At 37.5% G+C, this 57671-nt stretch carries 53 protein-coding genes and 1 other annotated feature (2 of these 54 running past the window's edge); of the genes, 43 read left to right on the top strand and 10 right to left on the bottom strand.

The genetic code is table 11. The features are described 5' to 3' along the window. The 5 genes from IEV09_RS02825 to IEV09_RS02805 form a co-directional block, all read left to right on the top strand. Positions 1 to 2301, top strand: the 3' portion of a protein-coding gene (locus IEV09_RS02825) for a SpaA isopeptide-forming pilin-related protein (protein ID WP_188366734.1). Its footprint begins 1197 nt before the window's first position; 2301 of the gene's 3498 nt are visible here — the last part of the coding sequence; the start codon falls outside the window, past its left edge; it ends in the stop codon at positions 2299 to 2301. 1 nt (position 2302) lies between these two features. Beyond that, entirely contained in the window at positions 2303 to 3109 is an 807-nt protein-coding gene (locus IEV09_RS02820) for a pilin N-terminal domain-containing protein (RefSeq protein WP_188366733.1), read from the top strand. 26 nt (positions 3110 to 3135) lie between these two features. Beyond that, positions 3136 to 4626 (top strand): SpaH/EbpB family LPXTG-anchored major pilin, encoded by a 1491-nt coding sequence (locus tag IEV09_RS02815; RefSeq protein ID WP_188366732.1) that lies wholly within the window; start codon positions 3136 to 3138, stop codon positions 4624 to 4626. 123 nt (positions 4627 to 4749) lie between these two features. After that, on the top strand, positions 4750 to 5985 hold the full coding sequence (locus tag IEV09_RS02810; protein ID WP_188366731.1) for a class C sortase: 1236 nt from the start codon (positions 4750 to 4752) through the stop codon (positions 5983 to 5985). Continuing rightward, a complete protein-coding gene (locus IEV09_RS02805; protein ID WP_188366730.1) occupies positions 5975 to 7123 on the top strand; it encodes a class C sortase in 1149 nt (382 codons plus the stop codon). The genes IEV09_RS02810 and IEV09_RS02805 overlap by 11 nt, the downstream gene beginning before the upstream one ends. 43 nt (positions 7124 to 7166) lie before the next feature. Here the strand turns inward: IEV09_RS02805 and IEV09_RS02800 are convergent, their stop codons facing one another. Beyond that, positions 7167 to 7352, bottom strand: coding sequence for a hypothetical protein (locus IEV09_RS02800; RefSeq protein ID WP_188366729.1), 186 nt, complete (start codon positions 7350 to 7352; stop codon positions 7167 to 7169). Positions 7353 to 7519: 167 nt separating this feature from the next. On the opposite strand from IEV09_RS02800, the gene IEV09_RS02795 reads away from it, so the two are divergent. The 7 genes from IEV09_RS02795 to yihA all read left to right on the top strand — a co-directional run bounded on the left by IEV09_RS02795 (position 7520) and on the right by yihA (position 13389). Continuing rightward, the gene (locus IEV09_RS02795; protein ID WP_188366728.1) at positions 7520 to 7741 is read left to right on the top strand and encodes a heavy-metal-associated domain-containing protein; all 222 of its coding nucleotides are present in this window, start codon (positions 7520 to 7522) and stop codon (positions 7739 to 7741) included. Positions 7742 to 7757: 16 nt separating this feature from the next. Next, positions 7758 to 8417 carry a Crp/Fnr family transcriptional regulator gene (locus IEV09_RS02790; protein WP_188366727.1) on the top strand — a complete coding sequence of 220 codons (660 nt, stop codon included), beginning with the start codon at positions 7758 to 7760 and terminating at the stop codon, positions 8415 to 8417. Positions 8418 to 8496: 79 nt separating this feature from the next. Then, positions 8497 to 8781 (top strand): hypothetical protein, encoded by a 285-nt coding sequence (locus IEV09_RS02785; RefSeq protein WP_188366726.1) that lies wholly within the window; start codon positions 8497 to 8499, stop codon positions 8779 to 8781. A gap of 15 nt (positions 8782 to 8796) precedes the next feature. Then, positions 8797 to 9726, top strand: coding sequence for a tetratricopeptide repeat protein (locus tag IEV09_RS02780; RefSeq protein WP_188366725.1), 930 nt, complete (start codon positions 8797 to 8799; stop codon positions 9724 to 9726). A gap of 111 nt (positions 9727 to 9837) precedes the next feature. Then, entirely contained in the window at positions 9838 to 11121 is a 1284-nt protein-coding gene (gene tig, locus IEV09_RS02775; RefSeq protein WP_188366724.1) for a trigger factor, read from the top strand. A 265-nt stretch (positions 11122 to 11386) separates the two neighbouring features. After that, the gene (gene clpX / locus IEV09_RS02770; protein WP_188366723.1) at positions 11387 to 12625 is read left to right on the top strand and encodes an ATP-dependent Clp protease ATP-binding subunit ClpX; all 1239 of its coding nucleotides are present in this window, start codon (positions 11387 to 11389) and stop codon (positions 12623 to 12625) included. A gap of 179 nt (positions 12626 to 12804) precedes the next feature. After that, positions 12805 to 13389 carry a ribosome biogenesis GTP-binding protein YihA/YsxC gene (gene yihA / locus IEV09_RS02765; RefSeq protein WP_188366722.1) on the top strand — a complete coding sequence of 195 codons (585 nt, stop codon included), beginning with the start codon at positions 12805 to 12807 and terminating at the stop codon, positions 13387 to 13389. Positions 13390 to 13440: 51 nt separating this feature from the next. Here yihA and IEV09_RS02760 read toward each other — a convergent pair whose 3' ends face one another. From IEV09_RS02760 to IEV09_RS02750, 3 genes are all read right to left on the bottom strand, one after another. Further along, positions 13441 to 13605, bottom strand: coding sequence for an SPJ_0845 family protein (locus IEV09_RS02760; RefSeq protein WP_188366721.1), 165 nt, complete (start codon positions 13603 to 13605; stop codon positions 13441 to 13443). 24 nt (positions 13606 to 13629) lie between these two features. Beyond that, positions 13630 to 14079, bottom strand: a complete 450-nt coding sequence (locus IEV09_RS02755) for a hypothetical protein (protein ID WP_188366720.1) — start codon at positions 14077 to 14079, stop codon at positions 13630 to 13632. A 95-nt stretch (positions 14080 to 14174) separates the two neighbouring features. Then, positions 14175 to 14702, bottom strand: a complete 528-nt coding sequence (locus IEV09_RS02750; protein ID WP_188366719.1) for an HdeD family acid-resistance protein — start codon at positions 14700 to 14702, stop codon at positions 14175 to 14177. Positions 14703 to 14825: 123 nt separating this feature from the next. Between IEV09_RS02750 and IEV09_RS02745 the strand changes: the two genes are divergently transcribed. From IEV09_RS02745 to yqeK, 11 genes are all read left to right on the top strand, one after another. Continuing rightward, a complete protein-coding gene (locus IEV09_RS02745) occupies positions 14826 to 15305 on the top strand; it encodes a hypothetical protein (protein ID WP_188366718.1) in 480 nt (159 codons plus the stop codon). 356 nt (positions 15306 to 15661) lie between these two features. Continuing rightward, entirely contained in the window at positions 15662 to 16783 is a 1122-nt protein-coding gene (locus IEV09_RS02740; RefSeq protein WP_188366717.1) for a M20/M25/M40 family metallo-hydrolase, read from the top strand. Positions 16784 to 16788: 5 nt separating this feature from the next. Continuing rightward, the gene (locus tag IEV09_RS02735; protein ID WP_229731652.1) at positions 16789 to 17628 is read left to right on the top strand and encodes a YitT family protein; all 840 of its coding nucleotides are present in this window, start codon (positions 16789 to 16791) and stop codon (positions 17626 to 17628) included. A gap of 38 nt (positions 17629 to 17666) precedes the next feature. After that, positions 17667 to 18905, top strand: coding sequence for a hypothetical protein (locus IEV09_RS02730; protein ID WP_229731651.1), 1239 nt, complete (start codon positions 17667 to 17669; stop codon positions 18903 to 18905). Between the two features lie 38 nt (positions 18906 to 18943). Continuing rightward, complete coding sequence (locus IEV09_RS02725) at positions 18944 to 19471, top strand: HdeD family acid-resistance protein (RefSeq protein ID WP_188366715.1); 528 nt, start codon at positions 18944 to 18946, stop codon at positions 19469 to 19471. A 209-nt stretch (positions 19472 to 19680) separates the two neighbouring features. Then, positions 19681 to 20211 carry a signal peptidase I gene (lepB, locus tag IEV09_RS02720; RefSeq protein WP_188366714.1) on the top strand — a complete coding sequence of 177 codons (531 nt, stop codon included), beginning with the start codon at positions 19681 to 19683 and terminating at the stop codon, positions 20209 to 20211. Then, positions 20208 to 23762 (top strand): PD-(D/E)XK nuclease family protein, encoded by a 3555-nt coding sequence (locus tag IEV09_RS02715; protein ID WP_188366713.1) that lies wholly within the window; start codon positions 20208 to 20210, stop codon positions 23760 to 23762. Before lepB ends, IEV09_RS02715 begins: the two co-directional genes overlap by 4 nt. Further along, positions 23759 to 27457 carry a helicase-exonuclease AddAB subunit AddA gene (gene addA, locus IEV09_RS02710; RefSeq protein ID WP_188366712.1) on the top strand — a complete coding sequence of 1233 codons (3699 nt, stop codon included), beginning with the start codon at positions 23759 to 23761 and terminating at the stop codon, positions 27455 to 27457. Before IEV09_RS02715 ends, addA begins: the two co-directional genes overlap by 4 nt. A gap of 50 nt (positions 27458 to 27507) precedes the next feature. Further along, positions 27508 to 27713, top strand: a binding site (T-box leader). 80 nt (positions 27714 to 27793) lie between these two features. Then, entirely contained in the window at positions 27794 to 28837 is a 1044-nt protein-coding gene (pheS, locus tag IEV09_RS02705) for a phenylalanine--tRNA ligase subunit alpha (protein WP_188366711.1), read from the top strand. Between the two features lie 6 nt (positions 28838 to 28843). Continuing rightward, positions 28844 to 31261 carry a phenylalanine--tRNA ligase subunit beta gene (pheT, locus tag IEV09_RS02700; RefSeq protein WP_188366710.1) on the top strand — a complete coding sequence of 806 codons (2418 nt, stop codon included), beginning with the start codon at positions 28844 to 28846 and terminating at the stop codon, positions 31259 to 31261. Positions 31262 to 31430: 169 nt separating this feature from the next. Continuing rightward, positions 31431 to 32027, top strand: a complete 597-nt coding sequence (yqeK, locus tag IEV09_RS02695) for a bis(5'-nucleosyl)-tetraphosphatase (symmetrical) YqeK (protein ID WP_188366709.1) — start codon at positions 31431 to 31433, stop codon at positions 32025 to 32027. Between the two features lie 392 nt (positions 32028 to 32419). On the opposite strand, the gene IEV09_RS02690 is transcribed toward yqeK, so the two are convergent. Further along, the gene (locus tag IEV09_RS02690) at positions 32420 to 33298 is read right to left on the bottom strand and encodes a LysR family transcriptional regulator (RefSeq protein WP_188366708.1); all 879 of its coding nucleotides are present in this window, start codon (positions 33296 to 33298) and stop codon (positions 32420 to 32422) included. A 207-nt stretch (positions 33299 to 33505) separates the two neighbouring features. Here IEV09_RS02690 and IEV09_RS02685 point away from each other — a divergent pair, with 207 nt between their 5' ends. From IEV09_RS02685 to cls, 6 genes are all read left to right on the top strand, one after another. Further along, positions 33506 to 34831: a YeeE/YedE family protein gene (locus IEV09_RS02685; RefSeq protein WP_188366707.1), complete on the top strand. Its 1326-nt coding sequence runs from the start codon at positions 33506 to 33508 to the stop codon at positions 34829 to 34831. Positions 34832 to 34854: 23 nt separating this feature from the next. After that, positions 34855 to 36558 carry an FAD-dependent oxidoreductase gene (locus tag IEV09_RS02680; protein WP_188366706.1) on the top strand — a complete coding sequence of 568 codons (1704 nt, stop codon included), beginning with the start codon at positions 34855 to 34857 and terminating at the stop codon, positions 36556 to 36558. A gap of 131 nt (positions 36559 to 36689) precedes the next feature. Next, positions 36690 to 37466 (top strand): ABC transporter permease, encoded by a 777-nt coding sequence (locus IEV09_RS02675; RefSeq protein ID WP_188366705.1) that lies wholly within the window; start codon positions 36690 to 36692, stop codon positions 37464 to 37466. A gap of 1 nt (position 37467) precedes the next feature. Beyond that, entirely contained in the window at positions 37468 to 38505 is a 1038-nt protein-coding gene (locus tag IEV09_RS02670; RefSeq protein ID WP_188366704.1) for a taurine ABC transporter substrate-binding protein, read from the top strand. Between the two features lie 24 nt (positions 38506 to 38529). Further along, complete coding sequence (locus tag IEV09_RS02665) at positions 38530 to 39300, top strand: ABC transporter ATP-binding protein (RefSeq protein ID WP_188366703.1); 771 nt, start codon at positions 38530 to 38532, stop codon at positions 39298 to 39300. Positions 39301 to 39508: 208 nt separating this feature from the next. Further along, on the top strand, positions 39509 to 41035 hold the full coding sequence (cls, locus tag IEV09_RS02660) for a cardiolipin synthase (protein ID WP_188366702.1): 1527 nt from the start codon (positions 39509 to 39511) through the stop codon (positions 41033 to 41035). Positions 41036 to 41132: 97 nt separating this feature from the next. On the opposite strand, the gene trpS is transcribed toward cls, so the two are convergent. Further along, positions 41133 to 42143 carry a tryptophan--tRNA ligase gene (gene trpS, locus IEV09_RS02655; protein WP_188366763.1) on the bottom strand — a complete coding sequence of 337 codons (1011 nt, stop codon included), beginning with the start codon at positions 42141 to 42143 and terminating at the stop codon, positions 41133 to 41135. A 211-nt stretch (positions 42144 to 42354) separates the two neighbouring features. On the opposite strand from trpS, the gene racE reads away from it, so the two are divergent. Genes racE through cbpB form a run of 4 tightly spaced genes read left to right on the top strand, consistent with a single transcriptional unit; the run spans position 42355 to position 45542 of the window. After that, positions 42355 to 43167 carry a glutamate racemase gene (gene racE / locus IEV09_RS02650; protein ID WP_188366701.1) on the top strand — a complete coding sequence of 271 codons (813 nt, stop codon included), beginning with the start codon at positions 42355 to 42357 and terminating at the stop codon, positions 43165 to 43167. Next, positions 43168 to 44514 (top strand): ribonuclease PH, encoded by a 1347-nt coding sequence (gene rph / locus IEV09_RS02645; RefSeq protein WP_188366700.1) that lies wholly within the window; start codon positions 43168 to 43170, stop codon positions 44512 to 44514. It begins immediately after the preceding gene. Next, positions 44515 to 45027: a metallophosphoesterase gene (locus IEV09_RS02640; RefSeq protein WP_188366699.1), complete on the top strand. Its 513-nt coding sequence runs from the start codon at positions 44515 to 44517 to the stop codon at positions 45025 to 45027. A gap of 29 nt (positions 45028 to 45056) precedes the next feature. Further along, positions 45057 to 45542 (top strand): cyclic-di-AMP-binding protein CbpB, encoded by a 486-nt coding sequence (gene cbpB / locus IEV09_RS02635; protein WP_188366698.1) that lies wholly within the window; start codon positions 45057 to 45059, stop codon positions 45540 to 45542. Positions 45543 to 45574: 32 nt separating this feature from the next. Here the strand turns inward: cbpB and IEV09_RS02630 are convergent, their stop codons facing one another. Then, positions 45575 to 46480 (bottom strand): mechanosensitive ion channel family protein, encoded by a 906-nt coding sequence (locus IEV09_RS02630; protein ID WP_188366697.1) that lies wholly within the window; start codon positions 46478 to 46480, stop codon positions 45575 to 45577. Positions 46481 to 46659: 179 nt separating this feature from the next. On the opposite strand from IEV09_RS02630, the gene IEV09_RS02625 reads away from it, so the two are divergent. Both IEV09_RS02625 and IEV09_RS02620 read left to right on the top strand, forming a co-directional pair. Beyond that, positions 46660 to 47067 (top strand): MarR family winged helix-turn-helix transcriptional regulator, encoded by a 408-nt coding sequence (locus tag IEV09_RS02625; protein ID WP_188366696.1) that lies wholly within the window; start codon positions 46660 to 46662, stop codon positions 47065 to 47067. 15 nt (positions 47068 to 47082) lie between these two features. Further along, positions 47083 to 47721: a nitroreductase family protein gene (locus IEV09_RS02620; RefSeq protein ID WP_188366695.1), complete on the top strand. Its 639-nt coding sequence runs from the start codon at positions 47083 to 47085 to the stop codon at positions 47719 to 47721. Between the two features lie 51 nt (positions 47722 to 47772). On the opposite strand, the gene fabI is transcribed toward IEV09_RS02620, so the two are convergent. Further along, positions 47773 to 48528, bottom strand: coding sequence for an enoyl-ACP reductase FabI (gene fabI / locus IEV09_RS02615; protein ID WP_188366694.1), 756 nt, complete (start codon positions 48526 to 48528; stop codon positions 47773 to 47775). 206 nt (positions 48529 to 48734) lie between these two features. Between fabI and fabZ the strand changes: the two genes are divergently transcribed. After that, positions 48735 to 49184, top strand: coding sequence for a 3-hydroxyacyl-ACP dehydratase FabZ (gene fabZ / locus IEV09_RS02610; RefSeq protein ID WP_188366693.1), 450 nt, complete (start codon positions 48735 to 48737; stop codon positions 49182 to 49184). A gap of 61 nt (positions 49185 to 49245) precedes the next feature. On the opposite strand, the gene IEV09_RS02605 is transcribed toward fabZ, so the two are convergent. Both IEV09_RS02605 and IEV09_RS02600 read right to left on the bottom strand, forming a co-directional pair. Next, positions 49246 to 49626, bottom strand: coding sequence for a PH domain-containing protein (locus IEV09_RS02605; RefSeq protein ID WP_188366692.1), 381 nt, complete (start codon positions 49624 to 49626; stop codon positions 49246 to 49248). Between the two features lie 88 nt (positions 49627 to 49714). Further along, positions 49715 to 50440 carry a peptidylprolyl isomerase gene (locus IEV09_RS02600; protein ID WP_188366691.1) on the bottom strand — a complete coding sequence of 242 codons (726 nt, stop codon included), beginning with the start codon at positions 50438 to 50440 and terminating at the stop codon, positions 49715 to 49717. Between the two features lie 169 nt (positions 50441 to 50609). Between IEV09_RS02600 and IEV09_RS02595 the strand changes: the two genes are divergently transcribed. The 7 genes from IEV09_RS02595 to recJ form a co-directional block, all read left to right on the top strand. Then, a complete protein-coding gene (locus IEV09_RS02595) occupies positions 50610 to 51701 on the top strand; it encodes a DUF871 domain-containing protein (protein ID WP_188366690.1) in 1092 nt (363 codons plus the stop codon). Positions 51702 to 51934: 233 nt separating this feature from the next. Continuing rightward, a complete protein-coding gene (obgE, locus tag IEV09_RS02590; protein ID WP_188366689.1) occupies positions 51935 to 53248 on the top strand; it encodes a GTPase ObgE in 1314 nt (437 codons plus the stop codon). A 104-nt stretch (positions 53249 to 53352) separates the two neighbouring features. Next, positions 53353 to 53922: a DUF1269 domain-containing protein gene (locus IEV09_RS02585; protein WP_188366688.1), complete on the top strand. Its 570-nt coding sequence runs from the start codon at positions 53353 to 53355 to the stop codon at positions 53920 to 53922. Between the two features lie 6 nt (positions 53923 to 53928). Then, the gene (rnz, locus tag IEV09_RS02580; protein WP_188366687.1) at positions 53929 to 54873 is read left to right on the top strand and encodes a ribonuclease Z; all 945 of its coding nucleotides are present in this window, start codon (positions 53929 to 53931) and stop codon (positions 54871 to 54873) included. Next, positions 54870 to 55658 carry an SDR family NAD(P)-dependent oxidoreductase gene (locus IEV09_RS02575; RefSeq protein WP_188366686.1) on the top strand — a complete coding sequence of 263 codons (789 nt, stop codon included), beginning with the start codon at positions 54870 to 54872 and terminating at the stop codon, positions 55656 to 55658. The genes rnz and IEV09_RS02575 overlap by 4 nt, the downstream gene beginning before the upstream one ends. Positions 55659 to 55671: 13 nt before the next feature. Beyond that, positions 55672 to 56043, top strand: a complete 372-nt coding sequence (locus IEV09_RS02570) for a LapA family protein (protein ID WP_188366685.1) — start codon at positions 55672 to 55674, stop codon at positions 56041 to 56043. Positions 56044 to 56140: 97 nt separating this feature from the next. Next, positions 56141 to 57671, top strand: the 5' portion of a protein-coding gene (gene recJ, locus IEV09_RS02565) for a single-stranded-DNA-specific exonuclease RecJ (RefSeq protein WP_188366684.1). 779 nt of this gene lie beyond the right edge of the window; the window shows 1531 of its 2310 coding nt (coding positions 1-1531); the start codon lies at positions 56141 to 56143; its stop codon lies off the right edge, out of view.

Raw genomic sequence — 57671 nt, 5'->3', positions numbered from 1 at the left:
ACAGAATTAGCTAAATTTTCAAAAGATTTGATGGAAGCAAGTTTTGAGCCTGGTAACATTAAAATGGGATTAGTTGCATTTGGAGACAATCAAAGTGGAACAGGTAATGACGCTGTATACACTCCTTATGCAAAAATGGCTGATTTCGGTACTGCGGGAAGTCAGACGAGTACCATTGTTGGTTTTACAGAAGATTATACAAAATTTGACGGAAATAACTCAGCAACGCGCCATCCATTACTAGCTTCTAACCCTAACGGAGGGACAGCTCTATTCTTAGGAATCGATGGAGGAATTGAGTTATTAAAAAATGCGAGTTATGGTGCAAGACCAGATGCACGAAAAGTTCTAATTGTCTTATCAGACGGTGTTGCAACCTATGCACCACGAACATCAAATTATGCTGTACAAGCCGATTTTCAAAATAAGTTAGTAAAAACTAGGCAAGATACTAATAGTACTTTACAATTTTCGGCTACGAGAAGCGGAGGTAACGGTGTTCAATTTGTTGGGAATGGGCAAGAAAGTGATAATAACTTGCTAGGTGGTAATAATAATGGTAATCCGAGAACAAACGTTATTGGTTTAACAAATGATTTCATAGCAAACAGACGACCAAATAGTAGTACTATCATACCTATTTTTCCAATTTCAATTGGATTTGGTTTGACAGGTGATTATGCCACTCAGGCAAAGGGAATTTTACGGAACTTTGCAGGCTCTTCTACAACAGATCCGAATAGTAACTTCTACGATGCAGCAGTTGATAATCTAGGAGACGCATTGGATCAAATCAAAACATTAATTTTAACGCTAAATGATGTCGTTCGAAATGGTAATATTATTGATCCGATGAGTGATTATGTTTCGTTAATTGGAGGCACCTTGAAGTCGTATGCCTTGTCATTGAATACAGCGACAAAGAATTTGAACGCAGTGTTAACAACAGCCAATAACGCACCGCAATACGCAAAAAATGCGGTAGTCGATCAAACAACCAATCCAATTACCGTCTCTAATCTTTATTTAGGTGGACGAGAGGATATTCGAGATGGTTATCGCTTGACGTATACGGTTCAATTAAAAGAACAATATCAGGATGGACTATTTTATCCAGCAAACAAACGAACCACGGTTACTGCAGCAAATATTACAGACCCTCTAGATTTTTCTGTCCCATCTGTTCGTCACAGTAAAACAATTAGTATACCAGTTGAAAAAATCTGGATTGACGATAATAACGATTGGAATACGCGTCAAGACATTACCTTGCAACTTCAAAAACAAAATGGGAACAATTGGGAAAATGTAACGAATGGTTCCTTTGCTATTGCGAAAACCGCAACAGGAAACGCTTTGAAGCATACCTTCTCCAACTTACCATCCTATGTGAATGGACAAGTGATTAACTATCGTATCGTCGAAACACCTGCTCGAGTACTCGGATATGATCCTGGAGTTCCAACACCAGTATCGACAAATATTCAAGCGAATGACAAGACGTTGAAGATGACGAACAACTTGAAAAAAATCTCTCTAGGTAAATTCACCAAGGTTAATCAAAATGGTGATAAATTAGTAGGCGTTAAGTTCCAGCTGTTCAAAGCAGATGGTACGACCTCACTTAGTACCGAAAGAACATCTAACACAAATGGAGAAGTTGATTTTAGTAATATCAATCTACCGGTAGGGACGTATAAGCTAAGAGAAACGCATACACTTCCTGGTTACGAAACAATTGCTGATAAAACAATTACCGTAACAGATACAGGAACAACTTCAGTAAATCTCGTTCTAACTGGTCTCGATGAGCGGCCGAATGAACCAGGTAACCAAGTTGTCAATCATTTACGATTATTTACCTTAAAAGTAACAAAAGAAGATAATCGAGGCGATCCGTTGGAAGGTGCGACTTTCACCTTGAAGCGCACATTACCGACACCGGAAACGCCAATCACAGGTACAACGAATCAAAATATCTTTACGTACGCAGGACTTTCTGCAGGAACGTACATTTTAACTGAAACAGGAACTCCAAATGGATACATTGGTGTGGAGCCAATGACAATTGTCATTAGCGCAAACGGTCAAGTGACAATTGACGGTACTGCATACACGCCTACAACAACAGAAGGAGAAACATTGATTCAATTAACAGTCAAAAACCGTCAAAAAGGTCAGTTGCCTTCGACTGGTGGTCAAGGAACGCAACAATTCTTGATTGCAACACTCGTTTTAGTCGCGCTGGCTGGAGCAATTGGCATCTACTATGTCTATCGTAACCGGAAGGGGGCAGAGTAAGATGAAACGAGGGAAAATTTTAATTTATATCGCATTGTTCTTTCTCGCATTGCCTCTAGGTTTATTAGGAACGACTGTTCGGGCAGAAGAGGTACCAACTGAAGCAACTACAATCGTGATTCATAAGCGTGTGTTTCTTGACTCTAACGCAGAAGCCGAACTTCGAGTGAATAACGGTGTTGAGCTAGATAAAAGCGATGATTTAGCAAATCCACAAAAAACGTTTGGATTAAACGGTGCTGTCTTTGAAGTATATGATGCAACAGAGTACATTACTCGATTACAGGCTGATTATTCGGATGAAGAGATTGAACAAGCCGTTTTAGATGCAGATTTAGATTCTTTAAGAGCAGAATTAACGGAAGGAAATAAACTAGGTGAAGTAACCACAGGAACACTTGATGGAGAAGTTGGGATTGCAACGATTAGTATCGAGAATTTAACAGATCAAACAATGTTGATTATTCTTGAAAAAGCGGGACTCCCAGCGAATACAACGATTCGTTCCATTGCAGCACCTATGTTAATTAGTTTTCCAGTAGCCAATCCAGACACAAACGGTGAAGAAGCATTCTTATCAACCGTTCACTTGTATCCAAAATCAATCCTACGTAGTCGCTTGCCACAAACTGGTGGGAAAACCCCGCCTCCGACAACAACACCGGTAACGCCCGTTACACCTAAGCCAACCGGTCGCTTACCGCAAACAGGTGAAGCAAAATCGATGATTGGTCTATTCGGACTCGTCATTGTCGGGACGATTAGTATTATTTGGTTCAAAAGAAATTCCAACAAAAAAACGCATTAAAAAAAGAAATATGGGAGGAAGAGAAAATGAATTCAATCAAAAAAGTTTGGAAGATTGTAGCCGCTGTCCTATTGTTATTACCATTGTTTGCCGGTAGTTTAAGTGCATCCGCTGTAACTGAAGTTGAAACAGCCAATGTCACTGTTCATAAGCGTGTCTTTAAAGATGAATTTCCTGAGTTAAAGTTAAATACTGGTCTAGAAATGCCTGATTTCGGTGGTGATCCATTAGCTGGAGCAGGATTTACCGTATATGATGTAACGGATAAGTACCATGCAGCACTTACGGGAAGAGATCAAACAGCAGCAATGAATGCTGTTATTGCAGACTATACTGGTGGTGGTACAGGATTTACGGTTGTGGCTACTGAGCAATTAACAACAGATCCTGATGGCACAACAGTATTTACAGATTTACCGTTAATTTCAAGTGGTAAAGATGCGGCGTACTTGTTCGTTGAAACAACCGCACCTGCTACACCAACGATTATTCAAACAGCTTTACCATTCATCCTAGCAATGCCAATTTATACAGCGATGGATGCGGATGGTGAACTAAATACTGATATTCATGTCTATCCGAAGAACGTAACAGCAGAAAATAAGAAAGAAATGACTAATAAAGACAGTTTTGATTTAGTGGAAATCGGAGGTACCGAGTATCGCAACGTGCAAATTGGTGATATTTTGAGCTACAAATTGACTGTTCAAATTCCAGCAAATATTGGAACAAGAACAAGTTTTGTTATTAAAGATACGCCAGGAGCTGGAATGGCAGTAGCAAATCCAAGTGCTATCACGGTAAAAGACGAAGGTGGTCTAGCTTTACCAGCTGCGGCTTATACTGTAACACCAGCAACACCAACATCTGATATCACTGTTACTTTGACAATGGGCGATGCAGCAGTTAGAGCATTGGCAAGTAAGACGTTAATCATTACTTACGACATGGTTCTAACTGAAGATGCTGTACCGGACACAGTGATTGAAAATAATGCGAGTGTTCGAGTGAATAACGGTACAGAAGTAGCGATTACGCCTCCTCCAGGTGTGTTTACTGGTGGTAAACAATTTATTAAAAAAGATAAGCACACAGCCAAAGGGTTGGCAGGCGCAGAATTCAAAGTTAAAAAAGGCGACCAATGGGCAAAATTCACATCAAACGCTCTGGGTGAATATGCTTTCGATGGTTGGGGAACTGAAGCAGATGCGACAGTCGTAACAGCTGGAGCAGATGGTACATTCAAAGTGACCGGTTTAACAGTTGGTAACTATGAATTGAAAGAAACTGCAGCACCTGATGGCTACGTATTACTAGCAGATAATGTAGAATTTACAGTAGCAGCAGGAGGATATGGCTCAACAGAGGAGCTTCGTCTAATTGTAAACAACGTACCTAAAGGACTTCTTCCTTCAACTGGTGGATCAGGAATCTATGCGTTCTTAATCATCGGTTCAATGATGATGGCTGGAGCATACTTCTGGTTCAAACGTTCAAAAGAACACGCAGAAGTTTAAAAATTGAATAACGAGTAGTTGAAGTGCGAGAAATCGTGCTTCAACTGCTTAAAATTTAACGGTGGGCTGGATTGGATAATCTATCTCACCGTTAAATTTTAAGCAAATAAAGGGAGTGAGGAGATGGCATCAAGTAAAGAAAAGAAACCGAAAATGAAAAAAGAACAAATGAATGTTCTTTTAAAAGTAGTGATGTTTGTTTTATTTGTCACTGGGGCAGCAGTTTTTTCTTATCCATTTATTTCCGATGCGATCAATAACTATTATGATCAAAAAAACCTTGCGGCACTACAAGTTGAGACGGAAAAACAAAACATTGAACAACTACAAAAACAAAAAGAAGACCTTGCGGCTAAGAATGCGGAACTTTTAGCGCAAGGGAAGTTAAACAATATTCCTGGGATGGGTTTAGTCGAAGATCCATTTGATGAAGCAATCGGCAATCAAAAGTCACCGGGACGTGAATATTTTGAAGAATACACAGTTGGCGCGATTTATATCCCCTCGATTCATGTGAGCTTACCTTTATTTCGCGAAACAAATAATCTTTTGTTAGAAAAAGGGGCGACGATTTTACAAGGAACCTCCTTTCCAATCGGGGGACCCAGTACACACTCGGTAATTACGGGACATAGTGCGATTCCTGAGAAGAAGCTCTTTACTGACTTAGAGAAGTTAAAAGCGGGCGACTTGTTTTTTGTTGATATTGCGGGCGAAAAATTAGCTTACGAGATTTTTGAGTTTGATGTGGTGTTACCACACGAGTTCGAATCGTTAGTCATTCAAGATGGCGAAGACTTGGTGACACTATTAACGTGTACCCCCTATATGATTAATACACATCGCTTATTAGTCACTGGAAAACGTGTACCGTACCCAGAGGAGGAAATTAAGGCAGAAGTAAAGGCAACACAACAATACCATCGCCGGCGTTTCCAAATTTATATGTTATTGATTCCAATCTTTTTTGCCCTCACTTTTTATTGGATGTGGCGTAAATATGTTTATTATCAAAGCTTGAAAGGAACGTACAATTTTGAATTTTACTATTTTGAGAATGGTTCGCCAGTGTCCGATATTGTGTTTACATTGGTAGGGAAACGTGACAAACCGGTGCTTAATCCCTTAGGAGAACCGTTTCAAGCAAGGAGTGATACAAAAGGGTTGGTTTCGTTCAAACAAGTCCCAGGAGGCATCTATCGTGCGATATCAGCAGATCAAAGCTTGAAAGTTCGAGGCGAAATATGGCTTTTGAAAGATTCGATTTTCATGATTACCATGCCACTTTTAAAACGAAAAGTAATCAAAACACCAATCAAGGCTTATCAGATTAACGAGGTGAAAAAAGATGGCAAGTAAACGGAAAAAAAATCCACTAATTGCAAAAATTGCGATGATTGTTATTTTTCTAATTGGCTGTTTAATCATGTTTTATCCGTTTTATATTGATGCCTTAAATAGTTACCTTGACGAAGTCCGAATGGAAAGTTTTCAAAAGAAAGAGGCTTCTGAATACGCTGCACAGCAAAAAGCATTACTCGAAAAAAATGAGGCTTTGAAAGAATCAGGTTTAATGATTGGTGATGATCCATTCAATGAGGCTGTAACCCAAGTGGTTTCAAAAGAAGTCTACGATCAACACTTATTAGGAACGATTAATATCCCTAAATTAGCACTCGATATCCCTCTGTTTGATACGACGACTGCTGGATTGTTAGAATCGGGTGCGACAGTCTTAAACGGGACGTCACAGCCTGTAGGAGGCGAAGGGACACATTCTGTGATTACTGGTCATCGAGGTTTACCGCAACGAGAGCTTTTTACAAACTTACCGAAATTAGTGGTTGGGGATTTATTTTTATTAAATGTTTTAGGGGAGACCTTGGCATATGAAGTCAATGACATTCGTGTCGTTGAGCCACATGAAACGTCTTCGTTGAAAATTCAAGACGAGCAAGATTTAGTGACGTTAGTAACGTGTACACCTTATATGATAAACTCTCATCGTTTGCTTGTAACTGGGCATCGTGTGCCCTTTACACCGGCAATCAAAAAAGCGGCAGTAAAAGGAAAACAAGTCCGAAAATGGAAGCAGCTAAGTATTTTAGGTGGGACTATTTTACTCGTATTGACCAGTTTAGGATTGATCGTTCGTCTGATTTATTTTGAACGATTGAAAAAAGAACGCTTTGATTTAGCCTTGACCTTAGAGCCAGGCGTCCAACCACTCCCGCAAAAGGTTGTTTTATACAATCGTAGAGGGACAAAACCGCTGATGCGTAATGGCGAGATTTTTGCGGTGGCACCTGATAGAAAGGGTCAGATTTTATTCGATAATTTACCGGGCGGGATGTATCAGTTGCGTTTTACAGGAATGAAAGGGCACCTAAAAGTTGGCATCAAAAAGAAAGGACAAACAGCGAAAGTCTATAGTCGGAAATCGTTAAAAGGATTTCGCTTAAGACCGACATTTTCTTTGAATGAAGTTCATAGCTAATAAAAAAACTCGACAACTTAGAAAAGTTGTCGAGTTTTATGGTTTATTTTTTTGATTTTTGAATCGTCATAATCGTTAGTGGCAAGGATAAAACGAAAAACCCAATAATACTAATCACAAGATAATAAAGCCATGTCGCTTCAATATTGAAAAAATTCGTTAAAGGAATGGCGATAACAATGGACAGTAAATAAAAAACAAATAATTGAACAAAACGTTTAACTGACATCTTTTAACCTTCTTTTCACAAGTGATATTCTTATTGTAGCCGATTCTAGTCATAAAAGCGAAAGAAAAAACAAATTCTTGATACCTATCAAGGAAACGTTTGTTTAAAGAGCTATACTGAAGTTAGATAAAGCGAGACGCTTTTAAATAGAATGAGGAGTGTTAAAGATGCAAAAAATTATTTTACAATTAGAAGAATTGGTTTGTCCGACGTGTTTGCAAAAAATCGAAACTGCAGTAGGGAATATTGATGGCGTACAAAACTTGAAAGTTCTCTTTAATGCGAGTAAAGTAAAGGCAGAGATTGATTCGGAAAAAACCACGGTTGATGCAGTAGCAAAAGTTATTGAATCCGTTGGTTTTGATGTATTATCAACAAAAGTAAGATAGACGGGAAGTGTAACAAATGAAAGCGGAGCATTTATGTGTGACACTCGTTCCTTTATTTAATCATCTAGATTTAGAAAATCAACGGTTAGTCAATCAAGTGGCGACTCATAAGTCGTTTGAAAAAGGGGAACAAATCATGGTGCCCGGGGGTCCCGAACATTTGGCGATTGTCGCTAAAGGCGCGATGAAAGTCTATCAATTATCGGTGAATGGTAAAGAGCAGTTGCTGCGTGTCGTGGAACCTGGAGGCTATGAGGGAGAAAATACGATCTTTGGTGCTGTGAATGAGAACTTATTTGTTGAAGCTTTGCAAAAAAGCGAGATTTGTATGATTAATAAACAAGATTTTCAGGATTTACTCGTTTCATTCCCACAGTTAAGTTTGAAATTATTGACCTTGACAGCAAGCAAAGTCACTAGCTTAGAACAACAATCACAATTTCTTGTCATGGAACGAATTGAAGAGCGTTTAGCCAATTATTTAGTTGACCTGTATAAAGTATCAAATAGCCTTCAGTTAACGCTGCCGATGAAAAAGAAAGAATTAGCCGCTTTTTTAGGTACAACGCCAGAGACTTTGTCACGTAAGTTCAAATTTTTAAGCGATGAAGGTTACTTAACGGTCAATCGCAATCAAATTGAGTTATTAGATGTTGAAAGTTTAGAAGAAATCTAAATTTTCAACATTTTTTGTGTTTTTTTCATAAAAATTCGTTACAATAGAAAGAGGAAAAAGTTTAGGAAGGAGCGATGAAATGGAAAATAAAAAACAAATGACTTATGGTGATCTAAAAGAAGCGTTAAAACAAATGGAAACCTTAAATCTAACAGATGAAACAAAAATCTTCCTAGACACAGGCTGGGATAGCATTCAAGAAATTGATAATGGTAGTCTTGTTGTCGAAAAAGCACAAGTCTTTCAAATTGAAGATCCATTAAACGGTGAAGTATTTGAAGGTTACAGCTTGCTCGAAAAAGCGGAAAAAAATCAAGCCGAGGGTCCAGTCGAAACCGTTATTGTTATGAAACATCACTACTAGAAAGTAGGGGGAATAATGTCCGATATGATTCCATTTCCTGACAAGGAAAAACAACTATTTGCAAGCGGTACGCGAAAAATGGTGGCTCAAGATTATTTATCCGCCAAGAAAGACTTTGAAGCACTCTATGCGTTCAATCCTTCTTTTGAAACGGTGCGGCAATTAGTTGAAATTTATCGTTTGCTTGGCGATTTTGAGGGTGCCATTTTTTATGCACAAGAATACGAAACGTATTATCTGGAGCAAGCAGATTTATTTGAGCAGTATGTTCGTTTACTTCTATTAGATAGTCAATATTTATTCGTTCATCGTCTGTTACAAAAAATTCCGAATGAAAAGTTACAAGCGGATTTAATTCAACTTGAAACAACCCAAGAATTTATAGGCGAACGTGATTTACAAATCAAAGAACAATTATTTTCGAAGTGGAGTCAAGAGCAGCAACCAATTCTAGGTAGAAAATGGAGAAAATGGGTAAAAGGATTATCACTCAGTCGCTTTATTCATTTCGTTAAAAAATATTTACCAACCGCTCAGAATCCATTCTTAGTGCCAAAAGTAGTAGAGGAACTGATTTTTTGCGGTGTTAAAGAAAAACTTATTTTCAAAACAATTGACGGTGTGTCGCAAGAAGTCGACTTATCAGAAGTAATACCTCTAAACCAAGCGCCACAAATGACCTTGTTTTTACGCTTAGCTGCAGAATCTTGGGAAAATGAAGATCCACAAATCGCTGAAGGCATTGCGATGGAAGGACAAGCGCACTTTTCCTTACTCTATCCTTTTTTACCCGAACTTACAGATGTTCCAAACTGGGTTGAAAGTTATAGTCTAGAGTACAAAGGGATGTTTGGTGATGAACAGGCACTTGAGGGATTAAATGACTACCAAAAAATTCAACAAACAAAACAAAAGTTACGGAAAATCTATCAAGACTTAATGTAAAAGATATTTTTCATTTAAAATGTTTACTTTTATCAAGTGTTAGTGTACTATCAAAGGGTATGCATGAAGCTATTTCATATGTAAATCAATTAGTTATTCGGAGGGAAACACATGACTGCAAAATGGGAAAAAACAGCCACTAATGAAGGCGTATTAACATTTTCTGTTAAACAAGAAGATATTCAAAAAGGCTTAAAGATTGCCTTTGACAAAGTTAAAAAGAACTTAAACGTACCGGGATTCCGTAAAGGAAAAGTAAGCCGTAGCGTATTTAATCGTATGTATGGTGAAGAATCATTATACGAAGATGCTTTAAATGCTGTTTTACCAGCAAACTATGACGCAGCTGTAGCGGAAGCTGGAATTGATCCAGTATCACGCCCAGAGATCGACGTTGAAAGCATGAACAAAGGCGAAGATTGGGTAGTAACTGCTAAAGTAACAGTTAAACCTGAAGTTAAATTAGGTAAATACAAAAACTTAACAGTTGAAAAACAAGACCGTGAAGTAACAGAAGCAGACGTCGATGCACGTATTGCTGACTTACAAAAACAACACGCTGAATTAATCGTTAAAGAAGAAGCAGCGATCAATGGCGATACAGTTGTTATCGACTTTGAAGGTTTCGTAGGTGAAGAAGCTTTTGAAGGTGGAAAAGGCGAGAACTATTCATTAGAATTAGGTTCTGGTTCATTCATTCCAGGTTTCGAAGAGCAATTAGTAGGTAAAGCTGCTGGCGAAGCAACAGACGTAACAGTTACTTTCCCAGAAGACTACCAAGCAGAAGATTTAGCTGGTAAAGAAGCAATCTTTAAAGTAACGATTCATGAAGTGAAAGGTAAAGAATTACCTGAATTAGATGATGAGTTTGCTAAAGATGTTGATGATTCAGTTGAAACATTAGCAGAATTAAAAGAAAAATTCTTAGCTGAAATGAAAACAAGCAAAGAAGAAGCAGCAAAAGACGCTCTTGAAGAAGCAGCGATTCGTTTAGCTGTTGAAGGTGCAGAAATCTTAGAATTACCACACGTAATGGTTCACGATGAAGTGCACCGTGCAATGGATGAATTCCTAAATAATATGCAACGTCAAGGCATCCAACCTGAAATGTACTACCAATTAACAAACTCAACAGAAGCAGACCTACATAAACAATTTGAAGGCGAAGCGGATAACCGTGTGAAAACAAACTTAGTTATCGAAGCGATTGCTAAAGCTGAAGGTTTCGAAACAACTCAAGAAGAAATCGAAGCTGAAATCAAAGAATTAGCAGAAGGCTACAACATGCCTGAAGCTCAAGTTCGTCGTGTATTATCAGAAGATATGTTAAAACATGATATTACAATGAAAAAAGCCGTAGAATTAATTACTTCTACAGCTGTTGAAGCTGAATAATTAATTGTCAGTAATTAACTGTCTGAGGCTTTGCCTTCAGACAGTTTTTCTGTCTAAAGATTGTCAGATGCGTGTTCTGTACTTTCAAAAAATGAAGCTTCTGCTTGTTTTAAATCTATTTTTTTAAAATAAACATCTTTAGAATTCTTTAATTCAATTGTCTGAAAACCTTTTTCTTTTTATTGAACTATGTTAGAATGTGCAAAGGTTGTTAAATGAAGCTTTTTTTCGTTTATATGTAGCAAAACAACAAGGAGTGAACGCTGTGTACGAAAATACAAAAGATAACCATCCAGTACGTTGCTCATTTTGTGGGAAGGCCCAAGATGAAGTAAGAAAAATCGTTGCTGGTCCAGGAGTTTACATTTGCGATGAGTGTATTGAGCTGTGTAAAGATATTCTTGATGAGGAGTTTTTCGAAGAAAGTCCTTTTGAATTTATGGAAGTGCCAAAACCTAAAGAGCTATTAGCGACTTTAAATCAATATGTTATCGGTCAAGATCGAGCAAAACGTGCGTTAGCGGTAGCGGTTTATAACCATTATAAACGTGTCAATGCAGAGATTGATGAAGATGAAGTGGAATTACAAAAGAGTAATATTTGTTTAATCGGACCTACGGGTTCAGGTAAGACATTCTTGGCTCAAACACTAGCTCGTAGTTTAAATGTCCCGTTTGCAATTGCTGATGCGACAAGTTTAACTGAAGCCGGTTATGTAGGCGATGACGTTGAAAATATTTTACTGAAACTACTTCAATCAGCAGATTTTGATGTTGAACGTGCCCAAAAAGGAATTATTTATATCGATGAAATTGATAAGATTGCGCGTAAAGGCGAGAATGTTTCGATTACACGAGATGTTTCTGGGGAAGGGGTACAGCAAGCCTTACTGAAAATTTTAGAAGGTACAGTAGCAGGCGTTCCACCTCAAGGCGGGCGTAAGCACCCTCAACAAGAAATGATTCAAATCGATACGACAGATATTTTATTTATCGTAGGTGGTGCGTTTGACGGAATCGAAACAATTGTCAAAAACCGTATGGGTGAAAAGACAATTGGTTTTGGAGCAAACAACCAAAAAATTGGGGATGAAGAAAGCATCATGAAGCATATCATTCCTGAAGACCTATTAAAATTTGGTTTAATTCCTGAATTTATTGGTCGTTTACCAGTGATGGCTGCGTTAGATAAATTAACAGAACAAGACCTTGTTCATATTTTGACAGAACCCAAAAATGCCCTTGTAAAGCAGTACAAGAAGTTAATTGCTTTAGATGGAACAATTTTAGAATTTGAAGACGATGCACTCCATATTATTGCTAAACAAGCAATTGAAAGAAATACTGGTGCACGCGGATTACGTTCGATTATTGAAGATATCATGATGGATGTGATGTTTGATATCCCTTCAGATGAAGAGATTGAAAAAGTAATTATCACAAAAGAAGCGGCAACGCAAAGTAGCCATCCAACGATTATCTACCGTGAGAAAAAAGTCGGATAAAAAAAGAGGTGCAACAACAGTCATTTTACTCTAAAAAAATCTTCACTAAATATGATGACTTGTATTTAGTGAAGATGTCATAAGAGTTGACTGTAAACACCGTTATAAAAACTGAGGGCTATGACATAAGTCACAGCCCTACGGTTGTTTATTTAACAAAATTAAAGGAGTGAGAAAAAATGAATGTTCATTCAGCAGAAATTATTATTAGTGCGGTTTCACCCGCTCAATATCCAGATACGCAACTACCAGAAATTGCCTTAGCAGGGCGTTCGAACGTGGGAAAATCATCATTTATTAATACGTTAATTAACAGGAAGAATTTAGCACGAACTTCTTCTAAACCAGGGAAAACGCAGACCCTTAATTTTTATTTAATTGAGAATGCCTTACACTTTGTCGATGTTCCAGGCTATGGTTACGCAAAAGTTTCAAAAACGGAGCGTGCTAAGTGGGGCGAAATGATTGAAACATACATGACACAACGTGAGCAATTGCGAGCGGTGATTTCATTGGTTGATTTAAGACATAAACCAACAGAAGAAGATGTTCAAATGTATCAATTTTTAAAATATTATGATATTCCAGTTATTGTTGTGGCAACAAAAGCAGACAAGATCCCTCGTGGGAAGTGGAATAAACATGAAAGTATTGTGAAAAAGGCGCTTGAATTTGAAGCAACCGATGATTTTATTCTCTTCTCATCAGAAACAAAGATGGGGAAAGATGCTGCTTGGGCGGCAATAGAGAAACGCATGTATTAATTAAAAAATATCACCAGAAGGACACGTATTGCGTCTTTCTGGTGATATTTTTTATTTTTTTTGTTCTTCTTTTTTAGTTTCTTTTGTTTGAGGAGTTAAGAAACGTTCGATGTCTTTCGCATGTTTCTCTGCTCGATCATCTAAAACCTCTGGTAAAATGGCAAATTCTTCAAACATTTTATCTAAAGAATCTTCTCGTTGAAATTTAAGTCCCATATGATAGCCTCCAATTGAAACAAATTAGTTTAATAAATAAGAATGACGGCGGTCTTTACTTGAAGCCGTCGCGTTTTTTTCAAGGCGCTTATCGATTCGCTTGAGAATTCCTTCAGAAGCATCAAATGCGGCGATATTTTTACGTGCTTTTAAAAGTAACTCTTTTTCTTTGGAAGATTTTTCTTGACGACGATAGAGATTCGCTAAACGTTCGACATACTCATAGTGGGTGTAATCTGTTTGAGTAATTAGAAATAATAATAAATCTTCTGATTTTGAAAATTCGCGATTCGTATAATATTGAATCGATTCACGATAGAGTTTAATTTCAAGTTCATTGATTAATTGGGCTTCTTCTTTTTTTGCACGCCATTCATTAATTGAAATTTTACCAGTAATTTCGCCATTATGACCATAGATGAAAATAACGGGAACATTACTTGGGTGCGATGGATCTTCTGAAATTTTTTTCATCCGTATACCCTCTTTTTACGTTCATTTTCTTAATCATACAGTAGGAACAATAAAATTGCTAGACTAGTTCTTATAAATTAAGAAAGCTTTAATGCTTATTGCTCAAGTTTACGTAATTGGAAGTAACCAATCAGTTCAGAGATTCCCATAAAGATTAAGACGCTACCGATTAAGGTCATAATGCTTGAAAGCGCGTTGAACATTAGAATTAAACCAATAACAACTAAAATTAATCCGTAAATAATCCAAGGTAAGAAGGAATGATTCATTTTTTTCAAGTCAAAAGCTTGCATAACTCGCATTACGCCATTGACTAGAATAAAGAATCCAAGAACAATCGTTGTTAATGTTAATAATGGTTTGGCTAGGACAAGAATGCCTAAGGCGCCAATTAGAAGGAAGATTCCTAGATAAAATTGCAAACCTGTGACATTATACTGGCGTTTTTCCTTTAATGCAGCCATGAGATTAGCTAATCCTAAAAGTGCGACATAGGCAGCAATCAGATAAATAACCCATTTACTAAATTGTTGAGGATAAAGCAACGCTAAACTCCCTGTAATGATGTATAAAATAACTTGTAAAAAAGTATAGCGTTGAAATTGTTTAAATAAAGTATTCATTTGTAATTCTCCTTTCAAATAATGGTTTTTCTTTATTTTTAATATTTCATTAAAAAACAGAGGACAATGTATAAATATGTGTTATAATTGCATTATATTATAAGTAATAGCGAGGAGAGCAATATGAGCAAATTGACAATGTTACTTTTATTATTTACCATCCTCTTATATACGTATTTATTTTTAGTTCGAAAAGAAATTGTTTTTTTTTCAAAACGACAATCAAGTGCAAGTGTTATTTATCCATGTTTCTTAGTCTTCGTTTTAATTATTTATTATACAAATAATGTCACACTTGACAAAATATTTCAAGGATTAGCTATGGCTTTAATTGTTTTATCGTACTTATTTAATGTTCGCGGCATTGCAAATCAGCGAATTATTTTACATTCCTATCAAAATAAAGGGATTATGCTAGAAGAGATTAATCATGTCATTATTATTCAAGATACTAAAAAAGAAGAGTTGCGTATTAATTTCTTTCGCTATGGCTTGCGTTTACCAATGGTCAAGTTCGATCAATCGTTAGAAGAATTGTTGCAATTTTTGTCGAAATCATTAGAAGAAGATACCGAAATTGATATTATTATTACCGAAATGTAACAATAAAATATTAAAGAGCAGTAGAAAGAGCGTATACCTTTCTACTGCTCTTTTTTTCAATAATAAGAACAGAAATGTAATATTAATTTAATGTCTTAAAACGAATCGATGACTGTTCCTTATAGAGTGGGTGATAGAAGGTTTAAAAAGCTCTGCTGGTTAGGAGCAAGGATTGTTCTAATCGAAACAGGATTAAGTTGAGGAGTTTTTATGGTTATTAGTCATTTTAAAACACACAATACTTTTATAGTATTTAGCTCATTTTTTTATACTAACACAACTGAGGAAAGGGTTTTCGTTATGGATGTATCAATGTTTCGAGTATAATAGAGGTATCCAAAGAAGGAGGTATTTAAATGACTGGAAAAAATCTAGTTTCTACTTTTAAAAACTTAGTTGAGATTGACTCTGTTTCAAAAAATGAAGGGGAAGTTCATGTATATTTGCAAAAGTTGCTTAGCTCACTTGATATGGAAGTCGTGGAGGATGATAGCAAAGAAAAAACGGGTTTAGGTGGAAATAATCTGATTGCAACACATCGAGGTTCATTGAATAAACAATCGTTATTTTTTTCATGTCACACAGATACGGTAACACCAGGTAATGGCATTGAGGTCGTTGAAAAAGAAGGAGTATTGTATTCTAAAGGTGAAACGATTTTGGGAGCAGATGATAAAGCAGGGATTGCTATATTAATTGAAGCGATGCGCAGGATTAAAGAGGAAGAGATTGAAACAGGGGATTTTGAGTTTATTTTTTCTCCTGGAGAGGAGATTGGACTCATCGGTTCTTCGGCTTTAGATATGAATTTAGTGAAATCAGATTATGGTTATGTATTGGATAGTGCATTAGAAGTTGGCAGAGTAACAATTGCTAGTCCCACGTTATTTATGTATGACGTAAATATTACAGGGAAATCGGCCCATGCAGGTCTTGAGCCTGAGAAAGGTATTTCTTGTGTGTCAATTTTAGCACAAGCACTAAAAAACATACGCATCGGGCGATTAGATGCTGAAACAACAGCAAATATTGGTGTGATTCATGGTGGAGAGGCAACGAATATTGTAATGGATAAGTTATTGGTGAAGGGCGAGGTTCGAGCGATTGAACCTGAAGTTGCGGATCAACTGATTGATGAGATGAAGCAAGCTTTTGAAGAAGCTGCGCAAAGGTTTGGCGGTAGCGTTTCAATCAATGTTAAAAAGATGGCTACGGGCTTTCACATGGATGACAATCAACCAATGATGCAATTATTCATTCAAGCCGCAGATGCGCTAGGATACCCTGTTATTCGTGAAATTAGTGGAGGGGGAAGTGATGCGAATATTTTCAACCTCGGCGGAAAACCGTGTGTCAATTTCTCGATTGGTTACGATAAGATACATACAACAGATGAATTAGTTGTCATTAGCGAAATGGAAAGAGCAGTCAAATTAGTCATTGAACTATTAAAAAACGCCCCTGTTCAAGATAGCTAATGAAGATGAAAAAAGAAGTCCAACATTTTGGTCTAATGCTACTTGCTATTTTAATTTTGGCAGTCAGTGTCAACATGTTTCTAGGCCCGCATCATATCGCCGCAGGGGGCGTTAGTGGGATTGGAATATTACTGGAATCCTTAATTGGAATGAATCGTGCATGGGTGGTCATGATACTCAACGGCTTGATGTTGGTACTGGCCGCTATTTTTTTAGGAAAAACTGTTTTTTTACGCACGTTACTAGGGAGTATTTTATTTCCATTGTCTTTGAGAATTGTCCCCCAAGTGATGTTGACACAAGATCGTCTATTATCAGTAATTATGGGCAGTGTGATTTTTGCTGCCGGTGTTGCTATTTTATACCGCATTCAATCTTCTAGTGGAGGAACGACGATTCCACCACTAATTTTAAAAAAATATTTCAATATCAATACATCTATCGGATTGCTTTTTACGGATATGCTGATTGTATTTATGAGTTTATATGTTTTTGGTTTTGAAGAATTTCTTTTTGCGATTTTGTCTATTGGCATCACTTCATTGGTTATGAACTATATTGAAACCGGATTAAAGCGTCGTAAAGCGGTTATGATTCTAAGTTTAACCCATTCAGAAGCGATTCGTGCCAAACTTTTGGAAGAAGTCGACCGAGGGATGACACTGTTTGATGTTCGAGGAGGAAAAAATCAGACCTCTCAGAATATGATATTAACGGTGATTAAGCGACAAGAGTATCCAAAAGTTCTTGAAATCATTGAAACGATTGATCCCAAATGCTTTGTGATTGTTTACGAAGTTTCAGAAGTTCATGGATTAGGATTTACGTATCAACCAATTCAATAATGACGTATTACCAATACAACGAATGAGGAGGTTTTATGATGGAGCCGGGATATTTAGAGCAAGTCGAACCAATGTTACCCATTTTAGCATTTACTTTAGTTATGTTTGTTTGGACGATTGGAGAATTCGTTTCTGCTAAAACAAAAGCACTCGTTTCAATGATGCTTGTTGCATCAATTATTTTTTTAATCGGTTTTTCAGCAGATTTGATTCCACATGACATGATTCAACAATCAGGATTACTAGGTTTAGGTCAGGCAGTTGTTGGATTGATTATTGTCCATTTAGGGACAATGATGAGTATTGCAGATTTAAAAGCACAGTGGCGGACATTTGTCATCGGTTCTCTCACTGTTGTGATTGTCTCGTTGGTCCTTTATTTTGCGGGAAGTATCGTATTTGATCGAAATGTAGCCATTGCCGGATCAACAGCGATTACAGGTGGGACGCTTTCCATATTAATGGTCCAAGGTGAGGCGAGCGCAATCGATGCTGCTGGTGGTGATTTAGGGATACTATCGGCAACTTTGTTAGCTGTTTTTCCGCTATTAATATTAAATTTCAAGAATTTTATTGGCTTCTTAGTAACGGCAAATATTTTGAAAAAGGAAGCGTTACGCGTTCGAGAAGAGTATCGTAGTGGGAATTTGAAAATGTATGAAGAAGAAGTAAAAGAAAACACAAATCCTACGAGTGAAGTCATTTTACCAAGCTACTTACAAACGCCATATGCGACATTATTTTTACTAGGGTTAGCGGAGTTACTCGCTCGTTGGTTAAGTGGGTTAACAAATGGGTATGTAAATACCTTTGTAATCGCCTTGTTGCTAGGGATTGCTTTGAGGCATTTTAAATTAGTGAAGCCCAATGCGCTATCCACAACCGACTCGTTTGGTTTATTAATGATTTCGATTATGGTAATCGCTTTTGGTCCGTTAGCAAATATTAACTTAGGTGATTTAGTGACATTGATTTGGCCGATTACTTTTTACTTAATTGGTGGTGTATTAACGATTATGCTAAGCGCATATGTTATCGGAAAACAAGTGGGGTATCCACCTGCACTTTCGATCGCGGTTGGTTTAACGAGTCTCTTTGGTTTCCCTGGAACGATGGTGCTGACAAAGGAAGCGGCAGCCGCAGTAGGTGAGACAGAAGAAGAGATTGCTGTGATTGAACAAAATATTTTACCTGTTATGGTTACTGCAGGTTTTTCAACTGTAACGATAACGTCGGTGATTATTGGTGGAATTATGGTTGGTTTTATCATCGGATAGAAGAATTTGAATGCATTTTATATTGGGAGGAATAGGTAATGAAAAATAAACGATTAATTGATTTATTATTAGGTATTGCATTCTTTATTTTAGGAACCATAGCCCTGAATCGTCCAGGATCCACTTTAGGCTTTTTAGTTTTCTTTTTTGGTGTTTTAGCCATTGCACGTGGGATATCAAATATTTTGGGCTTTGGGGCCGTTAGTAATAAAGAATCGAAAGGGTTTCGAATTTTCATTGGACTCCTAGATATTGTGGTTGGTGTCATGTTTTTAACCAATATCATTAGAGGCGCGTTATTTTTGGGAATAATGTTTTCAGTTTGGTTTATGATTGAAAGTATCGGGAATTTATTCTTAACGACTCGTTTTAGCAAAACAAAAGGGTTTGGAAAAATTCTTATTTTACTGTTTGATATTATTTCATTTGTTTTTGCGATAATGCTACTATTCAACCCTTGGATTGCTACGCTTGCCCTACCAAAACTTGTCGGGTTCTCGGCTATCGCCTTTGGTGTTGTTTTGATTGTACATGGCATTGGTTTTGGTCGTTCGATCGAAGATTAGATAAGAGAGTATCAATGATAAAAATAAGAGCTGTAAAAAGATGAAAAAGTCTTTTTACGGCTCTTATTTTTTACAGTCAGGAAAAAGCTGACCACATATTTTAAAAATCAGCCTGTTTTTTAAGGTTGTTCTTCGTTTCGTATTTTAAGCCATATTACGAGTGAAAATATGTTAAACTAAAGTTGCCCAATTGAAAGGAGGAACGCATGATGGCAGCATTCTTTTCGAAAAGCAAACCTTGGTTATTTAGTCTTTTTATTTTTATTTGCTTTTATGCAGTGGCATTCTTAGTTCAAGTGAATGGTGACTCAATGGTTCCTAGTTTAACTGGCAATCAAATCGCACTTGTTGCTCGACAAACGAAGATTGAACGATTTGATATTATCGTGATTCGAGACAAGGAAAAGTCGGATAAGCTTGTGATTAAACGCGTGATTGGCTTACCTGGCGAGGAACTATTGTACAAAGACGATCAATTATTTATTAACAATCAACCGGTGAGTGAACCTTTTTTAGCTGAAATGAAAGCCGCTTTAGCAAAAGACACACTCTTAACGGAAAATATAGAAAAAATAAAAATCCCCGATCATTCGTATTATGTATTAGGGGATAATCGTAAAATATCATTGGATAGTCGCTCAATTGGAACGATTCATAAAGAAGCAATTCTTGGTGAGGCGAAATTTCTTTTGTGGCCACCGAAAAAAATCAATGAAAATGAACAGGAGGAAGTAGAATGACGTTAAAATTCATTACGGGTGCAGGAAATATCGATCACCAAGCAGTGATGATTGAAACCGCACGCGATTGGTTAGAGACCCCTAATCATGAAGTCTTTTTCTTAGTTCCAAACTATAATAAATTTGAGCGCGAGCTTGAAATTTTAAGCAGTCTTAAGCAAGCGAGTAACCAAAAACATTTTAGCACGATTCGAAGCCAAGTTTATAGTTTCCATCGTTTAGCGTGGTACTTTTTGCAACGAACGGGGCAACTTGGCAAACAACCAGTGACTGAAGCCGCAGCATTGCTATTGATGCGTAAAGTGCTGATTCAATGTGAGACGGAGCTGTTATTGTATCGTAGTGAAGTCGGGCAATCGGGTTTTATGATGCAGTTACTTGATTTGTATCAAGAATTCCAGTTAGGAAATGTTGATTTTGAACAGCTGAGCTTCCCACCAACCGATAGTCAGTTGGAAATCACCAATCGTGAAAAAAATTTCCAAATGAAATTACGCGAGTTGCAAATTATTTTTACAGCGTATGAAAGAGAACTCGAACAACGTGAATTACAAGTAGAACAACCGTTACCACTTTTAACCGACTATATTCATCAATTAGAGGATGAGTCATTAAGTCAAACGTTATTTATTGTTAGTGGCTTCTCGAATTTCTCTGCGCAAGAACAAAGTTTACTGCAAAGCCTGATGCTAAAATCCCATTTATGTGTCGATTTATTGATAGATACCCCACGTGAACAGACCGAAGCACTCGATTTGTTTTTTGATGGTAAGCAAACCTATCAACAGTTAAAAACGGCAGCCCAAGCACAAAATATTCCTGTGTACTTTGATCAAAAAGGACAACAATTAGAAACGGTTGCGCCTGAATATCATCTGTTAGAAGCGTACTGGCGTAGTAGCCATTTACAAAATCAGAAAATAACAGGAGACATTCGTGATTTTGTTGAAATTTGGCAAAGTCAGACACCGACAGAAGAATTGCGTCAAATTGCCGTTGAAATTAAAAAACTCGTTGCGCAATCGCAAAAAACAGATCAACCGTTAGCTTACCGAGATATTCAATTGGTGACTTTGAATCCAACGGTTTATTACCCGCTGATTCCGGCTATTTTTAAAGAAATGGACTTACCCTATTATTTAGATGAGAATAAGCAAATGGACCAACATCCGTTAATTGAATTTATTGATAGTTTATTTGCTTTGCCTAAATATCATTATCGATTAAAAGATATTTTCCGTTTTTTGCGTAGTGAGTTATATATCCCAAAAGATTGGGAAAATAAGGAACAAACATGGGAACAAAATCGTAATACATTCCGTAATCAAGTGGATTTAACTGAAAATATTGCCTTAGCTCATCAATTTCAAGGACAAACATGGCTGAAAAAAGCCGATTGGCAATTGATTGCTTATGATTTTGAAGAAAATCATTTAGAAGATACCCGTGTACTAACGGAACAAACGAATCAAGTTCGTCGTAGTTTTGGTCAAGATATTGCGCCATTTTTTAAAGAATTACAAGCTTCAGACACGATGAAAGAAGCGGTTATCCATTTTTATCAGTTTTTAGTAGAAAAGGGAATTGAGCAGCAACTCATTCATTGGCGAAATCAAGAAATTGAACGTGGGGCATTGGAGACGGCTCGAAATCACGAACAAACGTGGGATGCATTGATGGATTTACTAGATCAGTTTGTAGCGATTTATGGTGAAGAGACGTTTGATTTTTCGTTATTTCATGACATGCTGATGAGTGGTTTATCAAACTTACAATTTGGAAAAATTCCAACAGCGATTGATCAAATTAAAATCAATCCACTCGATTTAGCCCGCCCGTTACAAAGTAAAGTGACGTTTGCGATTGGTTTAGACGAGGGAAGTTTTCCAAGGAAAGTTGAAAACGCGACGCTATTATCGAGTGATGAGCGCCTGTTTTTAAATACGTATTTAACAGAAAATCAATACATTCGTGACCACACACAAGAAACAATTCGTAAAGAACCGTTTGTAGCATACAATGTGTTTTTATCGGCGAGTCAAAAACTCTATTTAACGTATGCAGCCAACCATGACGAGCAGCAAAACATCCAAGCGTCCCCCTATTTAAAACGTCTCGTTCAATGGGCAAATGTGAAGGAACAAAAGCGTCAAAGTTTGACCTTTACGAGTCGATTGACAGAGCATATTGGATCGTATCGTGCATTAGTCCGTCAGCTGAATAATATTCACCGTCAAGGACAAGAAGAACGTCTAGCCTTACCAAAAAGTTGGCGCGTGTTACAAGAAGCACTCTTGCAATCGAGCTACCAAACGTTAGCCAAAAAAGTTCTAGCGAGCCAAGAAAAGAAAAATATTCCGCAAAAACTATCAGCAGAGATGGCCAAAGAGCTCTATGGAAAAGATATTTATACGTCTGTTTCGCGGATGGAAACCTTCTATCAATGTGAGTACAAATATTTTGCGAATTTCGGCTTACGCTTAAAAGAGCGTGATATTTATGGATTAAATGCTCTTGTAACGGGAGAATTCTTCCACGAAGCGCTCGATCGCTTTTTAGCGTTAGTCATTCAACAAAATCAAGCATTAACGCAATTGTCAGAAGAGGAAAAACGAGACTTCGTTGATCAAGTCTTAGTAGAGATTTTTGGATTAAAACAATACCAACTTTTGGATGCATCACCAAGAATGCACTTTATTCGTCATCAATTATCGAAAACGATTCAACGAGTGACTTGGGCGATTCATCAACAAAGTAATAAAACATTACTGCAACCTCAAAAAACAGAAGTCTTATTTGGACAAGTTGGGAAAAATAAAGGGATTGCCGGCTTAACACTGCCACTAGGAGGCGAAAGCCAGATGTTCGTTCGTGGTAAAATTGACCGCGTCGATACTGCAGAGGTCGCAGATAATCTCTGGTTATCGGTCGTCGATTATAAATCAAGTAGTCGAAAGTTTGATTTGACGGAAGCTTATTTTGGTTTGGCGATGCAGTTAATTACCTATTTAGATGTTGCTCTCAGCGATGCATTGAAAACAACGGACATAACGAAAACCGTAAAAGCTGCGGGTGCTTATTATTTTCATGTGCACAATCCATTATTGGATCCGAGTAAAGGAACTGAAGAAGAGCGTTTGAAAGCCTATCAATTGGATGGTTTGTTTGTAGATGATGAGGAATTGTTCCCAATCTATGATCAATCGCTTGAACCTTCAAAAGGCTCACTTGTATTTCCAATTAAGAAGAATAAAGACGATGTTATCAGTAAGCGGACGAAAACAGATGCTCGTTTTTATTCAGAAGAGGAAATTGCCGTTTTACGTCAACACAATCAAGCAAAATTGATTCAAGGTGGCCAACGAATTTTGTCAGGTGATATTGCTTTGAATCCTTATTATAAAGTCAAAGATAAAAAACGTGCTTGTCAATATTGCCCGTTTCGTAGTGTCTGTGATTTCGATGTGATGTTGACTGAAAATCAATACCATCGCATGGATAACTTGAAAAAAGACGAAATTATTACGAAAATGGGAGGAGACAATCAATGACGAATATTCCATTAAAGCCACAAAATGAAACCTTTACGGATACGCAGTGGCAAGCCATTTTCGATGAAGGGGACCATTTGTTAATTTCGGCCTCAGCCGGTTCAGGAAAAACCACTGTCTTAGTTCGACGAGTGATTGAAAAGTTGAAAAATGGTGTCAATATTGATGAATTACTCATCGTAACATTTACCGAAGCGGCTGCACGAGAAATGAAAGAACGCATCCAATCCGAATTACAAAAAAGTGTCAATGATGAAAGTGATGCCGAGCGCCGTCAACATTTTGTCAAACAATTAACGTTATTACCAATGGCGCATATCTCTACCTTGCATTCGTTTTGTTTGGCCGTGATTCGCCGTTATTATTATTTAATCGGAATTGATCCTATTTTTCGCTTATTAACGGATGAGACCGAACGAATTTTACTAAAAGAAGAAGTTTGGGAAGAGTTAAGAGATCAAAAATACGAATCGGGTTCAGAAGTTTTTTATCGTTTGACTGAAAATTTTGTCAATGATCGTTCGGATGAAGCGTTGACAGATGTCGTGATGGACTTGCATCGCTTCGCACAGGCAAATCCAGATCCGGAAAATTGGTTAGAAAATTTAGCCAAACAATACACACACTCCGATGATTTGAGTGCGCATCCGTTGTTTCGAAAATACATCGAACCTGTCTTTACCGCACAATTACAAGGTGCTGTGAATCAGATTCAACAGTCGCTTGAACAAGTCGCAGGTCAAAAAGATTTCGCTAAATTAAGTGAAATGTTGGAAAACGACTACGCACAAGTCGCCTTTTTATTGCAATCATTAAAAGATAAAGAGCTCACTGTTTTTTACCAAGCGTTAGGAAATGTCTCCTTTGGGCGCTTTCCGACGTATCGCAAAGAAGAGCAAAAACTGGTTTCCGTTCCAATTAAGGAACAGCGGGATGCCTTAAAAGATCAAGTTGGCGAGATGCAAAATGCCTTTGCCTATTCACCCGAAAAAATCTTAGAATTGATGACCCAAGCGCAGCCACTGGTGGAAGAAATGGGACAATTAACGCTGACATTTATGCATCATTTGAAGCAACGAAAAAAAGACAAAGGCGTGCTTGAATTTAATGATTTAGAACATTATGCTTTAGAAATTCTGAGGGGAGACGCGCAAGAAGGTAGTGAAGCATCCACTTATTATCGTCAACAGTTCAAAGAAGTTTTGGTCGATGAATACCAAGATGTCAATCGATTGCAAGAAGCGATCCTTTCATGGGTTCGAACACCCGATGATGAAAACGGCAATCAATTTATGGTAGGTGACGTCAAGCAGTCGATTTATGCCTTCCGTTTAGCCGATCCTACGTTATTTATTGATAAATATTTAGCTTATGAAAAACAAGAAGGGGGCCGTCGAATTATCTTAGCGGATAATTTTCGTTCGCGTCATGAAGTCTTACACTTCACCAATTTGATTTTTCAACAATTAATGAATGAAGAATTAGGCCAAATCCCTTATGATCAAGCAGCTCAATTAGTTCCGGGCTTTCCGAATTTTCCAGAAAGCGAGGCCTTTGTCCCTGAGTTACTGATTTATGAAAAAGAAAACGAAGAATCAAATGACGAAGGAATCATCGATGACTGGCTCTTAGAAGATAAAACGGACGGCGAGTTGCATCTTGTTGCGTTGAAAATTAAAGAATTAGTCGATTCGAAATTTCAAATTTACGATAAAAAGTTAAAAGAAAATCGGCCGGTGACCTATCGAGACATTGTGTTATTAACACCGACACGCAAAAACAACTTAATGTTACTCGATATTTTTAAGAAATTTGAGATTCCGTTAGAGATTAATGATGCGCAAAACTATTTTCAAGCAACTGAAATTCAGACAATGATTGCTTTATTGCAATTAATTGATAATCCGTATCAAGACATCCCATTAGCAGCCGTCTTGCGCTCACCAATTGTCGGGTTGAATGAACAACAATTAGTTGAAATCCGTTTGCTTAACAAAGCAAGCAGTTATTATGAAGCCTTCTTAATGGGACAAAAGTTGAAAACGCCATTAGGCAAAAAAATCAACCAATTTATGACACAATTAGATGCTTGGCGTGAAAAAGCACGTCGAGTATCGATTGCTGAATTACTTTGGGAAATTTATGAAGAGACGGCATACCTGGACTATGTGATTGGGTTGCCGTCTGGACGTCAACGTTATGCCAATTTAATTGCCTTGGTTAACCGTGCTGAAATGTACGAAACGAGTAGTTTCCGTGGTTTGTATCAATTTATTCGCTTTATCGAAAAGATTCAAGAAAAAGAAAAAGATTTGGCACAACCCTTCACTCAATCCGTGGAAGATGCGGTAAAATTGATGACGATCCATGGCAGTAAAGGATTGGAGTTCCCGGTTGTCTTTATTTTAGATATGAATAAACGCTTTAACAATCAAGATTTAAACGGACGATTTGTGTTAGAAGAACAGCTTGGTGCAGGGATTCAACTCATTGATGAAGAACGGATTCGTTACGAAACGTTACCGTATCAAGTGATAAAACAAGTTCGTTTGGAAAAAGCCTTATCAGAAGAAATGCGTAAGCTCTATGTGGCTTTGACGCGCAGCGAACAAAAACTTTATCTTGTTGGTTCATACAAAAATAAAGCCGATGCGTTGAAACAATGGTCGCAAGCGTTAAATGAGACAGAGCCTATTCTAAACCGCACCTTGCGCTACAAACCACTCGGTAATTTGATGAACTGGATTGGCATGACCTTAATTCGTCATCCGAAAATGCAAACATTTTTTGATGATGAAATTGATCCAAGTAAAAAAATTCACCACCCAGGCGATTTTAAAATCGATTGGTGGAATGAAGAAAAAATCAAACAAGCAACCGTACTTTTAGAAGAGGAACAAACGATTGTTACGGAAGAAGTAGCAGAGGTGGAAGAAGATTTAGCACCAGTATTTCAAGTCCTAGAGTTCAAGTATCCTTTAGAGAAATCAACGATGACAACGAGTTATCAGAGCGTCTCAGAAATCAAACGCTTGTACAATGACCCCGATGAAAAAGAAATTACGAAATTAGCGTGGGAAAGCACTTTTGAGCAAAGTCAAAAACAGCAATACCGTTACGTTAATGAACGGTTAAATCAACCGAAGTTTATGCAAGAACAAACAGTCGATGGGGCAGCAATTGGTAGTGCAACACATACCTTTTTACAACTCCTACCATTGACGATGGAACCAGACCTCGCCTCCTTGCAAGCACAAATGAAGGACTTTGTTGCGAAGAATCAATTGGATGAGAACTTAGCTAAAAAAATACCATTAAAAGCCATTTTGTGGTTTTTTGAAACCGACTTAGGCAAAGAAATCTTAGCCAATCCTTCCCTTGTAAAAAGAGAACAACCCTTTTCAATGTTGAAGGATGCGCAAGATGTCTATTTAGATTTTAATGAAAAAGGGGCAGAACTACTGATTCATGGGATGATTGATGGCTATATTGAATATGAGGATCATGTTATCCTTTATGATTTTAAAACCGATACGGTCATTAAAGATGAAGAAGCCTTTGTTCAAAGCTATCAAGGGCAGTTACGACTGTATAAAGAAGCGCTAGAAGAGGCTTTAAATAAACCGGTTCAAGCGGTCTATTTGATTGCTTTAAGTGCACAAAAAATCATTTCTTTACAAGAGAAATCATTTTAGCGCTTGATTTCTCTGAATATCTCTAGTAAACTACGTATGAATTGAATAGATAAAAAGCCTCGATGGAAAAGAGTAGTTTGGCTGATACTAAAAAGGGAGTCCTGTCATTGACTGAAAGCAGGATTGGTTATCGAAAAATGAAGTTCACTTCCGGAGCTTGCTTTATATATAAAGCCGGTTATTGATAATCGTTAAGAAATTAAGTGCATAGTTTGAACTATGAATTAGGATGGTAACGCGAGATCTCGTTCCTTTATTTGATATAAAGGAATGGGGCTCGTGTTTTTTTTATTCGTTATTTCAATTTATCTATAAACATTTATAAGGAGGATTCACATGTCTTTACAAGAAAAATTAGAAGCATTAAAACATGAAACATTAGCAAAGATTGAAGCAGCAACGGATTTAGTTGCATTAAACCAAATTCGTGTGGAAACATTAGGGAAAAAAGGACCGATTACAGAAGTTTTACGTGGCATGAAAGATTTATCCGCTGAAGAGCGTCCAAAGGTCGGTAGTTTTGCCAACGAGATTCGCGATGCATTGGCTGAAAGTTTAGAGGCACGTAAAGAGGTTTTAGAAATCAACGCGATGAATGAGGCACTTGCGAAAGAACGGATTGATGTGACATTATCAGGCAAACAAATGCCAATTGGTACCCGTCACGTTTTAACGCAAATTATTGAAGAAATGGAAGATATTTTTGTCGGTATGGGCTATCAAGTCGTTGAAGGCTATGAAGTTGAAAGAGATCACTATAACTTCCAACGAATGAATTTACCTAAAGACCATCCGGCACGTGATATGCAAGACACGTTTTATATTACAGATGAAATTTTATTACGTACACATACATCGCCTGTCCAAGCACGTACAATGGAAAAACACGACTTCTCAAAAGGACCATTGCGCATGGTTTCCCCAGGGAAAGTTTTCCGTCGTGATACCGATGATGCGACACATAGCCATCAATTCCACCAAATCGAAGGATTAGTGATTGATGAAAAAGTCACAATGGGTGATTTAAAAGGGACATTAGAAGTTTTAATGCAACAAATGTTTGGTGCTGATCGTGAAATTCGTTTGCGTCCAAGTTACTTCCCATTTACAGAACCATCTGTTGAAGTAGACGTGAGTTGTTTCAAATGTGGCGGACAAGGCTGTAATGTCTGCAAACAAACCGGTTGGATTGAAATTTTAGGTGCAGGGATGGTTCATCCAAATGTACTTGAAATGTCTGGTATCGATGCAACAAAATATTCAGGTTTTGCTTTTGGCTTAGGACCAGACCGCATTGCGATGTTACGCTACGGTGTGAATGATATTCGTGATTTCTATCATAACGATATTCGTTTCATTCATCAGTTTAAGGGGGAATAATTAAAAATGTTAGTTTCATATAAATGGTTAAGTGAACTCGTCGACTTATCAAACATCTCGCCAAAAGAGCTAGGCGACACGATGTCGATTACGGGTATTGAAGTTGAAGGTATTGAAGTATTAGCAGAAAACTTGAAAAAAATTGTGGTGGGTGAAGTCTTATCATGTGTCGATCATCCAGATTCTGATCACTTACATATTTGCCAAGTGAATATTGGAGAAGAAGAGCCAACTCAAATCGTTTGTGGTGCACCAAACGTGAAAGCAGGGATTAAAGTCATCGTTGCTTTACCAGGCGCACGCATTGCAGGCAATACGAAAATTAAAAAAGGCAAAATTCGTGGTGAAGTCTCACACGGCATGATCTGTTCTTTAGAAGAAATTGGCTACAGTGATTCTGTCATTCCAAAAGAATATTCAGAAGGTATCCAATACTTACCAACTGAAGCGGTACCTGGAGAAGAAGTTTTTTCTTATTTAGACATGGATGACGCGATTATTGAGTTATCGATTACACCAAACCGTGCCGATGCATTAAGCATGCGTGGCGTCGCACATGAAGTGGCAGCGATTTATCGCCAAGAACCAAACTTTAATGAAGAAGTGTTAGTCGAAGTCCCACGTTTAGCAAGTGATAAAATCAGTGTGACGGTTGAAAATAAAGAACTTGTTCCGGCCTATCAAATTCGTATCATTGAAAATGTAACAGTCGCACCAAGTCCACAATGGTTGCAAAACCGCTTAATGAACGCAGGTATTCGTCCAATTAATAACGTTGTTGACGTAACGAACTATATTCTTTTACAATACGGCCAACCATTACATGCCTTTGACTATGATCGTCTAGGTAGCCAAGAGCTGGTTATCCGTGCAGCAAAAGAAAATGAAAGGCTTGTAACGTTAGATGGCGAAACAAGAAACTTAACACCTGAAAATATCGTGATTACAAACGGCAAAGTGCCACATGCATTAGCAGGTGTCATGGGTGGTTTAGATTCAGAAATCATCGAAACGTCAACAACCGTTGCCTTAGAAGCGGCGTTGTTCGATGGATTATACGTTCGTCGTACATCCAAACAATTTAACTTACGTAGTGAATCTTCTGCTCGTTTTGAAAAAGGAACGAACCATGCAACAATTTCAGAAGCATGTGATGTGGCGGCTGCGATGATTGCTAAATTAGCTGGCGGTGAAGTCTTAACAGGTGCGGTTGCAGGTTCGGAAGTTACTGCAGAACCCGTTGAGGTATCAATTACTTTAGAGCGTATTAATAGCTACTTAGGAACCGATTTATCCGAAGCCGTTGTACAAGAAATCTTTACAGCGCTTGGTTTTTCGTCGGAAGTTCGCGGTGAAAGATTCCACGTTACGGTACCACCAAGACGTTGGGATATTCGTATTGAAGCAGATTTAATTGAGGAAGTGGCTCGTATTTATGGCTACAATAACTTGCCATCAACATTACCAAGTGGTGAAACCGTTGCGGGATCATTAACAACTGGACAACGCAAAACACGTAAAATTCGTCATCTTTTAGAAGGAAATGGATTAAGTGAAGCAATCAGTTATGCGTTGACGACAGAAGAAAAAGCGCGTCAATTCATGATTGAAGAAAGTATTCCAACACGTTTAAACTGGCCAATGACTGAAGATCGCAGTACATTACGTATGAATTTAACCAGCGGATTACTAGAAGACGTTGCTTACAATATCGCTCGTAAAAATCAACAAGTTGCTTTTTATGAAATTGGAAATGTCTTTCATCAAACGGATGAAGTAGGTAAAGAGTTGCCGGTAGAGGAACAGCATTTAGCGATTGCTCTAGCAGGCGATTGGTTATTACAAGATTGGCAAGGAAAAGCGGAAAAAGTGACGTACTTCCACGCAAAAGGGATTTTAGATCATTTATTTACTAGCTTAGATTTAGCTGATCAAGTGACTTACACACCAACAAGTGAGTTAAAAGAGCTACATCCAGGAAGAACAGCCATTGTTTCTCTAGGGGAACAAGTGATAGGTTTCATTGGACAAGTTCACCCATCAACTGCTAAAGCATATGACTTACCAGAAACATATGTCGCCGAGTTGAATTTAGCTGCGATTTTAGAAGTTGAGAGCCGTTTTGTATTCCAAACGGTTAGCAAGTTCCCGAGCGTATCAAGAGATATTGCGATGCTTGTTGCTGAAACGGTTTCGAGCCAACAAATCATTCAAGAAATTGAAGCAGCAGCTGGTAAGCACTTAACAGAAGTGGCAATCTTTGACGTCTATCAAGGTAGCAATATCGAAGCAGGACACAAATCATTAGCATACCACTTAACATTTGCGAACCCGGAAGCAACTTTAACGGATGAAGAAATCAATAAAGCGATGGAAAAAGTAACAAAACGCTTAACTGAAGAACTAAAAGCAGTGATTCGTTAATAGAAATATTCTATCTGTCATAACATATGAGGATATGACTGTAACACCAACGAAAAAATTCGTTGGTGTTTTTTGGCTATGGAAAACTTCGCCCTACGAATCTGCTCACGAAAACGCACTAAATGGTACAATAGTGTCATCAAGTAGAAAAAATTGGGAGGAAAGTTCAATGAATAAAATAATGGCGTACCAAATTCCTTTTCGTTCGAAAGAATTAAAACAACAAGTCGAGGAATTTTTGAACTATTATGGGAAAGAAAAAGTGAATGAACACTCTTATCAAGTGGCAGATGAGGCTCGGAAATTGGCAGAAAAGTTCAATTTATCCGCCGAAAAAGCTTATGTAGCAGGTCTGTTACACGATATTAGTGTCGTGATTCCGAATGAAGAAAGAATTGCGCTACAGCGATCTTTAAACAAAGAGGTTCTAAAAGAAGAAGAGATACTTCCGATGATTCTTCATCAAAAACAATCGGTATTCGTTGCCGAAGAGCTATTTGGCATCCAAGACGCGGAAATATTGTCGGCTATTGAGTGCCATACAACACTTAGAAAAAATGCATCGGATTTAGATAAGGTTGTTTTTATTGCGGATAAAGTCAAGTGGGACAGAGATGACAGTGCGCCTTATTTAGAAGAACTCAATCAGGCGTTGACACAATCGCTAGATGAAGGCTGCCGCGTCTATATTCGTTGGGCACTATTGGATATTATCGTGTTGCATCCATGGCTAAAAGATGCGATGGATGATTTAGCTTTGAGTTAATAGATACACTCGTTTAAGGTGATTATTCGATGCAAAGTTTGTAGATTAGAAAAGGTCATATCGTGCTAATAATGAGAGAAGTGAGAGGGAGTATTTATCTCAATAATAAGTTCGGAACCACGATTTTATTTGTAGTGCTCTTATTCTTTCTTTTTATGAATATCAGATAGGTTTGTTCAATTGATTTTGTCGATGAAATAAAATAGATTTGTGTTTCAAAATTTAAAGATATAAAGTTTTGCTATATATAAAGATAACAAACCAAACGATTCAGTGAGAACCAGAGATTTTGGTTTGCTATTTTTTGAATATTATATTAAGAATAGAAGATTGCGAAAGTATTTGTATGAACTCTATAAATATTATCTGAGTAGTTACTAGCAAAAGTGATTTTAATTAATATTTTTTTGTAACAATGTATCGAATATTTTTGTAATTTTGGGTTCGTATTGACTTTCTTTACGAATAACGAGGTAAAAGTAAATATCTTCTGTTTCATTCAAAGGAATTTCGCAAAGTGATCCATTTCTTAGTTCATCTTCAATTGAAGTTTCAAAAAGAAAACTAATGCCACGGTTATCTGCAACTAAATTTTTTATTACATTAATGTTAGCGATCTCATTAATATTTCGAAAATTGTCTAAGGGGATTTTTGCATCATTAAATTTTTTCATCATAATATCATAAACACCGGACCCTTGTTCTCTAAGAAAAAGATTTTGTTTAGCCAGATCAGTAAGCGATGTGGCTTTTTTTGCGTGGATATTTTCTGGCGAACAAATAGCAATTAATTTTTCTTTTAAATAAGGCGTAACAATATAGTCTTCATGATTAAATATACCGGCCACAATCGCAATATCTAAGACGTGATTATTTAAGTTTTTGAGTAAAGAGTGGGTAGTATCCACAGATAAATCGATTGTATCGTCTGATAAAATTCGTTGCAAAGAAAAGTCTTTTCGAAATAAAATAAATTCACCTATAGTTTTTCCGCAACCTACATTAATAATTTTCGACATTTTTTGAAGGTGTTTGTTTATATCATTCATTTTAGGAACAAGATTTTCTAGTTCATTTGCGAGGTAGGTACCTGCATGTGTCAGGGATAATTTTCTTTTGTGATAGTGGACAAGTTCAACGTTTAGTTCGTTTTGTAAAGATTTAATCTGTTGGGTCACTGCTGGTTGTGAAATGTTGCACTCTTTAGATGTTTGTGTGTAACTTAATGTTTTCGTTAACGATAAAAAAGTAGAAAAACGATAATCAAGCATGGTGATCAATTCCTCTCAGTTCTTTATTAGAAAAAGATGTATAAGAAAAACTTATATATCTATAATTTTTTACGATTTTACATTGAATCTGATATTTAGTACGATTCATTTGTGAATAAATGCTCTAACTATCTATTAGATGGAAAGAGTGAATACGATCGTTTACATGTTCATGTGAAAAAAATAACTTAAAATCAGGAGGAAAAAATGGAAGCAAAACAAACAATAACAAAATCGTATGAGGACTATGATAATGTCTTGTTCGATAAAACACAAGCGCTTATTGGAATTATCATCATTATCGGCTTAATTATTTTTGGAACATACTTAAATAGTTTGAAAGTATCCTTACCGATGCATTTGTTTGCTGGAGTATCGATGGGCTATATCTTATCTAGAGGGCGGTTTGGCTTTGCGGGGGGAGTAAAGCGACTCGTAGTACGTGGTGAAGGTACATTGACGAAAGCTTTATTAGCAATGGTTCTTGTTACGTTGATTGTAACTTTCGGCTTACAATGGCTTGCTGCACAAAACGGTGCGGTCCCAAGTTTTTCAGCGCTAGAAGGACAAACGGTTATTCCAGGAACACAAAATGTGGTTTTTGCCAATATCGGTACAATATTAGGTGGCATTTTGTTCGGAGTGGGAATGATGTTTTCAGGAGGCTGTGCATCAGGGACACTGACAGATATGGGAGAAGGTGAAGGTCGTGCATGGTTAACGATTGTCTTTTTTGTTATAGGATCTTTACCGGGTGAATGGGCTCGAGCAGTACTGGATAAACAAAGGATTGGGAAGATTGGTGTTCAAGCTTATTTACCAGATACCTTTGGATATTTTGGGGCGTTAGCGATTTCTATATTAGGGTTAGCCATAATCTATTACTTGACATTAAAATATGAAAAGAGACGTCGTGATAAAGGAACAAGTGCTGAACCTTTTGGTGATTGGGAATCTTTTGAAAAAGCGATTCCTGCAGAGAACACGACAATTTCGATGAAGGAGAAATTATATCATAAATTATTTATTGAACGATGGACCTTTATGCGTACAGGACTTTTATTAGCTTTTGTCTGGATTTTTATTTTAGTAAGCCAAGAAAAAGCTTGGGGTGTGACTTCAGCATTTTCACATTTAGGAGCGTATGTTGCAAACCTTATTGGAATCGAATTCACGAACCCAAAACTTGTTGAAATTGCAGAGGGTGCTGCTTCAAACGGTTTACTTATGGATGGGGGTACGATTCGTAACTTTGGTTTAATTATCGGTGCAGTCATTGCTTTCTTATTAGCAGGCCGATTTAAATGGAATGCGTCATTTACTGGTAAAGATTCGCTATATTTTATTATAGGCGGTTTGTTGATGGGGTTTGGCGCTCGTCTAGCCAAAGGTTGTAACGCAGGAGCCTTGTATTCTGCAATTAGTACGTTTTCGATTTCAGGTTGGATTTTCTTAGTGGCAATGACTATCGGTGGCTTAATCGGATTGAAATTTTTTGCGGGTAAAGCATGTACTTTACCAAAACTAAAATAAAAAATTGAGTGGAGGATTTATTAATGAGTAAAAAAATTGTTGTTATCGGTGGTGTTGCAGGTGGAGCATCTGCAGCAGCAAGAGTTCGTCGTTTGGATGAACAAGCAGAAATTGTGATGTTTGAAAGAGGACCTTTTGTTTCTTTCTCAAATTGTTGTTTACCATTTCATTTAAGTGAAACAATTGAGAATGCCGACGATTTAGTTCTTATGACGCCAGAACAGTTTAAAAAACAATATAATATTATTGCAAAAGTTCAACATGAAGTGATCCGTATCGATAAGGAAGCAAAAGCTGTCTTTGTTCGAAATGTGCATACACTAGAAGAATCAACTGAGTTTTACGATGAACTGGTTCTATCACCAGGAGCCAAAGCGATTATGCCAGAAAGTATTAAAGGAATTGAAAGCCAACATGTTTTTTCTGTTCGTAATGTTCCAGATATTGATCAGATCAAACGCTATATTGATGAGAAAAAAGTAGAAAATGTAACAGTCGTAGGTGGTGGATTTATCGGTTTAGAGGTCGCTGAGAATTTACAAATGGCGGGAAAAAAAGTGACTCTAATAGAAGCTGCTAATCAAGTAATGACACCGTTTGATCATGATATGGCTCAAATTTTACACAAAGAAATAATGGATCATACAGTGGATTTGATTTTAGAAGATCGTTTAGTAGAAATTAAAGCGGATGAAGTTGTTTTAGGTTCTGGTAAGGCAATTCCGACTCAAGCAGTTGTAATGGCTATTGGTGTAGTGCCAGAGACTGAATTAGCAGTTGCTTCAGGATTAAAACTGGGGAAGACAGGCGCGATTAAGGTTAACCACCATTATCAAACCTCAGATCCAAATATTTATGCTGTAGGGGATGCGATTGAAGTCACTCATCAACAAACCGGTAAAGTCACCCAATTAACAATGGCAGGACCTGCCCAACGTCAAGCCCGAGCAGCTGCTGATCATATTTATGGTCGTACGTATCGTAATCATGGTGTGATTGGTTCTTCTGTTGTTCGCGTTTTTGGAATGAATGCTGCGTGTACGGGTTTAAATGAGAAGCAATGTCAAGAAGAGAGTTTAGATTACCGCACATCTTATGTTATTCCAAAAGATAAAGTTGGTCTTATGCCAGGTGCACGTCCGATCTTTTTTAAATTAATTTATGCTTATCCATCGGGAAAAATTTTAGGTGCACAATGTATCGGTGAAGGAAATGTCGATAAACGTGTAGATGTCATTGCAACAATGATTCGTTTTAATGGGAACTTGGAAGATTTGAAAGAATTAGAGTTATGCTACTCACCAGACTATGGAACTGCTAAAGATGCCGTAAACATGGCTGCACTTGTAGGATTGAACGTATTAAACGGGGAGTATAAGCAAGTACCCGTTACAGAAATCCGTGGACTTGTAGAATCGGGTGCGTTCATTATTGATGGTCGTGAAGAAGGGGAATACATTGAAGGGCATATTAAAGGGGCCGTAAACATCCCGATGAGTCAATTCAGAGAACGATTAAATGAAATTCCAAAAGATCGACCAGTTTATGTTCATTGCCTATCTAGCCAACGCTCTTACAATATGGTGCGTGCATTAGGGATGCTGGGGTACAAGCATGTTTATAATTTAATGGGCTCATTCCTAGGTTTGAGTATGTATGAATACTTTACCGATCAAGTAGAAGCTAGAGAACCTATAGTGACGAATTATCGTTTTGATTTGTTATAAACTAAGAAAATAATAATTAACGCACAACAATAGAGGTTAAGGAAGTTATCACTTCACAGTAGGGTAATATTTCCTTAACCTCTTACTATTTGAAAATAATTGTAAAAACATTTGAAGTGAAGGATATGAAAATGAAAGAATTAAATAAAAGAACATTTCACATAATTTCTATTGGGACTTGGATGGTACTTTTATTTCTTTGGTGGTTCTTAACCAATACAGGGATGATTGAATCGAAGCTTGTTCCATCTCCTCAAGAAACGTGGGGAACATTTATAGATATTTTGAAGAATGGATATAACGGTACAACTTTACTAGGACAACTCAGTATTAGTTTTTATCGGATGTTTATTGCCTTGTTTTATGCTGTGTTATCCGCAATTCCATTAGGGCTTTTAAGTGGTTATTTTTTACCTTTTCAAGCAGTGGTTGATTCTGTCGTTCAATTTTACCGACCTTTACCTCCATTGGCTTATTATACCTTATTAATTTTATGGTTAGGGATTGATGAAACATCTAAGATTAGCTTATTATTTTTAGCTGCTTTTGCTCCAATTTATGTGGCATGCGTTTCTGCTGTAAGTCGTGTAAAAAAAGATTATATTTTAAGCGGCAAATCATTAGGAGCAAATAATCGTCAAATCTTTTTTTCAATTATATTTCCTGCTTGTTTACCTCAAATTTTTACAGGGATACGAACGGCAGTCGGTGTGGCTTATACAACATTAATTGCGGCCGAGATGGTTGCTGCAACAAGTGGTATTGGTTGGATGGTAATTGATGCGAGTCGTTATTTAAAAAGCGACGTGATGTTTGTCGGTATCATTATTATGGGAATTACAGGTGTATTATTAGATCTCATTTTGAAAAAAATCGAAAGTATTGTTGTTTTTTGGGAAGGAAAATAAAATGAAAAAATGGCGAAAGATAATTATTTTAGGTGGTTTAGTATTGTGTATATTAAGTGCTTGTGTGAAAAAAGAACCTTCAGAAACAAGTGAAGGTTTACCGAAAGCAATTAATATTGGAATGATTCGTGTACCAAACGATAAACAGGTTGCTATTTCAATGAAACAATTTGATGAATATTTTCAAAATCGAGGAATTGAGACAAAGTTTCTCTTTTTTGATTCAGGTGTTTCTGCTAATCAAGCCTTCGCATCCGGGAGTATCGATTTTGCAGAAATGGGCTACACAAATGCTGTCGTGGCCTTGTCTAAGGAATTACCAGTTGAGCTCATCTGGTTACATGATGTGTTGGGAGAAAATGAAGCCCTCGTTGTTCAAGAGGATTCAGAGATTCAAAGAGTGAAGGATTTAAAGGGGAAGAAAATAGCAACACCTTTTAGTTCAACCTCTCATTTTAGTTTATTAAAAGCTTTAGAAGAAGAGGGAATTCAAGAAGATGTCACGCTTTTAGATATGGAGACTGCAGATATCGTAGCTGCTTGGGAACGCAAAGACATTGATGCTGCCTATACCTGGGAACCAACGTTGTCTCGCATCAAGGAAACGGGACGTGTCATAACAACTAGTGCCGACTTAGCTGCCAAAGGACATATGACAACAAATGTCGATTTGGTTCGAAAAGGTTTTTCAGAAAAGTATCCAGATTTAGTTGTTGATTATTTAGCTTGTCTAACAAAAGGACAAGAATATTACACGAAGGATCCAAATGCAGCAGCAACAATGGTTTGTCAGGATTTGAATATTACAAAAGAAGAAGCTTTGACACAAATGGAAGCTTCTAAATGGTTGACTCCTGAAGAAGAAATATCAGCAGATTATTTAGGAACGAATCAAGCACCTGGTCAATTTCACCAAGTATTCATTGATACAATTGATTTTCTAATTGAGCAAAAATCCATTACGGAACGACCAACAGACACGGCAGTTCATCAATTTATTAATTCTTCTTATGCAGAACAATTAGTCGTAAGAAAGTAAGTCGATAGAAAGGGAAAGGGAACAATGAGTAAAGCAGTGATTACATTAAATCAAGCGCAAGTGATCTATTCATCTAAAAGTGAAGAAGTGTCTGCTATTTCTGAGATTGATTTAACTATTCAAAAAGGAGAATTTATTTGTTTGGTAGGGCCATCAGGTTGCGGAAAGAGCACATTATTGAAATTGATGGCGGGATTTTTAAAACCAACATCTGGAGAAGTTCGAATGAACGGTCAAATAATTGAAGGGCCTGACTGGAAAAAAGGTGTGGTGTTTCAGTCACCAACATTATATCCTTGGTTAAATGTTCGAAAAAATATAGAGTATGGTTTAAAAGTTCGTAAAATCGAAAAAGAACGACGAAAAATAGAAGTTGATTCTTTTTTAGAACAAATCAATATGACAGATTCAGAGGGACGTTATCCTTTCGAACTTTCAGGAGGTATGAGGCAACGAGTAGCTATGGCCCGATCAATGGTTAATCACCCAGAATTATTATTGATGGATGAGCCTTTTGGCGCTTTAGACGCTTTAACTCGTGTGCAAATGCAAGGGTTAATTCGTGAAATCTGGCAAAAAAATCACCAATCCATTTTTTTGATTACGCATGATATCGAAGAAGCTTTGTCTTTAGGGACACGCGTATTGGTGATGTCAAAAGCACCTGGACAAATTATCGAGTCGATTCCAGTTCACTACAGCCAAGAAGCATTGGCTAATGGATCTAATATGGTTAAAGTCGATGATTCATTTATTTACTTAAAAGAATCAATACTTCAGAAAATTTGTCAATAATTTCACCATTTTTTAATTTATTAAAAGATTTTTCTTTAAATAAAGGACGAATAAGACGATGAATAAATGCTCAATACGAATAGGACATCTTATTTTTATTTCGTAAAAGAAAAATAAGATGTCCTATTCTTTATGACTATCATTGTTTTGAATATTAATATACAATGAGAATATCTCTTTGGAAAAGAGCAGGAAGGGTGTAGACCCCATGAAAAATAAATTACAGCAAATGATTTTAACAACCGTTCTTTTTGTTATAAGTGTCTTCTTTTTTTATTGGTTATTTGACAGTTTCGTTCTATTGACTATATTTATCGAACTATTGACGATTTTAGTCGCCAGCTATCTAATCTTTTTTGATCAGCGAAATGCGACTTCGAAATTCGCCTGGTTATTTGCCATGTTGATGCTGCCTTATGTCGGACTGCTACTTTTTCTATTGTTAGGGAGGAATCAACAAAAAAGACGGTTTAGTGCGACTCAAAAAAAGAATCATCAACAACTAGAGCGCCATTTAGCTCAATTATTTTCAAATCAAGAACATTGGATAGCAAAAGAACAGACCTTATCAAAGGAACTCTATCACTTATCGGGGAATGCGGCGTTAAGAGGAAATGTATTAACTTCACTTTCTGATGGTGAGCAGGCGTTTCAACAACTATTGAGTGATGTTCGTCAAGCAAAGCACCATATCCATTTGTTTTATTTCATTTACAAAGCCGATGAAACGGGGAACGAGCTTGCGGAGTTATTAAAGGAAAAAGTTGCGCAAGGAATCGAAGTTCGCTTGATGTATGATGGTGTGGGTTCATTTCATTTACCCTTTGAATGGTTAGATCAACTAAGGGCTGCAGGAATTGAAGTCAGACCTTATGACTTAGTTAATTCACCTTTATTAAGTACACGTCTAAATTGGCGTAATCACCGTAAAATGGTTGTGATTGATGGTGAAACCGCTCATATGGGCGGGATGAATCTCGGAAATGAATATCGTAGTATCACGGATAAATTTAGTTATTGGCGAGATACGAATTTAAGAATTAAAGGACCGGCTGCTTTAGAAGTGCAGGGTGTGTTTTTAAATGATTGGATTTATTTTGAACAAGAAGAAAATGCGGCGGCCTTTTTTACAGATCAAACAACCGTTTATTTTCCAACAACGTTCACCGAACAAGAAGAAGATGAAAATTGTCAGATTTTATTTGGTGGCCCGTATGACAAAGAAAGAATTATTCATGATGCTTTTATGGATGTGATTGGAAAAGCGACAAAATCAATTAAAATTGCGAGTCCCTATTTTGTACCGGATGAAGAATCTTTAAGTACGTTACGTCGTGCTGCTCGGAGTGGAATAAGGGTACAAATTATTATTCCCGGTAAAGGCGATCGTGCGTTGTCCTATTTTGGTAACACCTCTTTTATTGATTCCTTATTAACAGCTGGGATTGACGTTTATTTTTATGATAAAGAAGCTTTTTTACATGCGAAATATATGATTATTGATGATCAATTGGCAACGATTGGTTCAACGAACTTTGATATGCGAAGTTTTTATTTGAACCATGAAATTTCGGCTTTTATTTATGGCCCATCAAAAACAGTTGCAACGATCGTGGACCAGTTTAATGAAGACTTGTCCAAATCAGAAAGAGTGACTCAAAAACAACGCGCGAAGCGTTCGATTAGTCAACGAGTCAAAGAAAAACTTAGTGCTTTCTTCTCACCGCTATTGTAGGTGAGCAATAGTTGAATAGATGAAAAAAACAGCGACAAAATCCTAAAAAAGGTTTTTGCCGCTGCTTTATTGTCCTGTTGACACGATTGAATGCTTTTTAGAAATACTGAATGCCCATTGCGCGCTTCACTTCATCAAGTGTTTCTGCTGCAACTTTTTCAGCTTTTAAGCTACCTTGGCGTAAGATTTCCATGATCGCTCCGGGGTCTTTTGCTAATTCTTCACGACGTTCACGAATTGGTGCGAATTCTGCTTCTAAAACATCAATTAAATAACGTTTAATTTTAACGTCACCTAATCCACCTTGGCGGTAGTGTGCTTTTAATTCTTCGATGTATTCTTTATCTGTTCCAAAGACATCTAAATAAGTGAAAACCATGTTGCCTTCAACTTGTCCTGGGTCGTCGACACGAATATGATTTGGATCAGTATACATACTCATGACTTTTTTCTTTAGGATATCTGCGGAATCGGCTAAATAAATACCGTTTCCTAAAGATTTACTCATTTTACCGTTACCATCAATACCAGGTAAGCGTCCCATACCTTTTGGAGGTAGGACAACTTTTGGTTGCACTAAAACATCTGTATTATAAATCGAGTTGAAGCTATGCACGATTTCTTGTGTTTGCTCAAGCATTGGTTTTTGATCTTCACCAACCGGTACAAGGTTGGCTTTAAAAGCTGTAATATCGGCTGCTTGAGAGACAGGGTAAACGAAGAAGCCAGCAGGTAAGCTTTCACCAAAGTTTTTTTGCTCGATTTCAGCTTTAACTGTCGGATTACGACGCACACGAGCAACGCTAACCAAGTTTAAATAATACATCGTTAATTCCGCTAATTGGGGAATTTGAGATTGGATAAATAATGTTGATTTATTTGGATCGAGTCCAACGGCTAAGTAGTCCAGTGCAACTTGTAAAACGTTAGCTGAAACTTTTTCTGGATTTTTTGCGTTGTCAGTCAATGCTTGGATATCTGCAACCATGACGAATAATTGGTTGTCTGGATCTTTTTGCATTTCGACACGTGTTTTTAGTGAGCCAACGTAGTGTCCTAAGTGTAGTTGGCCAGTTGGGCGGTCCCCAGTTAAAATAGTATTCAAAATGTTCACCTTTTCTTTTTTATTCTACTCTTCATCTTACCTGTTTTTGCCGTAAGAAACAATTGAAACCGCAGAAATTGTTGATTTTTTTCGGTTCTATCGAAAAGTTTGAATAAAGAATGAAAAGTCTTTAAATAATAAGTAAGAACCCTTGAAAAAATAGGCGAAAAAGGCGAAAATAGTAGAGATAGAGTGAAAATAAAGGATGTAGCGCATGAATAATACACAACCGATAGGGTTTATCGATTCTGGTGTTGGTGGTTTAACCGTCATTAAAGAGGCGATGAAACAATTACCCAATGAAAATATGATTTATCTAGGGGATACCGCAAGATGTCCTTACGGTCCTCGTCCTGCGGAACAAGTAGTAGCGTACACGTGGGAAATGACACGTTTTTTAATGAAGCAAGGAATTAAAATGCTCGTCATTGCGTGTAATACAGCAACAGCGGTGGCTCTAGAGGAGATTAGCAAAGAATTACCGATACCGGTCATCGGTGTCATTGCTTCTGGCACACGAGCAGCAGTTAAAGCAACAAAGAACCAACAAATAGGTATTATTGGTACGGTTGGTACGGTCAATAGCCAATCCTATGAACAAGCGATTAAAAGTCGTGTAGCGAGTGCAACGGTCTTTAGTTTAGCTTGTCCAAAATTTGTGCCACTTGTTGAAAGCAATCAAACAAATTCACCGATTGCGAAAAAAATTGTAGCCGAAACATTACAACCGTTACAAAATAAAAAAATCGACACCTTGATCTTAGGGTGCACACACTATCCATTATTACGACCAATCATTCAAAATGTAATGGGAAAAGACGTGCAACTGGTTGATTCGGGTGCAGAGACAATTTCTGAAGTTAGCATGCTGCTTGATTATTTTAGTTTAGTCAGCTTAAATACGCCTGAACCAGGAAAACTGGTCTGCTATACCACAGGCTCAACGAAGATGTTCGATGAAATAGCCAATACATGGCTTGAACGAACAGATATTCAATCAAAACAGATTCAATTAGGAGATGCATAAATGAGACATGACGGTAGAAACAATCATCAATTAAGAGAAATTTCCATTCAAACACACGTATATAAACACCCAGAAGGATCGGTCGTTATTTCATTTGGCGATACGATTGTTATTTGTTCCGCAACATTAGAAGATCGCGTACCACCTTTTCTAAAAGGTAGCGGGACAGGTTGGGTAACCGCTGAATATAGTATGTTGCCACGTGCGACGAATACTCGTAATCGTCGTGAGGCAAGCAAAGGGAAATTAACAGGACGCACGATGGAAATTCAACGTCTGATCGGCCGTGCCTTGCGTTCAGTTGTCGATTTAGAAAAACTTGGTGAAAGAAGTATCGTTGTCGATTGTGACGTGGTACAAGCTGATGGTGGTACAAGAACAGCAAGTATTACCGGTGCATTTGTGGCCTTACGTCTAGCGATTGATAAATTGCTACAAACAAATGAATTAACGGAAGATCCAATTAAAGAACATCTAGCGGCAATTAGTGTCGGAATCTTAGCCGACGGTACGGGTGTGGTTGATTTAGATTATGATGAAGACAGCCAAGCCAATGTCGACATGAATTTAGTCATGACTGAAGGCGGTGCTTTTGTCGAGATTCAAGGAACCGGGGAAGAAACGACGTTCACTGGTGAAGAACTTAATCAAATGCTTTTACTTGGAAAAACGGCGATTGAAGAATTAATTGTCAAACAAAAAGAAGCGTTATATACGACGAAGACTGAGTTACTTGAAGCAGACAAAACGATCATGATTGCTACAGGAAATCCTGGAAAAGCGAAAGAGTTTGAAAAAATGTTCGCAGAAGCTGGGTATCAGATCAAAACGTTGAAAGACTATCCTGATTTACCAGATGTTAAGGAAACTGGAAAAACATTCGAAGAAAATGCGCGCTTAAAAGCGGAGACGATTGCAAATATTTTACAAATGCCTGTTCTAGCGGATGATTCTGGCTTAGAAGTGGATGAATTAGGCGGCTTGCCTGGCATTTATTCTGCCCGATTTGCAGGGGAACATAAGAGTGATGGTTCAAACAATGCCAAATTACTGTATGAATTAACCGACGTTCCCGACGAGAAAAGAGGGGCCCAATTCCATTGTACCTTAGTTTTTGCTGCCCCTAAAAAACAAAGCTTAGTAGTAGAAGCAAAATGGCGCGGACGTATTGGTCGCATTCCACGAGGGGATAATGGTTTCGGTTATGATCCATTATTTATCGTTGAAGGAATGGATAAAACAGCAGCAGAATTATCAAACGAAGAGAAAAATCATCTTAGTCATCGTGGACAAGCATTAGCTAAATTACAAAAAGAGTGGCAAAGTTGGCTCGAAAGTGGGGAGTAAATGAAATACCTAGTTGTGAGTGATAACCATGGCGATCGTTCTGTTATTGAACGGCTATTCGCTCGATATAAAAATGAAGTGGATGAAATCTTCCATTGTGGAGATTCTGAGTTGCCGTCAAATGACTCTTTGTGGCAAGGTGTGCATATTGTGACAGGAAATTGTGATTATGATCGTGGTTACGAAGCATCGCTAACAGTTGAAACACCGTTAGACCGAGTGTTAGTGACACATGGCCATTTATATGATGTGCGTTTTGGTTTGTATCGTCTAAGTTTAAAAGCACTTGAAGAAAAAGCGAATCTTGTCTTTTTTGGTCACACACACGTCATTGGTTGTGAAAAGGTTGGAAATACGCTGTTTCTAAATCCAGGGAGTATTTCACAGCCTCGAGGAACGATTCAAGAAAAGAGCTACTGTATTGTCGAAAGCACAGCAGAAGATTGGACAATTCAATATTATCGAGCAGACTTTACACTTCTACCAGAATTGACTTTTGAATTTAAAAAATAATAAAGAGCCAGAATATGGAGTGAACAATTGTGATTGGGAAGTACACAGAAGAATTATTAAGAGAAAACCAAGAAAATTTTATCGTACCGGCTGAAAACGTAGCTACGTTACTTTATAGCCATCCTTTGGAACACGCATTACTTATCTTATCAAAAGTAGGCTATGCTAAAATACCGGTTCTTGATACAGAAGACCGTCTAGTCGGTTTAATTGGACTATCTGATATTGTCAATAAGATGATGGGATTAACCGGTTTTGACTATCGGTTGCTTGAAGGCTTAACCGTAGCTGATGTCATGGAGGTCAATGTCCCAACCGTTTTGCATAAAGAAGACCTAGAAGATATTTTGCATTTGCTAGTTGATGGTTCTTTTTTACCAGTAGTAGACGAAGACAATATTTTTGAAGGTATTATTACACGAAAAGAAGTCTTAAAATCAGTCAATCATCTCGTTCATGAATTGGAACGACGTTATACCATTGAACCAAAAAGTGTTCCATTGAAAAATAAATAAATAAAAAAAGCGAAGCCGAAGCTTCGCTTTTTTTATTTCAGCACAATAGGCGTGTTTGGAATGCTATAGCCCGCTTTTGTCAGTTCGAAAATTGAGAGTGTTAAAAGCTCTTGTTGCACAGTAGCTTGCTTGCCGTTTTCAACGTATAATGTGGTACGAATCGCATAATTACTATTGCCTAGATCAACCGTTCCAAAAATGGTCGGTTGTGTTTGTAAATCTTCAGCATACATTTTAGCGATGCTTTGATTGGCGTTATCAATCGCTTCACGGATGCCCTCAATCCCTTCAGAAGGGTCAATCCGGACATCGACAATCACACGTCGGGCTTCTCTGGATTGGTTGCTGACAGTTGTGATGTTTCGATTAGGGATAAAATGAACCGTGCCGTCAATGGAACGGATTTGTAGTAGGCGTAATCCGACTTGTGTGACGGTACCTTCAATATTGATATTTGAAAGTATCACGTAATCCCCGACATCAATTTGTTGTTCGAAGATAATGAAAAATCCCGTTAATAAATCGTTTGTAAAGCCTTGTGCACCTAAACCGATTGCTAAACCAGCAACTCCTGCCCCGGCTAGTAACGAACCTACTGGGACGCCTAGAATGGACAGTAACGCATAAATAAAGAAAAAGGATAATGTATAATGCGTCACGTTTAAGACGAGCGTTTTTAAGGTTGTTAGACGGACTTCAGATGCTTTGCTGCGTTGATAATTACGAAACATTTGTTTGATACTGAAATTGGCAATCCGTGCTAATAAGATAAATAATAAAATTAATAATCCGATAGCAATTGATTTTTGAATAATTAGCGAGAGAATACTCTCCCAGTTGATACTATTCCACCAACGTTGTAAGGCATTTAATTGTTGGATTGTTGGTTCGACGATCGGTGAGTCACCGGAAGTCGATGTTGTTAATTGATTAAGCATAAGTTCCCTCCACCTCTACTAGTTACCATTGTATCAATGATGGTGGAAAAAGAGCAATCAATTTTAGCGAAATATCTGATAATTTAATGGTTAAACAAAAAAATTGACAGATAAAAGGAACTTGTTTAATATATGACCAGTCAACAGTTGACTAGTCAACGATTAGCCAGGAGGTAATTATGGATTTAAAGAAAATTAGTCGCTTACTTTATCAATTAAAGTTAGCAAACCAAGAAATGACGTCGATTTTTGAAAAAGAAACAGGGATTAGTCTGACTCGCTATGAGTTGATGCTGTTTTTAAAGGATCATGGACCATGCTGTCAAATCGATTTACAAAATGCCTTAAGCATTGATAGTGCCGCTGTGACACGTCATCTAAAGGTTTTGGAGGACCAAGGCTATGTCACGCGTGAACGCAATCAGGATAATAAACGAGAAGTGTTTGTTCAAATCACTGAACGTGCTCAACAAGCGATGGGAGATTGTCAAACCAAAGTCGAATCTTTGAATCCATCGTTCAATATTCCTTTAGACGAAATCGAAGAAGAGCAACTATTTTTTTTATTAACAAAACTAATTAAATGAAAGAGGGAACTATATATGTCAGACAAATATATCAATAATAATTTTTCAGAAATCACTTTTGGAAGAAGATCTGTGCGAAAATATGATGCAAATGTCAAAATTTCTCGTGAAGAAATGTTAGAAATGATTCAAGAGGCAACGACAGCACCATCATCGGTTAATCTACAACCATGGCGTTTTGTTGTTGTTGAGAGCCAAGCAGAAAAAGAAAAGTTACAACCATTAATCCGCTTTAATACGTTACAAAACGAAACATCTTCAGCAATGATTTTAATTTTTGGTGATCGTGAGTGTTATGATTTAGGTGAAGAGATCTACAGTCAAGCAGTTATAGCAGGGAAAATGCCAGAAGAAGTTAAACAGAAACAACTGGATGCTATTATTCCTCATTATAAGAATTTCAGTAAAGAAGAGATGTCGAACGTGATTCGAATTGACTCAAGTTTAGCAGCGATGCAATTAATGCTTGTGGCTCGTGCTCGTGGCTACGAAACGAATCCAATTGGTGGTTTTGAAGCGGATCAACTAGCAGAAGCATTCGATCTAGATAAAGAGCGCTACGAGCCTGTAATGATTGTTTCAATCGGGAAAGCAGTCGAAGAAGGGTATCCATCGGTTCGTCTGGATGCTGAAAAAATTACAACATTTAAATAATAAAAAAAGGGATTGACCGTTTGAATGGTCAATCCTTTTTTTACGAGCGAATTAAGAAAGGTGAACGCCTTTATCAACAAAGATCACTTCACCAATAATCCCACTTGAAAGGGGACTAATTAAGAAAGCACAAGCATTTCCTACTTCCTCAATTGTTACGCCAATGTGGTCAGGTGTACGATCTTCTGATAATTGGATTAATTTTTGGTAATCTTTCACGCCTGTTACTGCTAATGTTTTAATTGCGCCAGCTGAAATGCCATTCACGCGAATTTTTTTAGGTGATAGATCAGCCGCTAAGTAACGAACAGCAGATTCTAAAGCTGCTTTGGCAATACCCATCATGTTGTAATTCGGTACCGCACGTTCTGCGCCTAAATACGTTAATGTGACAATCCCGCTGTTATCCGCTAGAATAGGCTGCGCAAAACGAGTCACAGCAATTAATGAATACGCACTAATATCTTGTGCTAAAGCGTAGCCTTCACGTGAAATTTCTGTCACTTCACCTTGTAAATCTTCTTTATTGGCATAAGCAACTGCATGGACAACCCCATGAATCTCGCCGGCATATTCTTTAATTTCTTCAAAAGCACGTTCAATACTTTCGTCACTTGCGACATCACATTCAACTAAAAATTCTTCGCCGGTTAGTAGTCTTTCTAAAGGTTTCTTCATACGTTCACTTTGGTAAGTATAAATAACCTCGGCACCTTGATTACGTAAAGCTTGTGCACAACCCCAAGCGATACTACGTTTATTGGCAACACCCATGACAACGATTTTTTTACCTGCTAAAAAACTCATAATTCCACTCCTTATAAATACATCAATAATTTTTAAATAAGTCAAACCCATGAATGACTCTCATGATTTCTTATTATTAGCGAAAATTGTTTGATTGTCAAACTAAATTTATTATTTTTCATCTGAAGTTGCTAATTTGACTAAAATATGATACTTTGATAGTCAAAGTAATACAATCTTTTAAATTATCGAAAAGAGGGAACTTGATGAAAAAGTTTTTAACTGAAACGGAAGTCATGGACTTAATTCCTAACCGTTTTCCAATTATTTATATTGACTATGTAGACGATATCGAACCAGGTAAGAAAATTATAGCGACCAAAAATGTGACGATTAATGAAGATTTCTTCCAAGGACATTTCCCGGGAAATCCAGTAATGCCAGGTGCATTGATTTTAGAAACATTAGCACAAGCCGGCTCGATTTTAATTTTAAAATCAGAAGAATTTTTAGGGCGTACAGCTTATATTGGTGCAATTAACCGTGCAAAATTCCGTCAAAAAGTGGTGCCAGGCGACACAATGAAATTGTCATTTGAAATTATGAAAGTAAAAGGCCCAGTCGGAACGGCAGATGCCATCGCAACCGTTGATGGTAAAGTTGTCGCTGAATGTGAGTTTACATTCATTGTCGGGGATCAAAAGCAAGCAAAATAAGAATGTTAAACAAAAGGCTACAAACGTCGGTATAAAAACGTTTGTAGCCTTTTTTGATTCGTTATTTTAGCACAGCAACAGCCAGTGCTTGTTGAATTTGTGTGATACTTTTATCTTTTCTAAATTGCAAGCTTTGTGCGGGGTCAGCAGCGCCTGAAATCCAAATTTTCAATTCAGCATCTAGATCGAAATGTCCGGCAGTTTCAACGCTAAATCTTGAAATACTTTTATAAGGAAATGTTTTATAATCAATTTTTTTACCAGTTAAACCTTGTTTATCAACAACGATTAGGCGATAGTCGGTAAACACGATTAAATCTCGAACAAGCTGAAAAGCCAAATCAATGTTTTCATCAGGCATCAGCACATTTGCTAATTCTTTTTTGACGGTTTGATGATTCGCATCACTTGCATTTCCTAATAATCCATCAAATAAACCCATTTTTGTTTCCACCTTTCAATGACAATAAATTTATAAAAAACCGTCAGCGATGAGCATTAAAAATGGTTCATTCGATGACGGTTACGTATTATTTTGCTTCTTGTATCACTTTCATGCTTTCAATTGTAACTTCTTCAGTAGGAATATCATTCGCGCCTGTTTCGACTTTTGCAATTTCATCGACGACATCCATGCCGTCAATTACTTGACCAAAAACGGTATATTCGCCATCTAAGCTGGGGAAGCCACCATTTTTATAAGCTTCAATAATTTTTTCGGGTGTAAATTGAATCGCTAAGTCTTTTGTCATGTCTTGTGTGTTTTGGACGATAAAGAACTGGCTGCCTTGACTATCTAAGGCTTGTGCACGAGCCATCGATAATGCCCCACGGATATGATAAAGTTGGTTTGATTTTTCTACCGTAAAGCCTTCGCCCCAAATACTCTCACCACCGGTTCCATCGCCGTTAGGATCGCCACCTTGAATCATAAATTCTTCAATAATACGGTGGAAGGTTGTCCCATCATAATAGCCATCTTTGGCGTGTGTAACGAAGTTTTCAACGGCTTTAGGTGCGATGTCAGGGAAAAGTTTAACGGTGATTTTCCCCTTTGAAGTCGTGATTTCAACGACGCTTTCATTTTCTTTAATTTCGTTATCTAATTGAGGCAACTCAACTTGACTTAAATCAATCGAAGAAGAGGGCGTTGTTTCTGAGTTTTCTGCGGAAGAGTCTGTGCTTGGTGAACAAGCCGCTAACGCAATCGCTGTGAGAAGTGTCGCCGATAACATTACTAGATTTTTCTTTTTCATTCAGTTTGTAAGTCCTTTCTTATTTTGAATCTCTTCCATCATATCAAAAAAGAAAGAAATTGAATAGCCGTTAAAAATTAAAAAAAATAAAAGATAGACCTAACGGAAGCGCTTTGCTATAATGACTTTGTAAGCAAAGATTATAATGAATACAGGGGGCAATTAAGCAATGGGAAAATTAGGTATTTCAATTTATCCAGAACGTTCAACTTTCGAAAAGGATAAGGCATATTTAGACTTAGCACATAAGTACGGATTTAAACGTGTCTTCACCAGCTTATTACAAATTGAAGAGGATAAAGACAAAGTCTTAGCAGAATTCAAACAAGTTGTTGATTATGCAAATTCTTTAGAAATGGAAGTCATGGTGGATATCAACCCAGCTTTATTCACACAATTAGGTATTTCTTATGACGATTTATCTTTCTTTGATGAAATGGGTGCATACGGTATTCGTTTAGATTTAGGTTTTACTGGATCAGAAGAAGCACGTATGACACGTAACCCTTATAATATCAAAATTGAAATTAATATGAGCCAAGGGACTAGTTACGTTGATAACATTATGACATATTCGCCAAACACTGAGAATTTAATCGGTTCGCATAACTTTTATCCGCACCGTTATACAGGATTAGAGTACAATCATTTTGTTGCTTGCTCAGAAAAATTCCGTAAATACAATTTAAATACAATGGCTTTTGTAAACTCACATGCCGCAACTTTTGGTCCTTGGCCAACTCAAGATGGTCTTTGCTCGTTAGAAGATCACCGTGATTTAGAAATTGCAACACAAGTGAAGCATTTGTTGTTAACAGGCTTAATTGATGATATTACTGTTGGAAATGCTTATGCTTCTGAAGAAGAATTAAAAGCAATGGCGGAAGCGTTCCAATCACCATATCCAATTATTAAAGTTGTTCCGGGTGAAGAAATTACTGAAAACGAGCGTGTTTGTTTATTTGATAATATGCATAGCTATCGTGGTGACCGTTCAGCGTATATGTTACGTTCAACAATGACACGTGTGTATTACAAAGACAAAGAATTCCCAGCCCATACAACAAGAGATATTGTACGCGGCGATGTTTTGATTGATAATGAAGGCTACGGTCAATATAAAGGCGAAACACAAATCGCATTGAAAGAAATGGAAAATGATGGCCGTGTCAACGTGGTCGGTCGTATTTCAGAAGACGAGTTATTCTTGTTAGAATTCTTAAAACCATGGTCAAGCTTTAAATTAATCGAAGCAAAATAATAATGCTTAAGGAGCTGTGGCAAATGTCATAGCTCTTATTTTTTATAAATCTCTTTACTTACTTTTTGATCGTTTTTCGGTTAACTACAGTCATATTATGTCAACTTATGAGAGTTTGATAAGGAAATAATCAATTAACATCATGAAATGATAGACAAATTTGACTTTGCTAGGTACAATAAATAAGACTTTTATGCTGAATGTTAAGTAGTAAATAGATAGGAGGACAAAATATGTCCATGTTTTTAGATCAAGTAACGATTGAAGCCAAAGCCGGTAAAGGCGGAGACGGAATGGTTGCCTTTCGTAGAGAGAAATACGTTCCCGATGGTGGTCCAGCTGGTGGTGACGGTGGTAAAGGTGGTTCAATTATTTTAGTCGTTGACGAAGGATTACGTACGTTAATGGACTTTCGATTCAATCGTCAATTCCGTGCAGATGCAGGGGAAAATGGAATGAGTAAAGGGAAACACGGTCGTGGTGCAGAAGACACGTATGTGAAAGTCCCACAAGGAACAACGGTACGTGATGCCGATACAGGTGCTTTATTAGGCGATTTAATTGAGCATGGTGAGACACTAGTCGTAGCTAAAGGTGGTCGTAGTGGCCGCGGAAATATTCGTTTTGCTTCACCGAAAAATCCAGCACCAGAAATAGCTGAAAATGGTGAACCAGGACAAGAACGTCGCATTGAATTAGAATTAAAAGTTTTAGCAGACGTCGGCTTAGTTGGTTTCCCTTCTGTTGGAAAATCAACTTTATTATCAGTTATCTCTTCTGCTAGACCGAAAATTGGTGCTTACCACTTTACAACGCTTGTACCAAATCTAGGAATGGTTCACATTCCTGATGGCCGTAGTTACGTTGTTGCTGATTTACCAGGATTAATTGAAGGAGCATCACAAGGTGTTGGCTTAGGAACACAATTCTTACGCCACATTGAGCGTACTCGCGTTATCTTACATATGATTGATATGAGTGGAATGGAAGGTCGCGATCCTTACGAAGATTATTTGACAATTAATAATGAATTGAAGACGCACAACTTACGTCTCCTTGAACGTCCACAAATTATTGTGGCAAATAAGATGGACATGCCAGATGCGCAAGAAAATTTAAAAATATTTAAAGAGAAATTAGCAGCTGAACAAGAAGATGAATTTGCGGATCCAATCCCAGTCTTTTCAATCTCTGGTGTCACACACCAAGGAATCGATGCTTTATTAAGCGCGACAGCTGATTTACTTGAAGTAACACCTGAATTCTTACTTTACGATGAAGAACTAGAAGAAGACGTAGTTGAATACAACTTCGTAGACGATGAACCAGCCTTTGAGATTCAACGTGAACCAGATACTTCATGGACTTTATCAGGTGAGAAATTAGAGAAATTACTAGAAATGACCAACTTTGGTCATGACGAAACAATTATGCGATTTGCTCGTCAATTAAGAACGATGGGTGTCGATGAAGCTTTACGTGCTCGTGGCGCGAAAGATGGCGATATTGTTCGAATCGGTAAATTTGAGTTTGAGTTTGTAGAGTAATCACACATGGTATCTGATTTATTTATCAGATACCATGTTTTTTTATGTTCTTTTGCAGAGATTATTGGTACTATTAGAGAAAAGGATAAAGTGAGGGCATTCTAATGACTAAACGGATTATTGTAGCAAATTTCGAATACAATTCTCAAGCCTATGAGGCATTTTCTAAAGTAAAGAAAATTCATGCACTGCGACAAATTAAAGGGGAGCAAATGGCGGTCGTGACTCATACGGAAGATGGCAGTCATCAATTTGAGATTGAGGACTTTCTTGATTTTACTGGTGCGAATAAGACGTCTAAATTTGGAACAATCGGTATGCTAGTGGGTGTCCTAACAGGACCCATGGGATTGCTACTTGGTTGGTTTGGCGGCAGTATGTTTGGCGCTTCAAAAGACGCACAAGAGGTCAAACGAGCGAATACAATTTTTGAATTATTAGGCAAAGAAATTAGTGAAGGTAAAACTGGATTAATTTTAATAGCTAATGAAGATGATAATCGGCCGTTGAATCAATTAATTATGTATGGCTTAGGTGGCAATTTATATCGTTTCGATTACCAAGAAGTCGAAGAAGAGTTAGACAAAATGCATGAAGCACAACAACAGGTGCAAGAAAATCTAACGGAAGTACCAAACAATCAAAGTGAAAATGACAATAATGAAGAAGGATAGGTTTTTATGGAATTAGAATTTTTAGGTACAGGTGCCGGTGTGCCCGCAAAGCACCGGAACGTGAGTAGTGTTGCTTTAAAATTATTAGATGAATGCAATGCAGTTTGGCTATTTGATTGTGGCGAAGGAACGCAATTACAAATTTTAAAAACAAGTATTCGTCCACGAAAAATCGAAAAAATATTTATTACCCATTTACATGGCGATCATATTTTTGGCTTGCCAGGTTTAATTAGTAGTCGCTCCTTTCAAGAAGGAATCGAACCATTAGAAATTTATGGACCAAAAGGAGTTGAAGAATGGGTTCGAACGTCTTTACGTATTTCTAAAACCCATTTAAAATACCCGCTAAAGTTTGTTGAGATTCAAGCAGATGGACGGATTTTTAAAGATGATAAATTTGAAGTTTATTGCAAAAAACTAGATCATGGCATTGAGAGTTACGGTTACCGTGTGGTCGAAGCCGACCATGTTGGTGAACTTCAAGTGGAAAAACTTGCTGAACTTGGAATTAAACCGGGACCCGTTTACGGCAAAATTAAAAATGGTCAAACAGTAACATTAGAAGATGGACGTACGATTAACGGTAAAGACTTTATTGGCGAAACAATTAAAGGACGTATCGTGACGATTTTAGGGGATACACGTAAAACAAATCAATCAATTGAGTTGGCAATGGATGCAGATGTCTTAGTACACGAAAGTACCTTTAATAAAGACGAAGCCAAGTTAGCAAAAGCTTATTACCATTCAACGACTCATCATGCAGCGCAAGTAGCAAAAGCTGCTAACGTTCAACGTTTACTACTCACTCACATTAGTGCTCGCTATTTAGGGAAAGACGTTGAAAATCTACGTAATGAAGCACGTGAAATTTTTGAAAACGTTCGTGTCGTGAAAGATTTTGATTGTTACGATATTCCGTTAAGAAAGAAGGCGACATTCGATTGAAGCTAAAAGATAAGGTAGTACTAGTAACTGGTGGTTCGACTGGCTTAGGGGAGCAAATATGTTACGAGGCGGCGAAACAAGGAGCCATTGTTATCGTAAGTGCTCGACGCATTGACCTATTAGAAGACGTCAAACGAAAATGTGAAACATTAAGTCACAATAAAGCCTATGCCATACCTGTAGATATGTCGAATCCAGAAAGTATTCAAGAATTAATTAATGTTGTACGAAAAACCGTAGGAACTGTCGACATTTTGGTCAACAATGCTGGTTTTGGAACATTTGAAGATTTTGTATCGGTTGATTTTGAAGAAGCACGTAAAATGTTTGAAGTCAATTTATTTGGTATGATGTATCTTACACAAGCGCTTGTTATTGAGATGTTGCCCAATCAACAAGGCCATATTATCAATTTAGCGTCGATGGCTGGAAAAATGGCAACACCAAAGTCGACCATTTATTCAGCAACCAAATTTGCAGTTATTGGTTTTTCAAATGCACTACGTTTGGAATTAAGACCCTTTAATATCCATGTGACAACAGTAAATCCAGGTCCGATTCAAACAAATTTCTTTGATTTAGCGGATCCGACGGGTGAATATTTAGCGAATGTTGATTCCTTTGTGTTGGACGCTCAAAAGTTAGCCCAAGAAATTGTTCGGAACATGATTCGACCAAAACGAGAAATTAATCGTCCACGTGTGATGGCGATAGCAGCAAAATTTTATGCGGTTTTTCCGAAAATCGGGGATTATTTAGCCGGTGGTATTTTTAATCAAAAGTAAGGGGGAACGAGCGATGAAACAGCAATGGCAATTATTTGTCGGTTTATTCTTATCGTTATTGATTATTATCTTTGCAGCAATGAATACGGTAGTTGTTCCAATTCAATTAGGTTTTGGTCAATTTAAGACACCGCTAGTTATTATTATTTTTTCAGCTGTCTTTATGGGGGCACTATTAATCGCATTGTTAATGGCTAGTGTTGTTTGGAGCCAAAAAAGAACGATTAAACAACTACATAAACAAAATGAAGAATTAGAAGCCAAAATTGAGGATGAAGTCTCGATTCGTATGGCTGCTTATTTAGCCGCTAGTGAAGTCGATCAACAAGAACAGCAAAATTATGAAGAGCAACTGACGGAAGAAGACCGAGACCAAATGTATTAATCATTTGTTTCAGAGGGAAAAGGGTGAGTCGTGTCCCGTGACTCCCCTTCTTTTTTTAGGAGTTTTTTGATATAATTGGAAAGTTAGGAGTGATCTAGTGAAGTCAGCTAAGTTTGATTGGCAAATGCCAATCACTGAAGAAATACCATCTTCCTTTTTAGAAGAAATGAAACAATTGAATATCTCCCCAATCTTGGCTCGTTTATTATGGAATCGTAATCTTCGAACATCCGAAATGGTACAAAAGTTTATGAATCCTTCTGAGTCACAAGTTCATGATCCTTATCTATTATACGATATGGAAAAAGTTGTGGAGCGTATTCATGAGGCGGTTGTCGCAGATGAACGAATTTTAATTTATGGTGACTATGATGCCGATGGAATTACGAGTACAACAGTGATGAAGGAAACATTTGAATTACTAGGTGCTCAAGTTGAAACGTACTTACCGAATCGTTTTACAGATGGGTACGGGCCCAACGTTGATAAGTACAAAGAGTGGATTGCAGCAGGCATCCAACTAATTGTCACAGTTGATAATGGTGTTTCGGGGCATGAGGCTATTGATTACGCTAATAGCCAAGGAGTCGATGTGATTGTAACAGATCACCATGAACTTCCCGACAGCTTACCAAATGCGTATGGAATCATCCATCCGAGACATCCCAAAGGTTCGTATCCTTTTGGTGAGTTAGCCGGTGTCGGAGTTGCCTTTAAACTGGCGTGGGCACTTTTAGAAGAGATACCGATGGAACTATTAGATTTAGTTGCGATTGGGACGATTGCTGATATGGTATCGTTGACCGATGAAAACCGTGCGATGGTTATCTGGGGCCTTGAGCAAATGAAGCAAAGTGGACGTTTAGGTATCAGTCAGTTGCTAGCGGTCAGTGGTAGTAAAACAAAAGAACTCGATGAAACGATGATTGGTTTTTCGATCGCTCCTCGTTTAAACGCGATTGGGCGACTAGGAGATCCAAATCCAGCAATTACTCTATTAACAACTTTTGACGAAGGAGAAGCCAAGGCATTAGCGCAATCGTTTGATGAAATTAATCAAAAAAGAAAAGATTTTGTTGAACTCGCAACGAAAGAAGCCTTAGAACAAGTCGATGATAGTCATCAAGTACATTTATTGGTGGGAGAAAATTGGCATGAGGGTATTTTGGGAATTGTTGCCGGGCGAATTTTACAAGCGACGGGAAAACCGACCATTGCTTTAACAACCAAAGGGGCTCATCTTTTAAAAGGTTCAGGACGTAGTATCGAATCATTAAATATGTTCCAAATGTTACAACGCGGAAAAGATTTATTGACGACTTTTGGTGGACATCATGCAGCTGTTGGTCTAAGTTTACCGATAGAAAATTTAGGAGCCTTACGAGCAGTATTTGAACAATATATTTTAGATGAGAAGATTGACTTAACGAAAGGGATTCCGCTGGTAATCGATGAGCGACTATCAATTAGTGATGTCGATTTAAATCTAATAAAATCACTGAAGGTTTTAGCGCCGTTTGGTATGCATAATCCAGTTCCGTGTTTTGTCTTTGAACATGTCTGCGTTCCGACGAGTCGCAGTATTGGCGCTGAACAAAAACATTTGAAGTTCACAATGGCAAATGACC

Source organism: Enterococcus alcedinis (genome assembly GCF_014635985.1).
Lineage (GTDB): Bacteria > Bacillota > Bacilli > Lactobacillales > Enterococcaceae > Enterococcus_I > Enterococcus_I alcedinis.
This window is presented reverse-complemented; position numbering and strand designations above follow the sequence as displayed.

What these genes read in the sequence shown, in the direction of transcription:
- IEV09_RS02640 (WP_188366699.1), top strand. Translation starts at nt 44,515, where the DNA reads ATGAAATACCTAGTTGTGAGTGATAACCATGGCGATCGTTCTGTTATT.
- IEV09_RS02595 (WP_188366690.1), top strand. Translation starts at nt 50,610, where the DNA reads ATGGGAAAATTAGGTATTTCAATTTATCCAGAACGTTCAACTTTCGAA.
- IEV09_RS02760 (WP_188366721.1), bottom strand. Translation starts at nt 13,605, where the DNA reads ATGGGACTTAAATTTCAACGAGAAGATTCTTTAGATAAAATGTTTGAA.
- IEV09_RS02755 (WP_188366720.1), bottom strand. Translation starts at nt 14,079, where the DNA reads ATGAAAAAAATTTCAGAAGATCCATCGCACCCAAGTAATGTTCCCGTT.
- fabI (WP_188366694.1), bottom strand. Translation starts at nt 48,528, where the DNA reads ATGAGTTTTTTAGCAGGTAAAAAAATCGTTGTCATGGGTGTTGCCAAT.
- IEV09_RS02680 (WP_188366706.1), top strand. Translation starts at nt 34,855, where the DNA reads ATGAGTAAAAAAATTGTTGTTATCGGTGGTGTTGCAGGTGGAGCATCT.
- IEV09_RS02810 (WP_188366731.1), top strand. Translation starts at nt 4,750, where the DNA reads ATGGCATCAAGTAAAGAAAAGAAACCGAAAATGAAAAAAGAACAAATG.
- IEV09_RS02795 (WP_188366728.1), top strand. Translation starts at nt 7,520, where the DNA reads ATGCAAAAAATTATTTTACAATTAGAAGAATTGGTTTGTCCGACGTGT.
- lepB (WP_188366714.1), top strand. Translation starts at nt 19,681, where the DNA reads ATGGCAGCATTCTTTTCGAAAAGCAAACCTTGGTTATTTAGTCTTTTT.
- pheT (WP_188366710.1), top strand. Translation starts at nt 28,844, where the DNA reads ATGTTAGTTTCATATAAATGGTTAAGTGAACTCGTCGACTTATCAAAC.
- IEV09_RS02790 (WP_188366727.1), top strand. Translation starts at nt 7,758, where the DNA reads ATGAAAGCGGAGCATTTATGTGTGACACTCGTTCCTTTATTTAATCAT.
- IEV09_RS02780 (WP_188366725.1), top strand. Translation starts at nt 8,797, where the DNA reads ATGTCCGATATGATTCCATTTCCTGACAAGGAAAAACAACTATTTGCA.
- IEV09_RS02585 (WP_188366688.1), top strand. Translation starts at nt 53,353, where the DNA reads ATGACTAAACGGATTATTGTAGCAAATTTCGAATACAATTCTCAAGCC.
- IEV09_RS02605 (WP_188366692.1), bottom strand. Translation starts at nt 49,626, where the DNA reads ATGGGTTTATTTGATGGATTATTAGGAAATGCAAGTGATGCGAATCAT.
- IEV09_RS02745 (WP_188366718.1), top strand. Translation starts at nt 14,826, where the DNA reads ATGAGCAAATTGACAATGTTACTTTTATTATTTACCATCCTCTTATAT.
- IEV09_RS02725 (WP_188366715.1), top strand. Translation starts at nt 18,944, where the DNA reads ATGAAAAATAAACGATTAATTGATTTATTATTAGGTATTGCATTCTTT.
- IEV09_RS02735 (WP_229731652.1), top strand. Translation starts at nt 16,789, where the DNA reads ATGAAAAAAGAAGTCCAACATTTTGGTCTAATGCTACTTGCTATTTTA.
- addA (WP_188366712.1), top strand. Translation starts at nt 23,759, where the DNA reads ATGACGAATATTCCATTAAAGCCACAAAATGAAACCTTTACGGATACG.
- IEV09_RS02675 (WP_188366705.1), top strand. Translation starts at nt 36,690, where the DNA reads ATGAAAGAATTAAATAAAAGAACATTTCACATAATTTCTATTGGGACT.
- IEV09_RS02690 (WP_188366708.1), bottom strand. Translation starts at nt 33,298, where the DNA reads ATGCTTGATTATCGTTTTTCTACTTTTTTATCGTTAACGAAAACATTA.
- IEV09_RS02600 (WP_188366691.1), bottom strand. Translation starts at nt 50,440, where the DNA reads ATGAAAAAGAAAAATCTAGTAATGTTATCGGCGACACTTCTCACAGCG.
- IEV09_RS02670 (WP_188366704.1), top strand. Translation starts at nt 37,468, where the DNA reads ATGAAAAAATGGCGAAAGATAATTATTTTAGGTGGTTTAGTATTGTGT.
- IEV09_RS02820 (WP_188366733.1), top strand. Translation starts at nt 2,303, where the DNA reads ATGAAACGAGGGAAAATTTTAATTTATATCGCATTGTTCTTTCTCGCA.
- yqeK (WP_188366709.1), top strand. Translation starts at nt 31,431, where the DNA reads ATGAATAAAATAATGGCGTACCAAATTCCTTTTCGTTCGAAAGAATTA.
- IEV09_RS02625 (WP_188366696.1), top strand. Translation starts at nt 46,660, where the DNA reads ATGGATTTAAAGAAAATTAGTCGCTTACTTTATCAATTAAAGTTAGCA.
- IEV09_RS02750 (WP_188366719.1), bottom strand. Translation starts at nt 14,702, where the DNA reads ATGAATACTTTATTTAAACAATTTCAACGCTATACTTTTTTACAAGTT.
- pheS (WP_188366711.1), top strand. Translation starts at nt 27,794, where the DNA reads ATGTCTTTACAAGAAAAATTAGAAGCATTAAAACATGAAACATTAGCA.
- IEV09_RS02665 (WP_188366703.1), top strand. Translation starts at nt 38,530, where the DNA reads ATGAGTAAAGCAGTGATTACATTAAATCAAGCGCAAGTGATCTATTCA.
- IEV09_RS02620 (WP_188366695.1), top strand. Translation starts at nt 47,083, where the DNA reads ATGTCAGACAAATATATCAATAATAATTTTTCAGAAATCACTTTTGGA.
- tig (WP_188366724.1), top strand. Translation starts at nt 9,838, where the DNA reads ATGACTGCAAAATGGGAAAAAACAGCCACTAATGAAGGCGTATTAACA.
- IEV09_RS02685 (WP_188366707.1), top strand. Translation starts at nt 33,506, where the DNA reads ATGGAAGCAAAACAAACAATAACAAAATCGTATGAGGACTATGATAAT.
- rnz (WP_188366687.1), top strand. Translation starts at nt 53,929, where the DNA reads ATGGAATTAGAATTTTTAGGTACAGGTGCCGGTGTGCCCGCAAAGCAC.
- rph (WP_188366700.1), top strand. Translation starts at nt 43,168, where the DNA reads ATGAGACATGACGGTAGAAACAATCATCAATTAAGAGAAATTTCCATT.
- cls (WP_188366702.1), top strand. Translation starts at nt 39,509, where the DNA reads ATGAAAAATAAATTACAGCAAATGATTTTAACAACCGTTCTTTTTGTT.
- IEV09_RS02715 (WP_188366713.1), top strand. Translation starts at nt 20,208, where the DNA reads ATGACGTTAAAATTCATTACGGGTGCAGGAAATATCGATCACCAAGCA.
- IEV09_RS02805 (WP_188366730.1), top strand. Translation starts at nt 5,975, where the DNA reads ATGGCAAGTAAACGGAAAAAAAATCCACTAATTGCAAAAATTGCGATG.
- obgE (WP_188366689.1), top strand. Translation starts at nt 51,935, where the DNA reads ATGTCCATGTTTTTAGATCAAGTAACGATTGAAGCCAAAGCCGGTAAA.
- IEV09_RS02800 (WP_188366729.1), bottom strand. Translation starts at nt 7,352, where the DNA reads ATGTCAGTTAAACGTTTTGTTCAATTATTTGTTTTTTATTTACTGTCC.
- IEV09_RS02570 (WP_188366685.1), top strand. Translation starts at nt 55,672, where the DNA reads ATGAAACAGCAATGGCAATTATTTGTCGGTTTATTCTTATCGTTATTG.
- racE (WP_188366701.1), top strand. Translation starts at nt 42,355, where the DNA reads ATGAATAATACACAACCGATAGGGTTTATCGATTCTGGTGTTGGTGGT.
- IEV09_RS02730 (WP_229731651.1), top strand. Translation starts at nt 17,667, where the DNA reads ATGGAGCCGGGATATTTAGAGCAAGTCGAACCAATGTTACCCATTTTA.
- fabZ (WP_188366693.1), top strand. Translation starts at nt 48,735, where the DNA reads ATGAAAAAGTTTTTAACTGAAACGGAAGTCATGGACTTAATTCCTAAC.
- IEV09_RS02815 (WP_188366732.1), top strand. Translation starts at nt 3,136, where the DNA reads ATGAATTCAATCAAAAAAGTTTGGAAGATTGTAGCCGCTGTCCTATTG.
- yihA (WP_188366722.1), top strand. Translation starts at nt 12,805, where the DNA reads ATGAATGTTCATTCAGCAGAAATTATTATTAGTGCGGTTTCACCCGCT.
- IEV09_RS02740 (WP_188366717.1), top strand. Translation starts at nt 15,662, where the DNA reads ATGACTGGAAAAAATCTAGTTTCTACTTTTAAAAACTTAGTTGAGATT.
- IEV09_RS02785 (WP_188366726.1), top strand. Translation starts at nt 8,497, where the DNA reads ATGGAAAATAAAAAACAAATGACTTATGGTGATCTAAAAGAAGCGTTA.
- IEV09_RS02630 (WP_188366697.1), bottom strand. Translation starts at nt 46,480, where the DNA reads ATGCTTAATCAATTAACAACATCGACTTCCGGTGACTCACCGATCGTC.